This is a genomic window from Bradyrhizobium sp. SZCCHNS2022, assembly GCF_032377575.1.
GTDB classification, from domain to species: Bacteria; Pseudomonadota; Alphaproteobacteria; order Rhizobiales; family Xanthobacteraceae; genus Bradyrhizobium; species Bradyrhizobium aeschynomenes.
The window spans coordinates 7,585,978-7,641,971 of sequence record NZ_JAUHHZ010000001.1; the positions used below are offsets into that span (position 1 = coordinate 7,585,978).

A 55,994-nucleotide genomic window follows, 5' to 3' on the forward strand; every position below is an offset into this window, starting at 1 on the left:
GCAGTTCGTCGGCCGCCTCGGCGACGAGGCCCGGCTGCTGCAGCTCGCCCGCCAGCTCGAGCAGGCGCAGCCCTGGTTCGACCGGCTGCCGGATTGGGTGCGCGACACCGCTGCGGCTGACTAGATCGCGTTGCGTCTTTTTGAAGTTTGCTTCCCTCGCTATACTGCCTCTGGTTGCGAGGGAGATTTCAATGACGATCATCTATATTCACGGTGTGAACGTCCGCTCGCCCGAGCATGGCGTCGAACTCCAGAAGCCCTTCCTGCGCTGGCTCGGCGCCAAGGTGTCCGAGCCCAATGCCGCGCAATACGAGCCGGTCTATTGGGGCGATCTGGCCTCCGACTTTCGCTGGAAGCTCGCCTCGCGGCCGCGCACGGCGCTGCTGGGCCAGGGTGGCACTGCAGGCTTCGAGTCGCTCGGCCAGCTGCGCGAGGCCGGGACGGGCGCGTTCGAGCCGGCGCCTGTCGTCGATGACGGTCCGGTGCTGGGTGGGCCTGCCGTGGCCGGCGGCGCGTCTGTGACGCCGCCACTGTCGTCGGTTCCGGCCGACAAGCGCGCCGACTTCCTCGCCGATTTGTATCTCGCGGTGCGAACGCGCGCGCGGCGCAGCCAGCAGCCGGCGGGCTATGTCGATCCGATCGCCGACGAGCCGCGCGCGGCAGGACTTGCCGCTGCTGCAGACGACGTCGCGGCGCGGTGGGATGCGATCGTGGCCCAGGAGCAGAGCGAAGATGCGCGCGCGCAGGCGCTGCTCGCCGCGGTCGACAACGAGCTCGCCGGCGACGCTCTGGTCGGCATGGGCGGCTGGTCCGACTGGACCGAGTGGGCCGGCGAGGTGCTGCGCCGCGCGGCCGCGCTGCCCGGCGATGCGCTGTCCACCGTGGCGGCGGAGCTGCGCCCCACGATCAATGCCTTCGTCGCCAATTTCGTCGGCGACGTCTTCTCCTATCTGGACCGGCGCGAGCAGGGCGGCCAGCCCGGCGAGATTCCGCGCCGCGTGCTGGCGGCGCTGAAGCGCGCGCATCAGCGCAAGCAGCAGACCGGCGAGAAGATCGTCGTCCTGACCCATTCGATGGGCGGCCAGCTGCTGTACGACGCCGTCACTTATTTTGCCCGGCAGGACCCCGCGCTCGCCGGCCTCGAGATCGACCATTGGTTCAGCTGCGGCTCGCAGGTGTCGCTGTTTGCCGAGCTCGGGCTGTTCAAGGGGCAGCCCGATGTGCGCGCGCCCGACCAATTGTCGCGGCCGGCGGCGGTGCGCGGCTGGACCAACTACTACGATGGCAACGATCTGTTCGGCTTCGTCATGGCGCCGGTGTTCAAGGGCGTCGTCGACCGCGACTATTCGACCGGCTACGGCCTCGCGTTCGCCCATACCGGCTATCTGGCACGGCCGAGCTTCTTCCAGGAGCTCGCCACCCGTCTCTGACCTGCGCTCGAGGAGTCCGTGCCGTGACGCTGATCGCCGACACCGATACCAAAGGACTGTGGACCGCCGCCGACAAGCCCAGATCCGGGAGTCACGCGCTGATCGTCGGGGTCAGCGACTATCCCTATCTGTCCGGCGGCAGCGCCAGGGAGCGCGCGCCCAATTCCGGCGGCCTCGGCCAGCTGGCGCTGAGCGCGGTGACGGCGGCACGGGTGTTCGACTGGTTCAGCAAGGCCGGCCGGGTCGCCGGCGCGCCGGTGGCCTCGTGCCGCCTGCTGCTGGCGCCCTCGGCCGGCGAGATGGCCGAGATCAACCGTCTCACCAATGGTCATTTCGCGCGGCCGGATTTCGCCGTGCTGCGCGGCGCGATCGAGGCGTGGCGCGACGCCATCTACAAGGGCCGCACCGGCGACGAGAATACCGCGTTCTTCTTCTTCTCCGGCCACGGCGTCGAGCATCTCGCCTCGCCCGCATTGCTTGCCGCCGACATCCTCGACCCCAACGCCGCCGGCAGCGAAGCGCGCGCGGTCGCGATCGAGGCGGTGGCGCGCGCGGTGAAGACGTCGGGGATCGACCGCGCGCTGTTCTTCGTCGACGCCTGCCGCAACGCGCCGGCGCTGGCGATGACGCTCAACATCGTCGGCGACGAGATCCTGAAGCCGCAGCCTTTTCTGTCGAAGAGCCCGGACGCCGTCATCAGCCTGCAATCGACACGCTCGGGGCTGCAATCATTCCAGGTGCCGGGAGAGGATGCCACCATCTTCGGCCGCGCACTGCTCGAGGCCTTGCAGGGGGCGCCGCCCGAATTCGTTCCCTACGACACGCATGGTACGCCGTGGCGGCTGGTGTTCGCGAGCCTGGAGAGCCACGTCAAGAACCGCGTCCGCGAGCTGCTCGCGGCCCACACCGCGGCGAAGATCCAGCCGGTGGAGCCGTCCGGCATTCCCTATGACGGCGCAATGATCGTGGCCGAGCGCGCGCCCGCCGTCGTCATGGTGGGGCTGGCGCCGGAGCCGCCGGAAGCAGCCCCGCCGGATTCGGCACCGCCCGACTCCGAGGGACCAGGCTCGTCCGGCGGCGGCCCGGCGCCGGAGATTGCATGGACGCCCGAGATCAGGCTCGACGAGCTCGCGCTCGACAGCATCGTCAGCAAGCGCGCCGATACCATGCTGCGCCGCTTCAAGACGTTCAGGGCCGGCATCGACGCGGCGCCCGGCGGTGGCGGAGGTGACCTGCTCGACTTTCGCACCATGCACGACATTCTCGGCCATGAGAGCGTGACCGGACCGTTCCTGAATGCGCTGTCGATCCGCGACGCCTGGAGCGGCGCGCGGCTGAGTGCGCAGGAGTTCAAGCTGACCCAGGGGCGGAGCAACGAGGTCGGCGACAGCCTGACCTCGTGGATCGACGTCGAGATCCCGCCCGGGAAAGGGCAGGTCGTGTGGTTCGGCGTCGCCGGCATGGGCGACGTCTCGTTCGGCGTCGCGATCCCGCGCGATGCTGCGCTGGCGATGCCCGTGCGCCTCGATGTCGGCTTCAGCCGCAGTGGCCGGGACTGGGCGGTCGAGCAGTTCAGCGCCCGCCTCGGCGAGCCCAGGGACAACGATGTCGCCGGCAAGATGTTCTGGCGTCCGCTCTGGGAGCTGCAGCGCATCGAGGCCTTCTCCGATCTGGCGGCCGCCGGCCTCAAGATCCGCGGGCTCGATGATCTTCTCGACATCGTGGTCCGCAAGGTGGAGTCGCCGGTGGCCGCGGCCATCGCGATGAGCCTGCTGCTCCGCTCCGGCAATCTCGACGTCCTCAAGGACTGGCCACGCAATCTGGCGAGCTGGTTTCCGTGGCTGCCCGACGGCAGCATCCTGTGGGCGGAGACGCTGTTGCGGCGCGCCGAGGGCCGTCCCGTCGATCCGAAGGCCCAAGAGAAGGACCAAGAGAAGGCTCAAGAGGAGGCCTTCTCGTATTTCGTGAAGAGCGCGACGCAGGGCCCGCCGCTGCTGACGCCGAGCCTGCGCATGGCCATCACCCAGATGCAGATGTGGCGCAGCCGATTGAAGCCGGATGATCCCAAGTCGGATGATCCCAAGGCCGCCGCGCTCGCCGGCGCCTCCCGCGTGATCGAGACCGCCGCGCGCCATCTCGTCTCCGGCAGCCTGTTCGCGAGCTTCGCGCGGATCGTCAGCGCCGATCCGCCGATGCCTGCGCTGACCGCTGCCGACGTGCTGTCGCGCGCCCGCTGATCGATGCGCCGTCAGCGCCTGGGCATGCCGATCGCGCGGCCGAGGCCATCGGGGCGCGGCAGCGCGGCATGGGCCTGAAGCACCCGGCCGATATTGTCCTGGATATCCGGCGGGAACGGCGCGACCTTGCGCTTGGTCATGTCGATGTGCACCGACATGTTCTCGGAGGTCGCGGAGATCCAGCCTTCTTCGGCGTGGCGCAGCTCCTCGAACGTATGCAGCCGCTTCTCGTCGGCGGCGATCAGCCAGACCGCGACCACAACGGGATCGCCGAGATGGATCTCGCGCAGATACCTCACATGGCATTCCGCCGTGAAGGTCGAGCCGTGGCGCTCCTTCATATAGGCGGGGCCGATGCCCAGCTCGGCCCAGATCTGGTCGATCGCACGGTCGAACATCACGTTGTAATAGGCCATGTTGAGATGGCCGTTGTAATCGATCCATTGCGGCTCGATCTGCATGATCGATGAGAGGAACGGCCCGCTCGCGGCGGACCTTGTGGGCGTTGCTTGTGTGGGCACTGCATTATCGCTCATCGGCTCTTCCGTTTGCTCCCTTGACCCTTGTTGCGTCCTTTGCCACGGTCCGCCCAACTTTCGGAGGATACAGTGGCGACGACGATCCCTCATCACGACCTGAAGCGGCCCGCGCCGGAGGCGCTCAAGAGCGCGCTCGACGCGCTCGCCGCCCGCTTCGGCAACAAGCTCATCACCTCGCAGGCCGTGCGCGAGCAGCATGGCCATACCACGACCTGGCTGCCGACGCAGCCGCCGGATGGCGTGGTGCTGGCGCAGGAGACCGCCGACATCCAGGACGTCGTCCGCATCTGTGCGCCGCTCGGCGTGCCGATCATTCCGTTCGGCACCGGCACCTCGCTGGAGGGCCAGGTCAACGCGCCCGCGGGCGGCATCTGCATCGACATGCGCGACATGAACAAGGTGCTGGAGGTGCATGCCGAGGATCTCGACTGCGTGATCCAGCCCGGCATCACCCGCAAGACGCTCAACGAATATCTGCGCGACCAGGGCCTGTTCTTCCCGATCGATCCCGGCGCCGACGCATCGCTCGGCGGCATGGCCTCGACGCGTGCCTCCGGCACCAATGCGGTGCGCTACGGCACCATCCGCGAGAACGTGCTGGCGCTGAAGGTCGTGCGCGGCGACGGCGAGATCATCAAGACCGGCACCCGCGCCAAGAAGTCCGCCGCCGGCTACGACCTGACGCATCTGTTCATCGGCGCCGAAGGCACGCTCGGCATCATCTGCGAGATGACCATCCGCCTGCGCGGCATTCCCGAGACCATCGCTGCGGCGTCATGCTCGTTCGAGACGGTGCGCGGCGCCTGCCAGGCGACGATCCTCGCCATCCAGACCGGCATTCCCGTCGCCCGCATCGAGCTACTCAATGCCGCGCAGGTGAAGGCCTGCAACGCCTATTCGAAGCTGACCCTGCCGGAGACGCCGCTGCTGCTGCTGGAGTTTCACGGCAGCGAGGCCGAGGTCGCCGAGCAGTCGAAGAACTTCGCCGAGATCGCCGCGGAGTGCGGTGGCGGCGACTTCGCCTGGACCACCAAGCCGGAGGATCGCACCAGGCTGTGGCAGGCGCGTCATGATGCCTATTGGTCGGTGAAGGCGATCCGGCCCGGCGTCGGCGTCGTCGCCACCGACGTCTGCGTGCCGATCTCGCGCCTCGCCGATTGCGTCGGCGAGACCGAGGAGGATCTCGCGCGCCTCCGCCTGACGTCGCCGATCGTCGGCCATGTCGGCGACGGCAATTTCCACTGCTCGCTGATGTGCGATGTCGACGATGCCGACGAGATGGCACGCGGCGAGGAGTTCATGCATCTGCTGGTGGAGCGCGCCCAGGCGATGGGCGGCACCTGCACCGGCGAGCACGGCATCGGTCAGGGCAAGCAGAAGTACCTGAAGTCGGAGCTCGGCCAGGAGGCGCTGGACGCGATGCGCGCCGTGAAGCAGGCGCTCGATCCGCAGAACATCTTCAACCCCGGAAAGATCATCCCGGCGAGCTGATCGTGGTCGTCTGAGCCGAGCCCTCGCTGCATCAGCGGTGCGCTCCCTCTCCCCGTGAAGGACGGGAGAGGGGGCGCAGCGTGCTCGCGGTGACAGTTCGGGTCCTACGCGCTGCTGGAATCCGCCAACAAAAAACGCCGCCGCAACTGATTGCGGCGGCGTTGTCGTGTTCACGTCAGGCGCTCAGCGGCAGACGCGGCGCGGTCCCCACGGGGTCGGTCGGATGAAGCAGGTGCGCGGGGCGTAGACATAGCCCGGGCCATAACCGTAGCCGGGGGCGTACACGCGTGGCGCCGGGCGGCATCGGCCGAACCGGTCACGGAACCAACCGGGTCCGCAGCCGCCGGCAACGCTCTCGACGTTGATCTCCGGAGCCGAAGGCTGGCCCGGCAGGGTGAAGGCCTGGGCGGCCGATCCGCCGAGCATGACGGTCGCGGCGAGCAGGGCGGAGGTGAACAGATTGCGCATTGCAGTGCGGTCCTCTCGGTTGGTTTCGAATCAGTCCAGTCGTTAGACGTCGTCGGACGCGTTTTGGTTTCGCAATTTTTTCGACGTCGCGAAACCCCTTCCCGATACCATAGTGGCGGGTGCGGAGCTGATCAGGCGGTGCAAGCCTGCTGATCAGTCGACGCATTGCGGCGATCCTAATCGCTGCCGTGCGTCGGCGACAGTGTATTTGCCTCAAGGAACATGAACGGTGGCTGACATCCTTTGAAGTGCGTCCGCCGGACGCGGCATCATTTGCCGCTCTTCTGCGCCTTCGCGTCCTTCACAGCGCTCCTGCAGGCGTCGGACAGCTGGTCGAATTTCTCGATCATGCACTGCTTGATGCGCCCGCCGCCGGGCATGATGCCGGCGCAGAGCGTGCGCACCTCGTCACCGCAGGCCTGACGGACGGCCGTCGTGTCCTGTGCCTGTGCGGTGGCAATCGACCCGACGATGAACAGCAATGGCAGCAGCTTGCGCATGAATGACGATCCTTCTCGTGTGCCGCGGCCGACGGGCCGGGCGTCATGAAGGGAGGACTTGTCGCCGCTGAACTTTGCCGGGATGTGTCGTGCCGAGTTGCGCTTCGTAACGATTTGTATCACGCGCTGCCGATCCCGCTCGGCTCATGCCCCCTGCAGCTTCTGCAGTGCGTGATCCACGCTGTGGAACACGCGATCCCGCGGCAGCACGTCGTAGAGGCCGAAGCGCTCGAACGCCGCCTGGGCCCGCAGCGATTCCAGTCGCGCCACGGCGAAGACGATGCCGCTTTCATTGCACATCCTGATCACCTCCCGCAGCGCCTGCGCCGCCGTGAAGTCGATCTCGACGATCGCGCTGGCCTCGAACACCACGATCCGAGGCTTCCGGCTCTGCAGCAGGTGCTGCAGGTCGGCGCGGAACGTTGCGGCATTGAGGAAGCTGAGCGGGGCCTGGAAGCCGACCACGGCGACGTCGGACAGCTCCTCGCCCTTGATCTGCGGATGCGCCGGCCACCAGATCGTCGTCTCCGGCACGCGCTCGAAGCTGATGAGGTGCGCGCGCGTCGTGCTCCAGATGCCGTGCAGCAGCGACAGCGAAATGCCGAGCGCGACGCCCTGCTCGATCGGCAGGGCGATGATCGCGAAGGCGGTGGCGACGATCAGCAGGAACTCGCCCTTGGAGGCACGGTAGACGCTGGCGATCTGCGTCACGCGGATGATGCGCAGCGCGACGAACAGCAGGATGCCGGCGAGCGCGGCCTCCGGCACATGCGCCAGCAGCCGCGCCCCGAACAGCACCAGCAGGAGCACGATCGCGGCCGCGAGCAGGCCTGCGACCTGCGAGCGTCCGCCGGTCTCGACCACGATGCCGGTGCGCGGCGGGCTGGCGTTGACCGGAAACGCACCGAACAATCCGGCGAGCAGGCTGCCGACGCCGGCGCCCAGAAAGTCGCGATCGACCTCGGCAGGATGATCCGGCTCGGAGGGGAACGAGCGCGTGGTGGCCGCCGTCTGCATCATCACGACGACGGCGATCAGGAAGGCCAGCGGCACCAGCTTCGCCCATTGCTCGGGTCCGATCAGCGGCACCGACGGCATCGGAACCTTGCCGGAAAGGGGGCCGATGACCGCTACGCCGCGCGCGTCCAGACCGGCCGCGATCACGAAGGAGGTCGAGGCCGTGAGCGCGATCAGGGCGCCGGGAATGCGGGCGCTGATCCGCTCGCAGAGCATCACCGTCGCGAGCACGCCGAAGCCGATCAGGACCGTAGCCGGGTTGGCCTTGCCGAGTTCTTCCGCAAGCGTCGCGATCCGAACCAGCGTCGGTCCGCTCGGCGACGGCAACCCCAGCACGCCCGGCAATTGCGAGACGATGATGTGCACGGCGATGCCGGCGAGAAATCCGACCGTGACCGGCACCGACAGCAAATTGGCGATGCCGCCGAGCCTGAAGCCGCCGGCCAGCACCAGCATCACGCCGACCAGCAGCGCCAATGCTGCGGCGAGGTTGCCATATTCCGGCGTCCCGCTCGCCGCGAGCAGCGCGAGGCCGCCGGCGAAGATCGGCGTGATCGTGGAATCCGCGCCGCAGGACAGGAACCGGTTCGCGCCGAACAATGCGAAGCCCAGCGAGCCCGCGATGAACGCGAAGAACCCGGTCTCCGGCGTGAAGCCGCCGAGCTTGGCGGTCGCCATCTGTTCGGGGATCGCGATCGCGGCGAGCGTCAGGCCCGCGGCGAGATCGGAGGGCAGCGCGCTGATCCGCCAGCTTTGCAGGGAGCGCAACATCGGCCAATGATGCTCGCCGTCGTGGCGTGGTTGCTCGGTCATGTCGAGGTCTCCGTACGCACCGCGCGGAAGCTGGCTGGCGGCTCAGGCAATGCCGCGATCCCAGGGGGGCTCCGGCGCGAAGGCTGCGGCGAGGTAGTCGATGAAGGCGCGTACCTTGGCCGAGGGCGTGCGGTCCGGCAGATAGACCGCGTGCACGGCCAGCAGATCGGAAGGCGGCACATCGAGATGGATCGCCACCAGCCGTCCTGCACGCAACTCGTCACCGACGATGAAGGTCGGCTGATAGATCACGCCCTGCCCGGCCAGCGCCGCGGCGAGCAGCGCATCGCCATTGTTGGCGCGCAGATTGCCGCTGACGGTCACATCGACCGCCGCCTTGCCGCCCATCCGCCAGCGCGACGGACCGGCAGCCGCCAGCGTATAGCCGAGACAGTTGTGCTCGGCGAGATCAGCCGTGGTGCGAGGCGCGCCGTGCGTGGCGAGGTAGGACGGCGCGGCGCAGACCATCATCCGGCATGGCGCGAGCCGTCGCGCCACCAGCGTCGAATCCTTCAACGTGCCGATCCGGATCGCGAGATCCCAGCCTTCCTCGATCAGGTCGACCAGCCGATCGTTGAGGCCGAGCTCGACGGTGACGCCGGGATAGAGCTTTGAAAACCGCGCCAGCAGCGGGGCGATCTGCCGGGTGCCGAAGGCCAGCGGAACGTTGAGACGCAGCAAGCCGCGCGGCTCGACCCGGTCAGCCGCGATCGCACTCTCGGCCGCCTCGAAATCGCCGAGCACGCGCTCGGCAAGATCGAGATAGCGCCGGCCGGCCTCGGTGATGGTCAGCCGCCGGGTCGTGCGATGGAAGAGCTTGGTGCCGAGCCGGGCCTCGAGGGCCGCGAGATGCTTCGTGACCATCGTCTGCGACATGCCCAGCGCGCGTGCGGCTGCGGACAGGCTGCCGGAGCTCGCGATCCGCGACATCACTTCCAGCCCGGTCAGACGGTCAAGCATCCAGCCTCACTCGCACGGTGTGAGGTGTTTCGCTAGCAGACTCTCGCCAGGCAGGGAATCGTCACTCTGCAGGCCGGAGCGGAGGCGGGGCCTCTCGCCAATCTGGTGCGGCAGTCCGTCATGAAGATGGTCGAATCAGTCTCGCTGCCTCCGCGTCATCGCACTGCAAGTGAAAAGATGTCGCAGCAAGTCCGGGTTCTCGCCGGTATTGGCTTCCGCGCCACGCTCCAGTCCCGAACAATACCGCATTTGATCACGCCTCGACCCAAAGCGGGTCAATTTGGTGCCCGACTTCGCTTTCAGTTTCCGCCGCACGCCAGCGCCTTCTGGGGACGCGCTCGCTTCCATGTGTCATGAGTTAGTAAGGATGGGTTGATGAAAGCAGTGTACAATCTCGCCGTTGCCGCCTGTGGCGTTCTGCTTGCCGGCACGGCAGCGCAGGCAGGAGATTTCAGAGCCCAGCGGCCCGTCGCGGTCTACAATGCTCCGTACTACAATTGGACCGGATTCTATGCCGGTGCATTCGCCGGCGGCGCGCATGGCGTCTGGACCGTCGACTTCTACCGCAACAACAATCACGGCCATTCGGAGCAGGGCGCCGACGGCTTGGCCTTCGGTCTGTATGGCGGATACAACTATCAGTTCGCCAGGAACTTCGTGATCGGCGCGGAGGTCGATCTCGGCAGGTCCACCGCCTCGCAGAGCAACGACATCTTCGACAACGATACATCCTACGCCAAATACGGCATGTTCGGCTCGGCACGCGCGCGCGCCGGCTATGCGTTCGACCGCCTGCTGGTGTTCGGCACGCTCGGCGTCGGCATCGCCGACCTGACCAACACCATTCAGAAGGGCCGCAATGCCGGCGAGCAGGTGGTTTGGGAGAATCAGGTGAAGGCCGGTCTGACGACAGGCGTCGGCGTGGAATACGCCTTCACCAACAACTGGGTCGGACGCGGTGAATATGTCTACACCGACTACGGCAGCGTGACGCTGTTCAACCGCGACGGCAATCGCGCCGACTTCAAGAACGAACTGCATTTGATCCGAGCCGGCGCGAGCTACCGGTTCTGAGCTGGCGGCGCCGACACCAGCGTCCGGTTTCCGGAGCCGTGTCGGCGCCGTGCCTCTGCGGATGAATGCCGGCCTTGACATGCCGGCACCCAACCGTCTCTGACGGTCATCTGATACCTAATCTCACCTTTCTGGTTTGAGCTGTCTTTCCTGGTGGCGCGATTATCGTCTCCTGGGGAATGATCTATGTCTCGGCGAAGTTCATTTGGAGCCCGAGATGATCGATTCACGTACCGCGCCCTACGCCGCCCTTCTGCTCCGCCTCACGCTCGGCGGCCTGTTCCTGGCCCATGCCGGCCTGAAGCTGTTCGTCTTCAGCCCGGCCGGCACCGCGAAGTTCTTCGCCAGCATCGGCCTGCTGCCCGAACTCGCTTATGCCACCATCACCGCCGAGATCCTGGCCGGCATCGCGCTGATCCTCGGGGTCGCCACGCGCTGGGTCGCGCTCGCCGCGGTGCCGATCCTGCTCGGCGCCATCTTCACCGTGCACGGCTCCGCCGGCTTCTTCTTCAGCAATCCAAAAGGCGGCTGGGAATACCCGGCGTTCTGGGCCGTCACGCTTGTAGTGCAGGCTCTGCTCGGCGACGGCGCCTACGCGCTGAGCGCCCTGCGCGGCACTCTTACCGGCGGCCAGTTGCGTAGCGCGCACTGATCGTCAGCGGCGGTTCACTGCCGCTACAATCTCGGTGTCATCCCGGCGAACGCCGGGATCCATACCCACTGGCCGACTGAGTTGAGCACGCTGGTCGACATCCAGCCTGCCTCAAGCTGAGATCACGCGGTATGGGTCGAGGCCGGGACGACGGTTGTGGGTGAGGCGCGACCTGAGATACCAATCGAACGAGGAGCCATGACATGACCCTGCCCAGCATCTTCCTGTCGCACGGCTCGCCGATGCTGCCGCTGACGGCGTCCGCCGCGCGTGACTTCCTTGCCGGCCTCGGCAGCAGCCTGCCGCGGCCGAGGGCCATCCTCGTGATCTCGGCGCATTGGGAGACCGACATCCCCGCCGTCAACGTCGTCGCCGAGAACGACACGATCTACGATTTCTACGGCTTCCCGCCCGAGCTTTATCGGCTGCGCTATCCAGCACCCGGGGCGCCCGATCTCGCCCGCGCCGTCGCGGAGCGCCTGCAGGCCGCCGGCCTTCCCGTCGGCGTCGATCGCGAGCGCGGCCTCGACCACGGCGCCTGGGTGCCGCTGCTGCTGATGTATCCGCAGGCCGACATTCCCGTCGTGCAGCTGTCGATCCAGACCGAGCAGGGGCCGGCGCATCACCTCGCGCTCGGCCGCGCGCTGGCGCCGCTGCGCGACGAGGGCGTGCTGATCATCGGCAGCGGCAGCTTCACGCATAACCTCGGCGAATTCCGCAAGCGCCGGCCCGACATCGACGATCCCGCGCCATCCTGGGTGGTCGATTTCGCCGACTGGGTGCACAGCGCCGCGATCGAAGGCCGCATCGACGACCTCGTCAACTACCGTGCCCTCGCGCCGCATGCCCGCGACAACCACCCGACCGACGAGCACTTCCTGCCGCTGTTCGCCGCGCTGGGCGCCGCCGGAGAGAACGCCCGCGTCGAGCGCCTGCACAACAGCGCGAACTACGGCGTGCTGCGTATGGACGTGTATGCGTTCCATGGCGCAGATCAGGCGAAGGCCGCGGCTTAGGCTGCGCTATCCGAATTCCTCGTCCATGTGAGACGGACAATGGACAATCAAACACAGGTGTCATCGTCCGCGAAGGCGGACGATCCAGTACGCCGTGACGTCACGATTCAATGTCGTCTGCTGCGGAGTACTGGATGCTCCGCCTTCGCGGAGCATGACAGCGGTGGAGATGGAAAAAATTCGACCACAGTTGCCGCCGCTCCTAAGTGAACGCCTGTGTAGTTCATGATCGTGTTGCCCGTCGGGTTACTATGTCGCAGCTGATTTCCCTTGCGTCGTCGGGCAAATCACCACGATCCTCTCGCGCATCCCGCCTCATCATGAAGGGGCGTTGCGCGCGATCGTCACGACACGCGAGGCGGGGAGCGGTGGCCGCGAGAGCTCGCAGCATGTCCTTACGGATGTGCGGACGAACGAGTCTCTTGCGGACGTGAAGTCGCAGCGTGCTGACACCCCGACGCTGGTGTCCCGCGCAGTGCGTAAGCATTGTCGCGAATGGTGGCCAACAAGCCCGGCGCACCAGGCAGACTGCGTATAAGCGTGAAGACCATCGCGCAGGGAGGGCCGGGCGTTCTCGGCCAGACCTGTGGTACCTGCCGCCAGCATTTTCTTTCGCTGGCGGGCCACGGGCGCGGCCAGCGCCCGGCCTTCCCTGCGCCCTTCTACTTTCGAGGGCGATCCATTGGCAGAGCTCGGACGCCGCCGGCGCCGCGAGGAGCGTGCAGCCATGGCCCACGCAGCGCGCCACACCTTCGGTGTCGTCCCGGCCTTGAGCCGGGACCACAGGGTGGTGTTTGGGGCACGCGGGACGATCAGTCTTTTCTCACCGCGAGATCACGCGGTATGGGTCCCGGCGCGGAGGCCGGGACGACACCGATCATGAGGACGGTGCACCGCACACATGACGTCGGAGGTAACTGACACCGTCGCGGCCTGCGCAGAAAGTCCTTGACCCCTCCGCAGGCAAATGATGCGAAGGGTGCACCAGGGAGTGAGAACAACAACAATGCGCCTGCCGTTCTATTATGGCTGGGTCATCGTCGCGGTGACCTTCGTGACGATGGCGATTGGCGTCAATGCGCGCACCGCGTTCTCGCTGTTCTATCCGCCCATCCTCGCCGAATTCGGCTGGGATCGCGGCGTCACCGCCGGCGCCTTCTCCTTCGGCTTCGTTGCGTCGGGCATCGTCAGTCCGCTGATCGGACGGCTGATGGACCGGACCGGTCCGCGTGCGGTCATGGAACTCGGCGTCGCGCTGATGGCCGGCGGCCTGCTGCTGGCGCCGCTGACCTCGCAGCCCTGGCATCTCTACCTCACCATCGGCGTGATGGTCGGCGCCGGCAGCGTCTGCCTCGGCTATTCCGGCCAGTCGCTGTTCCTGCCGAACTGGTTCATCCGCCGCCGCGGCCTCGCCATCGGCATCGCGTTCGCCGGCGTCGGCATCGGCTCCATGACCCTGCTGCCCTGGGTGCAGCACATGATCGCGCAAACCAACTGGCGCACCGCCTGCACCGCGATGGGCATCGTCGTGCTGATCGTGCTTGCGCCGATCAATCTGCTGCTGCGCAAGAAGCCGGAGGAGATCGGCCTGCGCCCCGATGGCGACGCGGCGCCGCTCGCCAGCGCCGCCAAGCCGGTCTCCAACGTCGTCGACGCCGCCTGGGCCGGCATCGACTGGACCCTGTCGCGCGCGCTGCACACGACGCGGTTCTGGTGGCTCGCGCTCGGCTACTTCTTCGGCCTCTACGTCTGGTACGCGGTGCAGGTGCATCAGACGAAATACCTGCTCGAGATCGGCTTCAGCTCGAGCGTCGCGGTGTGGGCGCTCGGCGCGGTCAGCCTGCTCGGCATTCCCGGCCAGATCGCGCTCGGGCATCTCTCGGATCGGCTCGGCCGCGAGGCGGTGTGGGGGCTCGGCTGTCTCGGTTTCGCGATCTGCTTCGCCGCGCTGATCGCGCTCAAGGCGTCGCCGTCGCTGCTGCTGATCTACGTGATGGTCGCAACCCAAGGCGCGCTCGGCTACGGCCTGACCTCGGTGATGGGCGCGGTCGCGCTGGAAATATTCCAGGGCGCGCATTTCGGCAGCATTTTTGGAACGCTGATGCTGATCGGGCTGTGCGGCGGTGCCGCAGGCCCCTGGGTCACCGGCGTGCTGTATGATGTCACGGGCAGCTATACGCCGGGCTTTGCGATCGCCTTCGCCGGCGCGTTTGTTTCGGCGGCCGCGATCTGGATCGCGGCGCCGCGCCGGGTGCGCGTCGTCGCCGGACAGTTACATAGGTTGAAGACGCCGGCGGAAGCTGCGGCATGATGTGTGAACTGGCTGGCTTGCCATGATGCTGCGGCCGTGAACCAATAGGCAAACTCCGGGAAAGGGACCCCATGAACGAGCATGTCCAGGCTGCCAAGGCCGCGCCGCTGTTCAATCCGCTGTCGCCGGAGTTCATCCGCAATCCCTATCCGTTCTATCAGCAGCTCCGCGACAATGATCCGGTGCATGTGACGCCGTTCGGCTCGTTCCTGGCCAGCCGGCACGCGGAGTCGAGCCTCGTGCTGCGCGACAAGCGCTTCGGCAAGGACTTCGTCGCCCGCTCGATCCGCCGTTACGGCCCGGAGATCATGAACGAGCCGATCTTCCGCAGCATGAGCCATTGGATGCTGCAGCAGGATCCGCCGGATCACACACGGTTGCGCGGCCTCGTGGTGAAGGCCTTCACGGCGCGCCGCGTCGAGGACATGCGGCCGCGCATCCAGGCGATCGTCGATTCCACGCTCGACGAGATCATCCCGCACGGCCGGATGGACCTGATCGAGGACTTCGCCTTCAAGCTGCCGGTCACGGTGATCTGCGACATGCTCGGCATTCCCGAGGAGCATCGCGAGGCGTTCTACAAGAGCTCGCGCGAGGGCGGGCGGCTGCTCGAGCCGGTGCCGCTGTCGAAGGCGGAGATCGCCGAGGGCAATGCCGGCAATGCGGTCTCCCGGGCGTATTTCCAGCATCTGTTCGAGCTGCGCCGCAAGCAGCCCGGCGACGACCTGACGACGCAGCTGCTGCAGGCGGAGGAGGACGGCGCCAAGCTGTCGCATGAGGAGCTCACCGCCAACATCATCCTGCTGTTCGGCGCGGGGCACGAGACCACGGTCAATCTGATCGGCAATGGCCTGCTGGCGCTGCATCGCAATCCCGATCAGCTGGCGCTGTTGAAGGCGCGCCCCGAGCTGATCACCAACGCGATCGAGGAGTTCCTGCGCTACGATTCCTCAGTGCAGCTGACCGGGCGGGTCGCGCTCGAGGACATCGATGATCTCGGCGGCCGCCGGATCCCGGCGGGCGAGACCGTGCTGTGTCTGCTCGGCTCGGCGAACCGCGACCCGGCGGTCTATCCCGACAATCCGGAGCAGCTCGATATCACCAGGGCGAATGTGAAGCCGCTGTCGTTCGGCGGCGGCATCCACCATTGCCTGGGGGCGCAGCTTGCCCGCATCGAGGCCGAGGTTGCGATCGGAACCCTGCTGCGGCGGCTGCCGGAGTTGAAGCTGGACGATCCCGACAACCCGGAATGGCGGCCGACCTTCGTGCTGCGCGGCCTCAAGCGGCTGCCGGCACACTGGTAACCATCTTCGTTAACGGAGTTGTTGTGCAACGCCCCCGGAAACAACGACAGCGCTGTGACTTCGCCATACTTAATCCTATATGATGCAACGCTCCGGTCTCGATGCCTGTGGGGCTGCGGTCGCACGGGATGACGGGTTTGGGACGCCGGAGCGTTGTCCTTTGAGGGAGACCCCGTGCAGACGACCCTGCTCGGTTTGGCGATTGCCTTCATCCTTGCGCTTCTTGCTGCGCTGATCGGCCCGTACTTCGTCGACTGGAACCAGTTCCGGCCGCAGTTCGAGGCCGAGGCGGGCAAGATCATTGGCGTGCCCGTGCGGGTCGCCGGTGCGCTGGACGCACGGCTGCTGCCGACGCCGACCTTGCGGTTGCGCCAGGTCACCTTCGGCGGCGCCAATCATCTCGGCAAGCTGCGCGCCGACAAGCTCGACGTCGAGTTCAGCCTTGGCGACCTGATGCGCGGGGAGTGGCGCGCCAACGAGCTGACTATCGGCGGCATGGCCGCCGATCTCGGGCTCGACGCCAAGGGCCAGGTCGACCTGCCGGCCGCCTCGGGCCGCTTCAATCTCGCCGCGCTCGCGATCGACCGCTTCAACCTGACCGGCCGCGTCGCGCTGCATGACGCGGCCAGCCGCTCGACGCTGGAGCTCACCGATATCGTGTTCTCCGGCGACGTCCGCTCGCTCGCCGGCTCGCTGCGCGGCGACGGCGCGGTGTCGATCCGCGGCGGCCGCTATCCGTTCCGGGTGTCGTCGAGCCAGGACAAGGATTCCAACGGCCTGCGCGTCCATCTCAACATCGACCCCGGCGAGCGTCCGGTCATGGCCGATATCGAAGGGCTGATCAGCTTCCCGAATCGCTCGCCCAGGTTCGAGGGCGCGCTGACCTTGTCGTCGCCGCCGAAGGAGCAGGGTGAGGGCAAGGACAAGCCGGCCGGGGATCAGCCCGCGAAGGAGCCGTCCGCCAAGCCGTCAGGAACCGCGAGCCAAGCCGCCGCCACGCCGTGGCGCATCGCCACCAAGATCGTCGGCGACCAGGCCGCCGCCAAGCTCGACCAGATCGAGGTCAGCTTCGGCCAGGAGGATCGCTCGTTGAAATTCGCCGGCAATGGCGACGTCCGTTTCGGCGCCACCCCGACGCTGAAGGCATCGCTCTCCGCGCGTCAGCTCGATGCCGACAAGCTTCTCGCCGGCGGTGACGAGGTCAAGGACAGGCGAGCCATCGCGCCGGCGCTGGTGCTGCCGGCGCTGCGCAACTGGATCGCCCAGCTGCCGACCCTGCCGATGCCGGCCAACGTGCAGTTCTCGACCGAGCAGATCATGCTCTCGGGGCGTCCGGTGCAGAATTTCACCGCCGACCTGCACAACGAGCCGACAGCCTGGAGCCTCGAGAAGGTCGATCTGCGCGCGCCGGGCTCGACGCGCCTGACCTTCCGAACCATCGGCATTTCGACCTCGGTGACGGCGGGCTTCACCGGCGCGCTCGATCTCGACTCTTCGGAGCCCGATACTCTCGTGGCCTGGTTGCAGGGCCGCAGCGACGGCAGCTACCGCACCCAGCGCCCGCTGCGCCTGCGCGGCGACCTCAACGTGGCGCCGGACCGGGTCGCGATCACCAGCCTCAAGGCGGACATCGATGGTGGCTCCGTCGATGGCCGCGTTGCTCTCCTCAATCGCTCGACCGGCGCCGGCTCGCGTTTCGAGGCTGTGCTGAAAGGCGACAGGCTCGATCTCGATGCTGCCATGGCGGTGACGCGTTCGCTGGTCGGCGTCACGGGCGAGTGGCCCGCCGAGGCCAGCGTCGCGCTGGATGTCGGCCGCGCCAAGCTCAGCGGCCAGGAACTGCGTCCGCTGACGGCACGCTTCTCCTACGATCCGAAGACGATTGCGGTCGACCAGCTCAAGTTCGGCCAGAGCGGCGGCGTGACCAGCGAGGGCTCCGGCCGCTTCGATCGCGCCGACGCCACCGGGCGGCTTGCCGTGACCTCGATGGCCGGCTCGCTCAAGGAGATCACGGCGCTGGTGCAGCCCTTTGCACCGCAGATCGCCGCGCGCTTCGATGCGCTGGGTACGCCTGCCGGCGCGGCGCGGCTGAAGCTGACGCTGGACCTCGCCAAGGATCCCGCTAATGCCGACCGCAGCCAGGCCAAGGCGGTGCTCGATCTCGATGCGCCGCAGCTGAAGGGCTCGGCCACGTTGACGGCGAAGCCATCGGCAGCCGCGCTGCGCAGCTTCGAGGTCGATGCCATCGATCGCACCGAGCTCGGCGTCGAGAGCAGGCTCTCCGCCGAGCAGGGCAATGTCGTGCTGGCGCTGCTCGGCCTGGATCGCGTTGCAGCCGTCGGCAATGGTCCCGCCGAGTTTCAATCCAGCGTGGCCGGCAGCTGGCGGACGCCGCTGCGGGTGATGGCCAAGCTCACCGGTGCGGGACTCGACGGCGATGCGCAGGGCACTGTCGATCCCTGGGGCGATGCCACCAAGGCCAATGTCAATCTCCGCCTGCGTGCTGCCAATCTGGCTCCGCTGCTTGGGCTGAAGCCGCAGGATCCGGCCGCGCAGAACATCCGCCTGTTCGGGCGGCTTGGACTCTCCGGCAGCCGGGCGACGCTCGACGATATCGACAGCACGGTCGGCGGCTCGCGGGTGCGCGGCCGGGTGGCCGTGAATCTCGACGACGACAAGCAGATCGAGGGCGAGCTCGGGCTGGACGCGCTCGATGTCCCCCAGGTCTTTTCGGTGCTGATCGGCGCGGCCGGGCGCGAGCAGGCGGAGCCGCTGGGAGCCGGCCTCTCGAAGGGATGGCGCGGCCGCGTCTCGTTCCAGTCGCTGAGCGGCGCGGTCATGAGTGGGATCGATCTGCGTCCGCTCGGCGGCGCGATCAGGAGCGACGGCCAGTCGCTCACCATCGAGAACCTCAAGGGCAAGCTCGGCGGCGGCGAGCTGACGGCGACCGTCGAGGCGCGGCCGAATGCCAACGGCCTCGTCCTCAACGGCCGTGTCGAACTCGCCGGCGTCGATGGCGGCGCACTGCGCTATCGCAGCCTCAAGATGCCGGCAGGCAAGGTGTCGGCGCAGATGACGCTGGCGGCCGAGGGGCGCAGCGTGCAGGGGCTGGTGAACGCGCTCTCGGGCAACGGCACGGTGTCGCTGGACAACGCGTCGATTCCGAATCTCGATCCGCGCGTGTTCGACGTCGCCTTGCGTGCGGCCGACGCCGGACAGGTAAGCGATGACGGCAAGCTCCGGCAGGTGGTCGAGCCGGTGCTGACATCCGGCAGCCTGCCGGTCGCATCGGCGCAGATCCCCTTCATCATTCGCGATGGCCGCGTGCGCGTCGGCGCTACCACGCTGGAAGCACAAGGCGCGCGCGCGATCGTCTCGGGAGGCTTCGACATTCCGGCCGACCAGGCCGATATTCGCGCCAGCCTGAGCTCGAACACCGTCGGCAACGCCAACAGCCGTCCGGAGCTGCAGTTGTTCGTGGTCGGTACGCCCGACGCGCTGACGCGGGCCGTCGACGTGACGTCGCTGTCGTCCTGGCTCGCGGTCCGGGCCATCGATCGCGAGACGCGACGCCTCGATGCGATCGCGCGCGGCGAGGTGCCGCCGGCCTATCCGTCGTCGACGGCGTCGCTGCCGGGCGGTCCCGATGCCAATGCGGCCGTGCCCGGCACAGTTGACGTGCCGCTGCCCGGGCGCGATCCGCGCCGCGATCCGCGCGCCAAGCTCGGCGGTCCGCGTGCGGCCGTGCCGCCGCTCAATGCGCCGCTGTCGGCTCCCGCGGCTGCGCCGCCGCCACCGGCTGCGCCTGTGGCGGCGAGCCAGCCACAGGTCGCGCCCTTGCCGCCGCCGGTCGAGATCAAGCCTGCGCCGGGCGCGCTGCCGCCGCGCCCACGGCCCGTGCCCCGTCCCCCGGTCGTGCTGACGCCGCCGGGCAGCCCATGACATCAGGGCGCGTGGGGGAGGGACCGCGCCGATGATGACGCTGCGCCAGGTCGAGGTCATCCGCGCGGTCATGGTGACCGGCACCATCAACGGCGCCGCGCGGTTGCTGAAGGTCTCGGCGCCCGGCGTCAGCCGTCTCGTGAAGTACACCGAGCGCTCGCTCGGCATCCGCTTCTTCCAGCGTCAGAACGGCCGCTACTTCCCCACGCCTGAAGCCCAGAACATCTTCGAGCAGATCAACAGCGTCTACGAGAAGGTCGACGACCTCAGCTACATCATTTCCAACATCGGCCGCGGCGCGCTGTCGGAGTTGCGCATCGGCTCGGTGCCCAGCATCTCCCAGGTGATGGTGCCGCGCGCGATCGAGCGCGTCCGCCGCCGCTATCCTGACCTCGGCATCGACATCAACATCCTCAAGATCGAGGAGGCGATCGACTATCTGATGCTGGGCAAGGGCGAGTGCGTGGCGATGAGCTATCGTCTCGATCATTCCGCGCTCGAATTCCTCCCTCTCGCGTCGGGCGAACTGTTCTGCATCGTCCCGCCCGGCCATGAACTCGCCGGTCGCAAGCAGGTCTCGGCCGCGGAGATGACGCGCTATCCGCTGATCGGCATCGATCCGAACGACCCTTACGGCCGGATCATGGCCGAGATCTTCGCGCGCAACAAACTCAGCTACAACATCTCGATCAAGGCACGCTTCGGCACCACCGTCTGCGCATTGGTGAAGGCAGGGCTGGGCATCGCCGTGATCGATCAGTTCACGGTGGCCCATGGCGGCTATCCCGGCATCGAGCTGATCAAGATCGCCGAGCCGACCCGCTTCGACACCTACATTGCCGTCAAGCGCGGCACCCCGCTGTCGCTCTCAGCCGAGCACTTCATCGATTGCCTGCGCGCGGAGATGCGCGCTCTGGAGCCGGGCCGCCCGCCGGCGGCGAAGTCGGTGAAGGCTGCCGGAAAAAGATAACATGATGTTAGGTTCGGCGGATATTTGGGTAATTGTGTTAGCGGACAGACGCGCTATCGTCCGCGGCGACATTCATCGCTCGTGCGGCGATCGCGCGAGGCGGCAGCAGAGACTGAAGCGAACGTGCCTGATCTTTCCGCGCTCAAAGCCCGCAAATTCCTGACCGGCTTGATCGGTGCGCCGATCGCGCATTCGGCGTCTCCCGCAATGCACGAATACGCGGCGGCGGTCCTCGGCGTGCGCTGCCACTATCAGCTGATCGAGGTTGCCGGCGCCGACCGCGCGGGACTGGCGTCGCTGCTCGAGGGCGTGCGCCGGCTCGGCTTTGCCGGCGTCAACGTGACCTATCCCTACAAGGAAGCCGTGGTCGAACTGCTCGACGAGCTCGCGCCGAAGGCGGCGGCGATGGGGGCCGTCAATACCGTCGTCGTCCGCGACGGCCGGCTGATCGGCCACAACACCGATACAACCGGCTTCGAGCGCGCTGTCGCGCCGCTCGTCGGCCAGAGCGGACGCGGCGTCGTCGCACTGATCGGGGCGGGTGGTGTCGGCAAGGCGATCGCCTTCGCACTTGCGAACCTGAACGTTGCCGGCTTGCGGATTTTCGACACCGAGCGGGTGCGTACCGAGAGGCTGGCAAGTCTGCTGCCGGCCGGTACGAAGGTGACGGTTGTCGACAGCGTTGATGAGGCCTTGCAGGGGGCGGTCGGCGTCGTCAACGGCACGCCGATCGGGATGCTGCCGAACCGCGGTATGCCGGTGCCGGAGCATCTGCTGCGCGCCGACCTCTGGGTCGCCGACGCCGTCTATTCGCCGTTGTGGACGCCGCTTCTCAAGGCCGCCAAGGCGAGGGGCGCCCAGGTTCTGCTCGGGCGCGAGCTCGCGATCTACCAGGCCGCCGACGCGTTCGAGCTGTTCACCGGGCTGTCGCCCTCGACCGAGGCGATGGGCGCGGCGTTCGACAATCACATGGCGGAGAGATATCCGGCGGTTGACGCCGCCTGAGCTGACCGCCAATACGCGGCGGAACACATCTTTCAAGCAAGAAACGCAAACAAGCGTTTAAGATAGAGGAGGAGACAACGTGAGATCGACCATCCTGGCTGGCCTGTGCTCGGCCGTGCTGCTGTCCGGAGCCGCCTATGCGCAGTCCGGCGCTCCCATCAAGATCGCCAATGTTGCCGAACTCTCCGGCGGCGGCGCCACCGTCGGCAACAATTGGAAGAACGGCATCGACCTCGCCGTCGAGGAGATCAACGCCAAGGGCGGCATTCTCGGCCGCAAGATCGAGGTCAGCCACGCCGACTCCCAGTCCAACCCCGGCGTCGCGCGTGCCCAGGTGCAGAAGGCGCTCGACGGCGAGCCCTACGTGCTGCTCGGGCCGGGCTATTCCGGTTCGGTCAAGGTGACGGCGCCGCTGGCGGCCGAGGCCGGCATCACCCAGATCATGGGCGGCGAGGCCGCTGAGCTGACGCAGGCCGGCAACAAGTTCTTGTTCCGCACCTCGTTCGGCCAGCAGTCCTCGATGCCGAAGGTCGCCAAGTACATCAACGACGAGCTGAAGGCGAAGTCGGTCGCGGTGGTCTGGGTCAACAACGATTTCGGCCGTGGCGGACGCGACGTCATCACCAAGGAGTTCAATCGCCTCGGCATCAAGGTCGCAGCGGACCTGTCGACCGAAGCCGGCCAGGCGGACTTCGCCGCCGACGTCAGCAAGATCAAGGCGGCAGCCCCAGACGCGGTCTTCATCTACGTCAACGAGGAAGAGAGCGCGCGCATCCTGAAGGAGATCAAGCGCCAGGGCGTGACCGCGCCGCTGATCGGCGAGACCACGCTGGTCGGCCAGAAGGTGATCGAGCTCGCCGGCGATGCCGCCAACGGCGCCCGCGGCCATGTCGGCCTCACCACCGACGCGCCCGTCGAGGCCGTCAAGGCGTTCCGCGATCGCTTCGTCAAGAAGTACAACTACGTGCCCGACCACAACGGTCTGAAGGGCTATCTGGCGGTCTACATGGTCAAGGCTACGACCGAGAAGATGGGCAAGGTGGACTCCAAGGGCTTCGCCGACGCGCTGCACGGCCTGACCATCAAGACGGCGACCGAGCCGAACATCCTGATGGATGTCACCTTCGACCAGAACGGCGACATCGACCGCCAGGGCTTCCTGGTCGAGGTGGTCGAAGGCAAGCAGGTCGTTAAGCAGGTGCTGCCGAAGCTCAACTAACGGGACCGGTCGATCGGCGGCGCTGGAGGGGTGATGTCCGGCGCCGCCGTCGCCCAAGGGCCTACGGGGAAACCATGTCCAATCTGCTCGACCTGATCGTGGCGGGTCTCGCCACCGGCGCCATCTACGCGCTCGTAGCCGTCGGCTTCACCTTGCTGTGGCAGACCTCGCAGACCATCAACTTCGCCCAGGGCGAGTTCGTGATGCTGCCGGCCTTCCTGATGCTTGCAGTGATGCATCTCGGCGCGCCGTTCTGGCTCGCTGTCCTCGTTGGTGTGCTGCTGTCGGCGCTGCTGCTCGGTCTCGCCTTCAAGATGCTGCTGGTCGATCCGATGTTGCGCCATGGCGTGCTGCCGCTGGCGATCGCCACCATGGCGCTGGCGATCGGCATCAAGGAGGCCGTGAAGCAGTTCTTCAGCGCCGAGGCCTCGCCATTTCCATCGATCGTTCCCGCCGGCGATATCAGCGTTCTTGGCCGTGCGATCTCGCTGCAGAGCCTCGGCGTGCTCGCCGTCGCGATCCTGGCCGTCGTGGGCCTGACCATGCTGCTCAACCGCACCTCGCTGGGCCACCAGATGCAGGCGGCGGCGCAGAACCCGACCGTGGCGCGCATCATCGGCGTGCCCGTCGAGCGCATGATCCTGCTGACCTTCCTGATCAACGCCGTGCTGGTGGCGCTGGCCTCGCTGCTGATCACGCCGATCTATCTCGCCAAATTCTCCAGCGGCGAGGTGCTGGGGCAGGCGGCGTTCATCGCCGCGATCGTCGGCGGCTTCAACCAAGTCCGCGGCGCCATCGCCGGCGGTCTCCTGATCGGCGTCGTCGACAACCTCGCCGCAGCCTATGTCTCCACCCAGTATCGCGCCGCCGTGCCGATGCTGCTGTTGATCCTGATGATCCTGTTCCGGCCGCAGGGCCTGCTCGGTCGAGCCGAGGAGCGCACGGTATGAGCAAGCACAACAGACTGCTTCTCGTTGCGCTGTCGATCATCGTCGTCGCCGGCCTGATCATCATCCCGATGAACTTCAACCGCTACGGCCTCTATATCCTGAGCCAGTGGGCGGTGATGACCATCGCCGCCATGGGCCTGAACCTGACGCTCGGCTATGCCGGGCAGGTGTCGCTGGCGCAGGGCGCTTTCGTCGGCATCGGGGCCTATGGAGCGGCGATCCTGACCACCCATGGCTGGCCGCTGATCGCGGCGCTCGGGCTCGTGATCGTGATCTGCTTCGTCGTCGGCTGGCTGCTCGGCTATCCGGCGCTGCGGGTGCAGCATCACTATCTCGCCTTCGTCACGCTGGCGTTCTCGACCCTGATGTTCCTTGTGTTCCGCAACGAGAGCTGGCTGACCAACGGCATCTACGGCATCAGCAACATCCCGCGTCCCGAGGTCTTCGGCTTTCCCACCCGCAAGCCGCTGCCATTCTACTATCTCTGCCTCGGATCGCTCGGCCTCGTCACGCTCGCGATGTGGTGGTTGATCCGCTCGCCCTGGGGCCGTGCCTTCATGGCGCTGCGCGAGAATCCGATCCGGGCGCAATCGCTCGGCATCGACACCCGCCGTTACACGTTGATGGCTTTTGCGATCGGGTCCGTGCTCGGCGGCATTGCCGGTGTGCTCTATGCGCCGCTGACGCAATATGTCGACCCCGTGCCATTCAACCTGCAGCTCTCGCTTGATCTCCTGATGATGGTGATCGTCGGCGGCTCTGGCTTCATGTTGGGTCCGTTCCTCGGCGCGATGATTGCGGTGCTGCTGCCGGAATGGCTTCGGTTTGCCGAAGGCTATTATTTGATGCTCTATGCGGCCGCCGTGATCGTGCTGCTGATCTATTCGCCCTCCGGCATTCTCGGCATCCTCGATCGCTATCTCAGCTCAAGGCGGACCCAGGCCGCGTCCGCGTTGCGCGCCGCCGCTCAGTCCAAGCTGGAGGCCGCGCAATGACCGCAGTCCTCGACGTTCGCGACGTCAAGAAGAGCTTCGGCGGCATCACCGCCGTGAACGGCGTCAGCTTCGATGTGCAGGAGGGCGAGATTCTCGGCCTGATCGGGCCCAATGGCTGCGGCAAGTCGACCTTGTTCAACTGCATTCTCGGCCAGTTGGTCCCGAGCGCGGGTGAGGTCAGGGTCGACGGCAAGCTCGTCACCGGGCAGCGGCCGTCGGAGCTCAATCGTCTCGGCGTCAGCCGGACCTTCCAACTGCTGCAGGTGTTCCCGAAACTTTCGGTGCGCGACAATCTGATCCTCGCCGGGCAGGAGCATCGCGGCAGCATGCTGTCGCGCCTGTTCGGGCCGTCGGACGCCGGTCTCACCACCACTGCCGATCAGATGATCGGCTTCTTCAAGCTGGAGCATCTCGCCAACGAGCCGGCCGGCGGCCTGTCCTACGGCCAGCAGAAGCTGCTCGATGCCGCCATGGCCTTCATGGGGGGTCCGCGCCTCGTGCTGCTCGACGAGCCCGCCGGCGGCGTCAATCCGACGATGCTCGGCGATCTCAAGGAACGGTTGATCGCGATCAATCGCGAGCGCCGCGCCACCTTCGTCGTCATCGAGCACAACATGGAGTTCGTGATGTCGCTGTGCTCGCGCGTGATGGTGATGGCGGAAGGCAAGGTGCTGGCGATCGGCAAGCCCGACGAGATCAGGGCCAATCCGGCCGTGATCGAAGCCTATCTCGGACATTGACGGAGGCGGCCGTGAGCGATCCCATTCTCGACGTCCAGAACCTCGTCGGCGGCTACGGCAAGATGACGATCCTCAACGGCACCACCTTCTCGGTGCCCAAGGGATCGATCACCACCGTGATCGGTCCGAACGGCGCCGGCAAGTCGACCGTGTTCAAGGCGATCTTCGGACTGCTGAAGCTTCGCGAAGGCAAGGTGATCTTCAAAGGGCGCGATGTCACGGGCCTGAGCCAGCGCGCGCTGCTCGGCGCGGGCATCTGCTACATCCCGCAAGGCCGCAACATTTTTGGTGAGCTGTCGGTGCGTCACAACATCGAGCTCGGCGGCGTGGCCGCACCAGCGAACATTGATCTTCCGGGCCGGGTCGAGGCGGCGCTCGACGTGTTCCCGGTGCTGCGCAAGAAGGCGGACCGGCAGGCATCGACTCTCTCGGGCGGCGAGCAGAAGCAGCTCGAGATCGCGCGCGGGCTGCTGCTCGAGCCGCAGCTGGTGCTGATCGATGAGCCCTCGATCGGTCTGTCGCCTTTGATGGTGCAGCAGACGTTCGACATGCTGAAGCGGCTCCGCGAGCGCGGCGTCTCGGTGCTGCTGATCGAGCAGAATGCGCGCTCGGCGCTGGAGATTTCCGATTTCGGCATCGTGCTCGAGCTCGGTCGTACAAGGATCATCGACAAGGCCGATCGCGTGCTGGCCGATCCCCGCGTCGGCCAGCTGTTCCTGGGCGGCGCGATGGAGGAGACGGCGGCATGAACAAGCGCTCGATCGCAACGGTTTCCATCTCAGGCGCGCTCGACGAGAAGCTCAAGGCGATCGCTGCCGCGGGCTTCGATGAGGTCGAGATCTTCGAGAACGATCTCGTCGCCTTCGGGATGCGGCCGCGCGAGATCGGGCAGATGTGCCGCGACCTCGGGCTTGCGATCTGCGCCTACCAGCCGTTCCGCGATTTCGAGGGCATGCCGGAGCCGCAGCGCGCGCGCAATTTCATCCGCGCCGAGCGCAAGTTCGACCTGATGCAGGAGCTCGGCACCGACCTGCTGCTGATCTGCAGCAGCGTCTCGCCGGCCTCGCTCGGCGGCATCGATCGCGCCGCCGCTGATTTCCACGAGCTCGGCGAGCGCGCGGCGAAGCGCGGCCTGCGCGTCGGCTACGAGGCGCTGGCCTGGGGCCGTCATGTCCATGACTATCGCGATGCCTGGGAGATCGTGCGCCGGGCCGATCACAAGGCGATCGGCGTCATCCTCGACAGTTTTCATGCGCTGGCGCCGGCGCTGCCGACCAACGCGATCCGCGCCATTCCGGCCGACAAGATCTTCCTGGTTCAGCTCGCCGACGCGCCGAAGCTCGAGCTCGACGTGCTGTCCTGGAGCCGGCACTTCCGCAGCTTCCCAGGGCAGGGCGATCTGCCGGTCGGGGAGTTCATGGCCGCCGTGGCCGCGACCGGCTATTCCGGATCGCTGTCCCTCGAGATCTTCAACGACCAGTTCCGGGCCGGCTCGGCGCCGCGCACTGCGCTCGACGGCATGCGTTCGCTGCTGCTGCTGCAGGATGATCTGGCCGGGACGATGCCCGTCGCGGCGGAGCCGCGCTTCGAGCCCCGCGTCAGGAGTCACGGCATCGGCTTCGTCGAATTCGCCGTCAGCGAGGATAAGGCGCAGTCGCTCGCCGCGTTGTTCGCGCAGCTCGGCTTCCGCAACACCGGGCGGCATCGCAGCAAGGCGGTGCAGCGCTGGTCGCAGGGCGCGATCGAGCTCGTGATCAATTGCGAGCCGGCGAGCTTCGCGCATTCGCACTATGTGACGCATGGTCCGGGTGTCTGCGCGCTGGCGCTCGAGGTCGACAGCGCCGATCGGGCCATGGCGCGGGCGCAGTCGTTGAAGACGCGCACCTTCACCCAGCCGGTCGGTCCGGGAGAACTGGAGATTCCGGCGATCCATGGCGTCGGCGGCAGCCTGCTGTATTTTCTCGACACGCATGGCCGGCATTGGGATGTGGACTTCGAGCCCGTCGTCAGCGACAAGGCCGCCGATCGGCTCGTTGCGGTCGATCACATCGCGCAATCGATGCCGCACGAAGAAATGCTGTCCTGGCTGCTGTTCTACGCCGGGATCATCGATTTCTCGCGGCTGCCGCAGATGGAGATCGCCGACCCCAGAGGCCTCGTGCAGAGCCAGGCGATCGTCAACGGTGATCGCAGCCTGCGCTTCATCCTCAACGGCTCCACGGCGACGCGCACGCTGTCGTCGCGCTTCATCTCCGAGTTCTTCGGCTCCGGCGTCCAGCACATCGCGTTCTCCTGCGACGACATCTTTGCTGCGGTGGCCGAGATGCGCGCCAGAGGCGCGGGATTCCTCGACATCCCCGACAATTATTACGACGATCTCGAAGCCAAATACGATCTTGCGCCCGAGACGATCGCCGCGCTGCGCGCCAACGAGATCCTGTACGACCGTGACGGCGACGCCGAGTTCTTCCAGGTCTACACCCACATCTTCGAGGAACGCTTCTTCTTCGAGATCGTGCAGCGGCGCAACTACCAGGGCTTCGGTGCCGCCAACGCCGCGATCCGCCTCGCCGCGCAGGCCCGCGAGGTACGGCCGGATACGATGCCGCGGCTTTGAGTCAGGGCTCCGGCTGGATTCCCGGCAGGCGGACGATCTCCTCGGCGAGATAGTCGATCAGCAGCCGCACGCGTGCGATGCCGGCGCGCTCCGGCACGATCAGCATGTTGAGAGGCGTCGATGACAGACGGTGGTCGGGCAGGATGACCGCCACTCTGCCCGCGGCAATGAGGTCGTCGACCAGCCAGGCATGGCTCGCACCGATGCCGCGCCCGGCCACCACGGCCTCTCGAACCCCCAGTCCGTGATTGGTGCGGAAGCAGCTTCTGAACGGCACCTCGTGGCGCGCTCCGTCCGGTCCCATGAGGACGAGCATCTCGCTGCCCGCAACATTGGTCATGCGGATGCCGTCATGCCCGATCAGTTCCTGCGGCATGCTCGGCGTGCCGCGCTTCTCCAGATAGTCCGGCGAGGCGACAAGGAGCCGGTGCGAGTAGCCGAGCGATCGCAGCTTCAGCGAGCTGTCGCTGAGTGGGGCGAGGCGCAGCGCGATGTCGACACCCTCGCGTACGAGGTCGATGCGCTCGTCGGTCAAATTGAGATCGATGGCGATATCCGGGTAGCGATCCTGGAAAGCGAAGACGAGCCGCGTGATGTGCAGGATTCCGAAGGCCGCCGTACAGGAGATCCGGATCGTGCCGGCGGCGGCACCCCGCGCCCCGCGTGCCTCGTCGCCGGCCTGGTCGATCAGGCGGAGGATCTGGACGCAGTTCGCATAATAGCGGCTGCCCTCGTCGGTCAGGGTCACGCGCCGGGTGGTGCGGCTGAGCAGCGGCACGCCGATCGTGTCTTCCAGCTCTTGCAGATGTCGCGAGACCGTGGACTGGCCAATTCCGAGCTCGCGCGCGACCGCGGACAGGCTGCCGCGCTCCGCCACCCGGACGAAGCTGCGCATGTTGACGAGGCTGACGTCAGATTTATCCATAAAGCGGCATGATATTATCGATAACAGCCATATAGTGGATGAGTGAGGTGGCGTCTATGTCTTGGCGAGTTCCAGCAGAGGATCCAGCCATGAACGTCCTGCTCGTCTTTGCCCATCCCGAACCCCGCTCGCTCAACGGCGCCCTGCGCGATGTCGCCGTCGCCGAACTCCAGGCCCAGGGCCATCAGGTGAAGGTCTCAGACCTCTATGCGATGGGCTGGAAGCCGGCCGCCGATCGTGCCGACTTCCCGCAGCTGCCGGCGGAAGCGCGTCTCAACGTCGCCACCGCATCGGGCGAAGCCTTCAAGACCCACACGCTCACCGACGACGTTCGGGCCGAGCAGGACAAGCTGCTCTGGGCCGACGCGGTCATCCTGCAGTTTCCGCTGTGGTGGTTCACGATGCCGGCGATCCTGAAGGGCTGGGTCGACCGGGTCTATTCCTACGGCTTCACCTATGGCGTCGGCGAGCACAGCGACAAGCGCTGGGGCAATCGCTATGGGGAAGGCGTGTTCGCCGGCAAGCGCGCGATGCTGGTGGTCACCACGGGCGGCTGGGAAGAGCATTATTCCGAGCGCGGCATCAACGGGCCGATCGACGACCTCCTGTTTCCCATCAACCACGGCATCCTGTTCTATCCGGGCTTCGACGTGCTGCCGGCGTTCGTGGCGCACAAGGTGAACCGGCTCGATGACGCGGGTTTTTCAAATCTCGCCGAGCGGTTGCGGGCGCGGATGCGGACGCTGTTCACGGCAGAGACGATCCCATACCGGCGGCAGAACCACGGCGACTATCTGATTCCGTCGATGCAGCTGCGGCCCGAACTCGGTGTACCCGGCGCGCGCGGCTTCGCGCTCCATACGGACGCGTCGCGATGACACGTCAGGGCGCGGGGATGACTCAGCCCGCGCCCATCGCGACGGCGATGCGGTAGGTCGTAAACGCCGCCGCATAGGCGAGCGCGAACATGTAGACGAAGGTCACGGCCATCCAACGCCAACTGCCGGTCTCGCGGCGGATGACCGCAAGCGTCGAGGCGCATTGTGGGGCGAAGATGTACCAGGCGAGCAGCGCCAGCGCCGTGGCGAGGCTCCATTTGCTGGCCAGCACCTGGCCGATCTGTTCGGCCGCTTCCTTGCCGCCTTCGATGGCGTAGACGGTGCCGAGCGCAGCGACGGCAACCTCACGGGCGGCCATGCCGGGCACCAGCGCCACTGCGATTTGCCAGTTGAAGCCGACGGGCGTGAGCAGGGGCGCGATCGCCTGGCCGATCATCGCGGCCAGGCTGTAATTGATCGCGGGCTCGGTGGCGGCCTCCGGCGGCTGCGGGAACGAGGCCAGGAACCAGATCAGCACCATCATCGCGAAGATCGTGGTGCCCGCGCGCTGCAGGAACATCTTGGCGCGGGTGTAGACGCCGATCGCGATACCGCGCAGCCGCGGCAGCTTGTAGTCCGGCAGCTCCAGCATGAACGGCGCCGGCTGGTAGTCGCGCATCAGGAAGAACTTGACCAGGAACGACACCAGCAGCGCGCTGACGATGCCCGCCGCATAGAGCCCGAACATCACGAGGCCCTGCAGGTTGATCAGGCCCCAGACCTTGGTCGGCGGGATGAAGGCCGAGATGATCAGCGTATAGACCGGGATGCGCGCCGAGCAGGTCATCAGCGGCGCGATCAGGATCGTCGTCAGACGGTCGCGGCGGTTGTCGATGACGCGCGTCGCCATGATGCCGGGGATCGCGCAGGCGAAGCTGGAGAGCAGCGGGATGAACGCACGGCCATGCAGGCCGGCGCCGCCCATGATGCGGTCCATCAGGAACGCGGCCCGCGCCATATAGCCGAAATCTTCCAGCAGCAGGATGAACAGGAAGATGATGATGATCTGCGGCAGGAAGACGATGACGCTGCCGACGCCTGAGATCACCCCGTTCTGCAGGAAGCTCTGCAGAAGGCCTTCGGGAAGCTGGTCGTGGACCAGCTGGCCGAGTGCATCGAACGCCGCCGACAGCAGCTGCATCAGCGGCTGCGCCCAGGCGAACACGCCCTGGAACATGACGAACAGGATCGCCAGCAGGATGAGGAGGCCGCCGACCGGATGCAGTGCAACGGAATCGATGCGGGCCGTCCAGGTGTCGGGCCGCTCCGGCAGGCTGACCGTGGCCGCGATGATGCGATCGGCTTCGCGCTGGGTCGCGCGCAACTCCGGAACGGTGAGGGGACGCCAGGTGTTGGCGCGGTCACCGGTGGCCGCCTCGGCCCGGGCCAGCAAGTGATCGGTAAGCTGCAGCAGGTCGTCGGTGCCGCCCTTGCGGACGGCGATCGAGGTCACGACAGGGACGCCCAGCGCCTGCGACAGGCCCGCGACATCCACGGTCACGCCACGCCGCTTGGCGATGTCGAACATGTTGAGTACGAGCGCTAGCGGCCGGCCCGTGCTCTTGAGTTCGAGCAGAAGCCGGATCGTCAACCGCAGGTTGGTGGAATCGGCAACGCAGAGCACCAGGTCGGGCAGGACCTCGCCGGTGGCGCGTCCGAGCACGAAATCCCGCGTGATCTCCTCGTCCGGGCTGCGGCCGCGCAGGGAATAGGTGCCCGGCAGGTCGACCAGCGAGATCTGGCGGCCCTGCGGGGTGACGAAGCCGCCCTCTTTCCGCTCGACGGTGACCCCGGGATAGTTCGCAACCTTCTGGCGGCTTCCCGTCAGGGCATTGAAAAGCGAGGTCTTGCCGCTGTTGGGCGTACCCACCAGGGCCAGATGCAGCAGAGGGCTTTCCATGAGCGAGGCTTTCCGCGCGGCTTACGCCACGATCACGGCCATGGCTTCGCGCCGGCGGACCGCGACGGTGATGTTGTCCACGCGGACGGCGATCGGGTCGCGCCCGACGATCCCCTCATGCAGGATTTCGACCCGAGCGCCCTCGACGAAGCCGAGTTCGATCAGTCTGCTCTCCAGCTCGACGTCCGGGAGGGACGACGTCGCGCCGCCAGCGGCAAGATGCTGGATCGTTCCGGTGTAGCCACGCCGGGCCAGACCGAGCGGCAGAGGCGGCCGTGTATCGCAGATTTCGCTCATAGCCTGTATTTTCAATCGCGTGCCAAGAGGTCAAGCGCGGCATGGTCAATGCCGCGGCATCTTAGAGCGATTTTAAACAGACCGGGCGGGCCGCCGTCTGATCTGCCTCAAGGAGCCGCGGCGGATGCCGTGTGCCTGCTGTCCACCGTCGCCTTCGGCTCGAGGCCGGAGGAGGCCGCGGCGCGGCTCTTGAAGTGGTCGAGCACGAACAGCCGGATCGCCGAGGACAGGTTGCCCTGCTGGCGATTGTTGTCGATCTCTCCGACCAGCTCGGACAGGGTCATGTTCCGGAGACCCGAAATCTCCTTCATTCCGTTCCAGAACGCCTCTTCGAGGCTGACGCTGGTCTTGTGACCTGCGACCACGATTGAACGTTTTACGACGGGCGACTTCATCACGCGTCCTCGCCATTGATACGATGTTGATCGAGTAAATCATTCGCGCGCTTGTCGCGTTGTGCGTCAGTTGCGCGTTCGGACTTCGTCCTGCCATGGCGAGCACGGTTGCTTTCGGCGACCCTCGCTGCCTGATCGCGCTCTACGCGCTTTCTAAAACGCTTCAAGTTGATGACGTCCCCCATGCTTGCTCCAATCATCTAAGGCATCGAACGTTGCGAAGAGAGCATGCGCGTTGCGCAGATGAGCCTTGGCGTTATCCAGACAATCACGTCATCGCTCCCTGATAGTTCGATAGCCGTTCGCGACTGTGCGAGCGGGTTTTGTATTCACTGAACGCAGCAGAACTTGTAGTCGAGAGTATCCTTTAGGGGTTAACAGCGAGAATTGCATCACCCCCCGTAGTACTACGGGACTACCGTCATGACCTTCCCGGTCTCGTCATCATCTCTGGCTGTACGAGGCGGTCGAATTCATCCTCAGATACGAAGCCGAGCCGCACGGCTTCCTCTTTCAGCGTGGTGCCGCGCTGATGCGCTGTCTTCGCCACTTTGGCGGCGTTGTCGTAGCCGATCCTCGGCGCGAGCGCTGTCACCAGCATCAGAGAACGCTGCATCATTTCGCGAATTCGCGCTTCGTCCGCCTGGATTCCGGCCACGCAATGTTCGCTGAATGAACGAGCGGCGTCACCTAGTAATTGTATGGACTGCATCATGCAATGTGTGAGTAATGGTTTATAGACGTTCAATTCGAAATGGCCCTGGCTGCCCGCCAGAGTAATTGCGGTGTGATTCCCGAATATCTGGCAGCATACCATGGTCAGCGCTTCGCACTGAGTCGGATTCACCTTCCCCGGCATGATCGAGGAGCCCGGCTCGTTCTCGGGCAGGATCAGCTCGCCGAGCCCCGAACGCGGACCCGAGCCCAGCAGGCGGATGTCGTTGGCGATCTTGAACAGGGCGGTGGCGGCGGCGTTGATCGCGCCGTGCGCATAGACATAGGCGTCGTTCGAAGCCAGAGCTTCGAACTTGTTCGGCGCGCTGGTGAACGGAAGTCCGGTGATCGCGGCGACGTGCTTGGCGAACAGCTCTGCAAATCTCGGATCCGCGTTGAGGCCGGTGCCGACGGCGGTGCCCCCTTGGGCGAGCGGCAACAGGTCGCGTGCGGCCGTCTCGATCCTGGCGACGGCGCTCTCGACCTGCGCGGCATAGCCGGAGAACTCCTGGCCGAGCGTGAGCGGCGTGGCGTCCTGCGTGTGGGTGCGGCCGATCTTGACGATGTCCTTGAACGCCTCCTGCTTGGCGCGCAACGCCGCCAGCAGTTCCGACAGAGCCGGCACGAGATGGCCGGAAATGGCCCGCGCTGCGGCGATATGCATCGCCGTCGGGAACGAGTCGTTGGACGACTGGCTCATGTTGACGTGATCGTTCGGATGCACGGGCTTCTTGGTGCCGCGCTCGCCGCCGAGAAGCTCGCTGGCGCGATTGGCGATCACCTCGTTGAGGTTCATGTTGGTCTGCGTGCCGGAGCCGGTCTGCCAGACCACCAGCGGAAAATGGTCGTCGAGCTTGCCGGCGATGATCTCCTGCGCAGCTTCGATGATCGCATCCGCCATCCGCGGCTCCAGCAGCCCGAGCTCCCGGTTGGTCTGCGCCGCCGCGAGCTTGACGAGCGCCAGCGAATGCACGAGGCCCATCGGCATGCGATCATGCCCGATGCGGAAATTATGCCGGCTGCGCTCGGTCTGCGCGCCCCAATAGCGATCGGCCGCGACTTCGATCGGACCGAAGCTGTCGGTCTCGGTCCGCGTCGGTCCGGAGGACGATGAACTCGCTGATTTTGTCATGACGCATGCCCATGATTGGTCGCGAACCGGCATTCGCCGGTTCAAGCATGCGTCAATCTATGGGCTCCCGGGCCGTTCCGCGCGCGACGAATCGCGCCTACTTCTTGCGAAAGCGGTCGAGACGGACGACCTCGGCGCCTTCGCCTGGGCTGGGCGGAGCGGCCGGCTTGTCCTCGCCTGCGTCGGCTGTCGGACCAGGCAGCGGGGCCGCGACGGCCACCGGGGCAGGAGCAGCCGGAAGCTTCGGGCTGGGCGGCGTTTCGGCGATCGCTTCCGACGGTTCGAATTGCAGGCCGAACTGGACCGACGGGTCGAAGAAGCTCTTGATGGCGTGGAAGGGCACCACCAGCCGCTCCGGGACGCCGCCGAACGACAGCCCAACCTCGAAACGATCCTCCGACACGACCAGATCCCAGAACTGGTGTTGCAGGATGATCGTCATCTCCTCCGGATATTGCGCAAGCAGCCGCGGCGACAATTTCACGCCCTCGGCCTTGGACAGGAAGGTGATGAAGAAATGGTGCTCGCCCGGGAGGCCATGCACGGCGGCATCGCTCAGCACCCGGCGCAGCACCCCGCGCAGCGCATCGCGCGCCAGCACATCGTATCGAATATGATCGGTCGCCATGATCGGTCCTGTATCGTGATGGGCCGCGCCCCGCCTTGCCGCAACACCGCGCCCGCAAGGGCAGCAGCATCCCCGACTCGCGTTTCGTCCATCGTACCCCGGCTGGGCGCCGAGGTCAGCAGCCAAGCCGGTTCGACCGGACATATGGGAACGCGCAGAAGCCGGCGGAAGTCCGGAAGATGAAGGAATGAAAGCGAAGGGGTACCAACGGAAGGGGGGCAAAAGAGGGGGGGGCAAAGGAGGGCGTGCCAAACGAAAGACCCCGCAAAGGACCTCCCATGCGTCGTGCACGTGAAAGTGGAGGCTTCTGTTGCCAGGTGCCTCCGAACCCCGCCTAACGGAGCTTAACCCGTTAGGACTTTAAGGTGGTCTTTCAAACTGCGTTACGCAGCCTGAGCAACCGGAGCAAAGTTGTCGTTGGCAACTATTGCAGTAGCCCGATAACGGCGGAACAATACCGGGAAAAAGCTCGCCCTTTACGCCCTCGTCGATCCTATTTCGCCCCCGCCAAAACCCATGCTTCGGTGGGCTTTGGTGGAGGCGCCGGGTACCGCCCCCGGGTCCGAATGGTTTATTTCGACGGCGATTTATTTCCATAGCCGGCAAGCCGGCACTCCCTATATAGGCCGTCGGCCGCCGGCTGCACAGGGCCCACGGGCCCCGACCTTCGACAAAAATGTGGGCCGTTGCACAGGAACTTTCCGTCCTGCCTTGGCAGACCGGATTTTGTCCTCCTAGAGTGCATCATGCCTCCCGAGATTGCGCCGGCTGTCCATCCCGCGGCCGACATCGCGAAAATTCCGCCCAGCCTGCGCACGCTCTTCTTCGCATTCGCGAAAATGTCGCTGTCGGGCTTCGGGGGCGTGCTGGTGTTCGCCCGCCGCGCGATCGTCGACGAGCACCGCTGGATGACGGCGGAGGAATTCAACGAGACTTTTGCGCTCTGCCACTTTCTCCCCGGACCGAACATCGTGAATCTTGCCATGGTGTTCGGCGCGCGACTGCGAGGGATCGCCGGCGGACTCGCAGCCTTTGCCGGTCTGCTCGGGCCGCCGATGCTGCTGATCACCGCGCTCGGCGCCCTCTACGGTCACTATGGGCAGGCCGAGGCGTTGCGGCGGGCGCTCGAAGGCGTGTCCTGCGTCGCCGTGGGCCTGCTGGCCTCGGTGGTGCTTCGCATGATCTCGCCGCTCCTGAAGAAGAGCGACGTGCTCGGCCTCGTCGTCATGGCCGCCGTCTTCGTCGCGATCGGGCTGGCGCGTCTGCCGCTCCAGGAGGTTCTGCTGGTGGCCGTGCCGCTCAGTCTTGCGATCACCTATGCCAGGGCGCGGTGGGCCCGATGAGCGGGGACGACAATCCGCTGTCGCAGCTGTTCTGGACCTTCGCACTGATTTCGCTGTTTGCGGTCGGCGGCGCTGTGGCCGCGATTCCCGAATTGCACCGCATTGCGGTCGATGTCCGGCACTGGATGACCGACAAGCAGTTCGCCGATGCGTTCGCGCTGTCGCAATTGTCGCCCGGTCCCAACGTCATGATCGTCGCCCTGATCGGCTATTCGGTCGCAGGCGTTGCGGGTGCCGCGGTTGCAACGCTTGCGATGTGCGGCCCGACGGCCGTTCTCGCTTATGCCGTCAGCCGCTGGCTGTCGAACGCGAAAGGCGCGCGCTGGCCCGCGCTGGTGCAGGCCGCGCTGGTGCCGCTGTCGATTGGCCTGATGGCCGCGAGTGCATGGATTCTCGGGCAGGCCTCGGATCAGAGCTGGCGGGCGTTCGCGCTGACGATCATTGCGGCCGTCGTTGCATCCTTGGCGCGACTCAATCCGCTCTGGCTGCTGGCCGCGGGAGGATGTCTTGGTTTTGCTGGCCTTCTCTAGGGAAAGCCGCTAGGCAAAAACTGAAGTGGGTCCGGATTGCTTCGGGCCGCCGAACGAGAACAGTGCCGGCCGTCAAGGCCGATCGGGGAGGGCGAGGACATGGCCGAGACCACGGGCCAATTGTCAGGTGGGACAGCGAGCGTGCCTGGTGCACGCAGCATGACTGGCGCATCGATCATTCTGGTCCTTGCCTTCGCGCCGCAACTCATCGAGCTGCTGATCGCGTTGGCCGGTGTCGTCGCGCCGCTGTCCGGCCGCGGTCCGCTGCAGGTCATCTCGGCACATGCGTCGGCCTTGTCGATCGCCATCCCGAGCCTGGCGCAGCAATATGCCGCAGGCGGCAAGTCCTCATTGTCCTCCGACGTCCTGCTGGCGCTCATCTACACCTACCCGCTGATCGCCGTCGCCGTGTTTACGTTCATGGTGCGGCCGCGCGCGCCGCAGGACTATTTCGGCGGCGTTGTGCTGATGGCGATCGCGCTGTTCGCGCTTTGGGCCTCCAGCGATCTGCAGGGCATGCGCGGATTCTCGTTCGGGGCCGGAACCGCACCGCGCATGTTCGGCCTGCTGCTGCTGGGGCTCGGCGCTGCCGTGGCCGTGATCGGCGTCGTCACTCCGGGGGCGCAGCTTGCGACCTATCATTGGCGCGGGCCGCTGTTCGTCTCTCTTGCGATCCTCACCTTCGCCGTCGCGATTCGGCCGCTCGGCCTCCTGGTCGTGGGGCTCGCGAGCTTCCTGATCGCGGCGATCGGCAGTCCGGAGACGCGCTGGCGCGAGGCGCTGATCGTCGGGGTCTGCCTGACCGGCGGCTGTGCGCTCCTGTTCCCCTATGTGCTGGGGCTGCCGATGCCGCTCCTGCCGCGTTTCCTTCTGCAATGAGGGCGTGATGGACCTGTTTGCAAATCTCGCCCACGGTTTCGCGGTCGCGCTGTCGCCGATCAATCTTCTGATGTGCCTGATCGGGGCGCTGGTCGGCACGCTGGTCGGCGTGCTCCCGGGCATCGGGACGATCGCCACCGTCGCGATGCTGCTGCCGATCACCTTCGGCCTGCCGCCGGTCGGCGCGCTGATCATGCTGGCCGGCATCTACTATGGCGCCCAGTATGGCGGCTCGACCACGTCGATCCTGGTCAACATACCAGGCGAGGCGACGTCGGTGGTGACCGCGCTCGACGGCTTCCAGATGGCCAAGCAGGGGCGTGCCGGCCCGGCGCTGGCGATCGCCGCGATCGGCTCGTTCTTCGCCGGCTGCGTCGCGACCGTTCTGATCGCGATCCTCGGCGCGCCCTTGACCAAGCTCGCACTGGCGTTCGGCCCGGCCGAATACTTCTCGCTGATGGTGCTCGGCCTGATCTTCGCGGTCGTGCTCGCGAAGGGCTCGGTGCTGAAGGCGATCGCGATGATCGTGCTCGGCCTGTTGCTGTCGATGGTCGGTTCCGACATCGAGACCGGCGTCTCGCGCATGGCCTTCAACATCCCCGAGCTCGCCGACGGTCTGGGCTTCGCCACCGTCGCGATGGGCGTGTTCGGCTTCGCCGAGATCATCCGCAACCTCGATGCCGGGGCGGGGATGGACCGCGACCTCGTGCAGAAGAAGATCACCGGCCTGATGCCGACGCGGAAGGATATGAAGGATTCCACGCCGGCGATCCTGCGCGGCACCGTGCTCGGCTCGATCCTCGGCATCCTGCCGGGCGGCGGCGCCGTGATCGCCTCGTTCGCGGCCTACACGCTCGAGAAGAAGCTCGCGAGGGATCCGTCGCGCTTCGGCCGCGGCGCGATCGAAGGCGTCGCTGCGCCGGAGAGCGCCAACAACGCCGCGGCGCAGACCTCCTTCATTCCGCTGCTCACCCTCGGCATCCCGCCGAACGCGGTGATGGCGCTGATGGTCGGCGCGATGACCATCCACGGCATCGTGCCGGGCCCGCAGGTGATGCAGAAGCAGCCCGATCTGGTCTGGGGCATGATCGCCTCGATGTGGATCGGCAATTTGATGCTGATCATCATCAACCTGCCGCTGGTCGGCATCTGGGTGCGGCTGCTGCGCGTGCCCTATCGGCTGATGTTCCCCTCGATCGTGATCTTCTGCGCGATCGGCATCTATTCGGTGAACAATGCGCCGGTCGATGTCGTGCTCGCAGGCGCGTTCGGCCTGGTCGGCTACTGGCTGATCAAGCATGATTTCGAGCCGGCGCCGCTGCTGCTCGGCATGGTCCTGGGGCCGCTGATGGAGGAGAACCTGCGCCGGGCGCTGCTGATCTCGCGCGGCGACTGGTCGGTGTTCCTGACCCGGCCGGTGTCCGCCATTCTGCTCGCGATCGCCATGGGACTGCTGGTGCTGGCCGTGCTGCCGACACTGCGCCGCAAGCGCGACGAGGTCTTCGTGGAGAGCGAGGGCTGACCTGCGGCCGCACGCCGCAGCCGCAAGTCGAATCGACCTCTGACAAGGCGCTGTGATGCCGCTATCACCAGCGCAGTCCCGCAGCGGAGCGGGCGACGAGGGAGGTAATTTCGATGAGCTGGTGCGGTCGTGCACTTTCGATCGGTTGGCTGCCGGTGATCGCCGGCCTTCTTGCCGGGGTCGGCGTGGCGACGACGCCGGCCAAGGCGCAGAACTATCCGACGCGCAGCATCACGATGATCGTACCGTTCGCCGCCGGCGGCCCGACGGACGTCATCGCGCGCATCGTCACCGGGCACATGGCGCAGACGCTCGGCCAGAGCATCATCATCGAGAACGTCGTCGGCGCCGGCGGTACCACCGCGACCACGCGCGCGGCCCGCGCCGCCAATGACGGCTACACGCTGATCACCGGCCACATGGGCACTCATGCCGCCGCGGTGCCGCTCTATCCGAAACTCGCCTATCATCCGGAGAAGGATTTCGAGCCGGTCGCGCTGCTTGCGGGCACGCCGATCCTGATCCTGGCGCGCAAGGATTTCGCGCCGAAGGATACAAAGGAGTTCGTCGACTACATCAAGGCCAACAGCGAGAAGGTCAACGCCGCTCATGCCGGCGTCGGGTCGGTCTCGCATGTGTCGTGCGAACTCCTGAACTCGATCCTCGACGTCAAGCCGGTCGGCGTCCCCTTCAATGGCACGGGGCCTGCGATGAACGCGCTGGTCGGGGGGCAGGTCGACTACATGTGCGACCAGATCGTCAACGCGGTGCCGCAGATCAACGCCGGCACCATCAAGGCCTATGCGATCGCAACGCCCGAGCGCAATCCGGCGCTGCCCAACGTCCCCACCACGACGGAAGCCGGCCTGCCGAAGTTCCAGGCCCAGGCCTGGAACGCGATTTTCGCGCCGAAAGGCACCCCGGCACCGATCATCGCCAAGCTCAATGCCGCCGCCGCCAAGGCGCTCGACGACGAGGGCGTGCGCAAGCGCCTGCTCGAACTCGGCAGCGTCATTCCCGGCGCTGCGGACCGCACGCCGGAGGCCCTGGGGGCGCTGGTGAAGGGCGAAGTCGTCAAATGGAGCGCTGTGCTGAAGCCGGCGAGCTAGCCTGCCGGCAGACGACCAGGACAGGAGGGGGCGGACCGCAGGGTTCCGCCCCTTGCCATTTGCGGCGCGGCGACCGACATTTTTCAGGGTATAATCGGCGACCGGGCCGAGTCGAGACTAGGGCTCGGCGAACCCCGCCGTTAAATTCGCCGCCTTCTGCGAAAGGCCGCCAGCGCGAACCATGCATCAGTATCACGATCTGCTCGAACGCATCCTGTCCGACGGCGCGGAGAAGCACGACCGCACCGGCACCGGCACGCTGTCGGTGTTCGGCCACCAGATGCGCTTCAATCTCGCCGCCGGCTTTCCGCTTCTGACCACCAAGCGGCTGCCGCTGAAGGCGATCGTGCACGAGCTGCTGTGGTTTCTGAAGGGTGACACCAACATCAAATATCTGCACGACCACGGCGTGACGATCTGGGACGAGTGGGCCGATGCCAACGGCGATCTCGGCCCGGTCTACGGCTACCAGTGGCGCTCATGGCCGACCCCCGACGGTGGCCATATCGACCAGATCACGAACGTCGTCGACATGATCCGCCGCAATCCGGATTCGCGCCGTCTGATCGTCACGGCCTGGAATCCGGCCGACGTCGAGAAGATGGCGCTGCCGCCGTGCCACTGCCTGTTCCAGTTCTACGTGGCGAACGGCAAGCTGTCGTGCCAGCTCTATCAGCGCTCGGCCGACGTCTTCCTCGGCGTGCCCTTCAACATCGCCTCCTACGCGCTGCTGACGATGATGGTGGCGCAGGTCACGGGCCTGAAGCTCGGGGAGTTCGTGCATTCGTTCGGCGACGTGCACCTCTATTCCAACCACATCGAGCAGGCCCGCCTGCAGCTGACCCGCGCGCCCCGTCCGCTGCCGACCATGACGCTCAACCCTGGTGTCACGGACATCTTCGGCTTCCGCTACGAGGATTTTGCGCTCGCCGGCTACGATCCGCATCCGCACATCAAGGCCGCGGTCGCGGTGTAACGCATGTCGCTGTCCATCCGCCGCGCCCGGCCCGACGACATCGGCGTCGTATTTGCGCTGATCAAGGAGCTCGCCGACTACGAGAAGCTCGCCCACGAGATCGTGGCCACCGAGGTCGACATCGCCGGCGCATTGTTCTGCGAGCATCCGACGCTGTTCTGCGACATCGCCGAATGGAACGGCGAGGTCGCGGGCTTCGCGGTCTGGTTCGTCAACTTCTCCACCTTTGCCGGAAAGCCCGGCCTCTATCTCGAGGACCTGTTCGTCCGCCCGGCATTCCGTCGCAACGGCATCGGCCAGGCGCTGCTCGGCCATCTCGCCGCGACCTGCGTGCAGCGCGACTGGGCGCGGCTGCAATGGTCGGTGCTCGACTGGAACGCGCCGTCGATCACCTTCTACAAATCGCTCGGGGCGGAGCTGATGGACGAGTGGACCCTGTGCAAGGTGACGGGCGAAGCACTGACTCGGCTGGCGGAGAAGGCGCCATGATCGAGATCGTTCTCGTCGTCGCGATCGCCGACAACCGCGTGATTGGTGCCGCCGGTGGCATTCCGTGGCGGCAGAAGAGCGACATGCAACGTCTTAAGGCCATGACGATGGGGCGGCCGATCGTGATGGGGCGCAAGACATTCATCTCGTTTCCGCGCCGGCCGCTGCCCGGCCGCACCAACATCGTCATCACCCGCGATTCTCAGTTTCGCGCGCCCGGCGCGGTCGTGACCCACACCGTCGACGAGGCGCTCGCCATTGCGCGGGGCGATGCGCTGCGGCGTTCAGCCGCGGAGATCGCGATCCTCGGCGGCGCCGAGATCTATGCGGCGACGATGCCGTTGGCCGACCGGCTGGAGATCACCGAGGTGCATGCGAGTCCTTCGGGCGATACGCTGTTTCCCTCGATCGATCCCGCCCAATGGGAGGAGACGGCGCGCAAGCGTCATGCCTCGGGTCCCGATGATCAGGCCGAATATTCCTACGTGACCTATCGCCGGCGGCGGTGAGCGTTTCTCTCCGCGGACCGATGCGGCCGCCACTCCAAGACCATCCGTTAATGATGAAGTCGCGTTGTTTGGCCGCGCCGGGCCTGTCCAGGCGCGGCAAACGGGCGCTTGCCGCCCTGTTTACATTGACAAAACCCGGTTCGGGCTTAGCTGGAGCGCTACGTTGTAAGGGGCGGGGCCGTCCCTTATAACCCGGCCACCGTCGGGGCCGGCGTTGTGCACTATCAGCCTCTCGGAGGAGATCGATCGATGGCGTGGAAGAATCAGGGCGGAGGCCCGTGGGGTCCGGGTCCGAAGGGACCCTGGGGCTCGGGACCGCAACCGGTCGGTCCAAGGCCCCCCGACCTGGAAGATCTTCTGCGGCGTGGCCAGGACCGGCTGCAGCAGTTCATCCCCGGTGGCGGCTTCGGCGCCGTCGGCATCCTCCTGATCGTGGTCGGCGCCATCGCCATCTGGCTGCTGTCCGGCTTCTACCGGGTGCAGTCCGAGGAGCTCGGCGTGGTGCTGCGATTCGGCAAATATGTCCGCGATGAGCAGCCGGGCCTGCGCTATCACCTGCCTTACCCGATCGAGACCGTGATGCTGCCCAAGGCGCTGCGCGTCAATTCGATCTCGATCGGCATCACCGCCAATGACGATCCCGGCCGGCGCGGCCGCGGCGGTCGCGACGTGCCGGAGGAGAGCCTGATGCTGACCGGCGACGAGAACATCGTCGATGTCGACGTCACCGTGCTGTGGCGCATCAAGCCGAAGGGCGCCGCCGACTTCCTGTTCAACATCCAGAATCCCGAGGGCACCGTGAAGGCGGTGGCCGAGAGCGCGATGCGCGAGGTGATCGGCCGTTCGAACATCCAGCCGATCCTGACCGGCGCCCGCACCGTCATCGAGCAGAACGTGCAGGAGCTGATGCAGAAGACGCTCGACACTTACGGCTCCGGCATCCAGATCACCCAGGTGCAGATGCAGAAGGTCGATCCGCCGGCCCAGGTCATCGAGGCGTTCCGCGACGTCCAGGCGGCCCGCGCCGACCTCGAGCGTCTGCAGAACGAGGCGCAGACCTACGCCAACAAGATCGTGCCTGATGCGCGCGGCCGCGCTGCGCAGATCCTGCAGACGGCGGAAGGCTACAAGGAGCAGGCGGTCGCCGAGGCCAAGGGCCAGAGCGCGCGCTTCCTGAAGGTCTATGACGAGTACAAGAAGGCGCCCGACGTGACCCGTGAACGCATCTATCTCGAGACCATGGAGCGCGTGCTCTCGGGCTCCGAGAAGCTCGTGCTCGACGGTGGCCCGTCCGGCGGGCCCGTCCCGCTGCTGCCGCTCGGCGATCTCGCGCCGCGCCGCCAGGCGCCGCCCGCTCAGCAGGGAGGCGTCCGATGAGGTCCCCCGTCACAGGCATCCTGTCGCTCGTCGTCGTGCTCGCGCTCGTCGTGATCGGCTACAGCTCGCTGTTCACCGTGCAGCAGACCGAGCAGGCGCTCGTGGTGCGGTTCGGCAAGCCGGTCGACGTCGTCACCCAGCCCGGCCTGAACTTCAAGGCCCCGTTCATCGACAACGTGATCTCGATCGACAAGCGCATCCTCGACCTCGAGAACCCCTCCCAGGAGGTGATCGCGTTCGACCAGAAGCGGCTCGTGGTCGATGCCTTCGCGCGCTACAAGATCAAGAACGCGCTGCAGTTCTACCAGAGCGCCGGCTCGATCCAGCAGGCCAATATACAGCTCGGCACCCTGCTCAACGCCTCGCTCCGCCGCGTGCTCGGCGAGGTCACCTTCACGCAGGTCGTCCGCGACGAGCGTGAGGTCCTGATGCGCAAGATCCGCGATCAGCTCGACAAGGAGGCCGATGCCTACGGCATCCAGGTGGTGGATGTCCGCATCCGCCGCGCCGACCTGCCGGAGGCCAACAGCCAGGCGGTCTACAACCGGATGAAGACCGAGCGGCAGCGCGAGGCCGAGGAGTTCCGGGCGTTAGGTGGCCAGAAGGCCCAGGAGATCAAGTCCAAGGCCGACCGCGAGGCGACGGTGATCATTGCCGAGGCCAATTCGACGGCGGAGCAGACCCGTGGTGCCGGCGATGCCGAGCGCAACCGGCTGTTCGCCGAGGCCTATGGCAAGGATCCGGACTTCTTTGCCTTCTACCGCTCGATGACGGCCTATGAGACCGGCCTGAAGTCCGGCGATACCCGCTTCCTGCTGCGGCCGGATTCGGAGTTCTTCCGCTACTTCGCCAACCCGTCGGGGAAGGCGGGGGCGCAAACGCCGTCGGCGGCCAGCACGACCGCTGCGGCCGCGCAGGCCGCCAAGCCCTGATGTCGGCGGGGGTCGGTCGATCCCCGGCGAATATGAGTTGACACGGACGGGGCGAAGCCGTTGCTTCGCCCCGTCTGACATCAAGAAGGTCGAACGGGAGGTCCGGGTCCGATGAGGTCCATTGCGTTTTCCGATTTCCTCATCGGATTAGGTATCCTGTTCGTGATCGAAGGCCTGATGTTCGCGGCAAGTCCCGAGTGGATGCGCCGGGCCATGAAGACCGCGATGACCACGCCCGACAACGTGCTGCGTGCCGTCGGCATCGGCTCGGCGGTGGCCGGCCTGATCCTGATCTGGGTCATCCGGCGCCCGATCTGACGGGCCTCGTCCGGCCTCGCTGCGCCGCGGCTGCTTCCGGCGTCCAACCGATTGCGTTTGCCGCCCGGCCAACGCCATTGTGAGGCGATGGCTGCGCCATTTTGACGTATTAGGTCGCCTTCAATGATGAATCGGGCGGTCCGATCGGGCGTGCTTGCGTCCCCGCCCGGTTCCGGCGCACTGTACCGATTGAATTTGCCGACTTTTCTGGAGATCCGCCCGATGACCGCAACCCTTGCTTTCAGCCGTCGCCTGCGTCCCGTCCTGACTGCGGTTGTCCTGGCCGCGGGCTGGGCGCTCGCGCCGGTCCCGGCCTCGGCGCGCGGACCCGAGGGGATCGCCGACGTCGCCGAGCGGGTCATCGACGCCGTCGTCAACATCTCGACCTCGCAGACCGTCGAGGCCAAGGGTGGCTCCTCCGAGAACCGCAACGCCAATCCGCAGGTGCCGCCGGGCTCGCCGTTCGAGGAGTTCTTCGACGATTTCTTCAAGAACCGCCGCGGCGGTCCGGGCGGCCGGGGCGGCGCCGACAACTCGCCGCGGCGCACCAACTCGCTGGGCTCCGGCTTCATCGTCGACGATTCCGGCGTCGTGGTCACCAACAACCACGTCATCGCCGACGCCGACGAGATCAACGTGATCCTCAACGACGGCACCAAGATCAAGGCCGAGCTGGTCGGCGTCGACAAGAAGACCGACCTCGCGGTGCTCAAGTTCAAGCCGCCGCGGCCGCTGACGGTCGTCAAGTTCGGCGACTCGGACAAGCTCCGCCTCGGCGAATGGGTGGTCGCCATCGGCAACCCGTTCAGCCTCGGCGGCACCGTCACGGCCGGCATCGTCTCGGCCAAGAACCGCGACATCTCGTCTGGGCCCTATGACAGCTACATCCAGACCGATGCCTCGATCAATCGCGGCAATTCCGGCGGTCCGCTGTTCAATCTCGATGGCGAGGTCATCGGCGTCAACACGCTGATCATCTCGCCGTCCGGCGGCTCGATCGGCATCGGCTTCGCGGTGCCGTCGAAGACGGTCGCCGGCGTCGTCGACCAGCTGCGCCAGTTCGGCGAGCTGCGCCGCGGCTGGCTCGGGGTGCGCATCCAGGGCGTCACCGACGAGATCGCTGAGAGTCTCAACATCAAGCCGGCGCGCGGCGCGCTGGTGGCCGGCGTCGACGACAAGGGGCCGGCCAAGCCGGCCGGCATCGAGCCCGGCGACGTCGTCGTCAAGTTCGACGGCCGCGACATCAAGGAGCCGAAGGACCTGTCGCGCATCGTCGCCGACTCCGCCGTCGGCAAGGAGGTCGACGTCGTCATCATCCGCAAGGGCCAGGAGCAGACCCTCAAGGTCAAGCTCGGCCGGCTCGAGGACAATGAGAAGGTCCAGCAGGCGGCGATCAAGAAGGACGAGCCGGCCGAGAAGCCAGCCACCCAGAAGGCGCTCGGGCTCGATCTCGCCGCTTTGTCGAAGGACTTGCGCACGCGCTACAAGATCAAGGACAGCGTCAAGGGCGTCGTCGTCACCGGTGTCGACCAGGCCTCCGACGCCGCCGAGAAGCGGCTGTCGGCCGGCGACGTCATCGTCGAGGTTGCCCAGGAGGCGGTGACCTCGGGTCTCGACATCAAGAAGCGCGTCGACCAGCTCAAGAAAGACGGCAAGAAGTCGGTTCTGCTGCTGGTGTCGAACGCCGACGGTGAGCTTCGCTTCGTGGCGTTGAGCCTGCAATAGGCTCGGCGTTCGTCCTTCGGGGCAACCCTGGGCCGGCACACTCGCTGTCGTCCCGGCCTTGAGCCGGGACCCATACCCTTGAGGGAGCGGTTTGGGGCAGGTGGGTCATTGGCATTTTGCCCATCACCTTTGCTGCGGCGTATGGATCCCGGATCGGCGCCATGCCGCGCTTCGCGCGGCACGGCTTGTCCGGGATGACGACGGTGGATGGATTCACGGCTCAAACAGCTGGGGCAGGTGAAGGACATGGCGCCGCGTTCTCGCGGCACATCATGCCCGAGGTCTGCGATCGCTCGTCCCTCGCAAACATGCAGAGGGCGCAGGGAATGCCGGGTGAAGGCCTCACCCATGGCCCGCCTGCGAAAAAAATGCAGGCGGCAGGTACCACAGGCAAAGCCGGTTCAACCGGCATTCCCTGCGCGACGGTCTTCACGCTTATACGCAGTCTCCCTGGTGCGCCGGGCTTGTTGGCCACCATCACCACGCGGCACGTCAGCGCCATCGCGGCTTGATACCAGCGTCGGGGTATCAGGACGCTGCGATTTCACGTCCGCAGCAAAGCCGTTCGTCGGCGTGCCCGAAGACACGCTGCGGCAACACCGCGGCCATCGCATCCCCACCTCGCGTGTCGTGACGATCGCGCGCAACGCCCCTCCGAGTGAGGCGGGATGCGCGGAGATAATCATGATTTCAGATAAAACGCAAGAAGATTATTTTTTTCAGAATCTACTGCAGCGCCCCCGCCGGCCGGCGACGACGTTCCGGACACGGTGGAGCGCGCGGCCGGAGCCTCACAGCGATCGCTGATTGACCCGCTTCGACAGCTCCTCGGCATTCTCCTTGCGCTCGGAATAGCGGTCGACCAGGTACTCCGTCCGGTCGCGCGTCAGCAGCGTGAACTTGACGAGCTCTTCCATCACGTCGACGACGCGATCGTAATAGGGCGACGGCTTCATGCGGTCAGCGTCGTCGAACTCCGCGAAGGCCTTCGGCACCGAGGACTGGTTTGGAATGGTGATCAGGCGCATCCAGCGGCCGAGGACTCGCAGCTGATTGACGGCGTTGAACGACTGCGAGCCGCCGCTGACCTGCATCACGGCCAACGTCTTGCCCTGTGTCGGCCGGACGGCCCCGAGCGACAGCGGGATCCAGTCGATCTGGGTCTTCATCACCCCGGTCATCGCCCCGTGCCGCTCCGGCGAGCACCACACCATGCCCTCGCACCAGGTCACGAGCTCGTGCAGCTCTCCGACCTTGGGATGGTCGGGCCACGCGTCGTCGACCAGCGGCAGCCCGTGCGGATCGAAGCTGCGCGTCTCCGCGCCGAAGCGGGCGAGAATGCGTGCGGCTTCCTCGGTGAGAAGCCGGCTGAACGAGCGTTGCCGCAGCGATCCGTAGAGCAGCAGGATTCGCGGAGGGTGGGAGGAGAGCGCCGGCTCCAGCAGCTTCGCGCGGTCGATGGGATGGAAGGCGGTTTCGTCCAATTGAGGCATCGTGTCAGACAACGCGGTATCCTCCGGAAAAATGATCGGCGTTGGCCGTCCTCGTTCGAGATCCGCCGGCACAAGCGCTCAGAACGCCAAGCGCTCAGAACGCCAAGCGCTCAGAACGCCAAGCGCTCAGAACGCCAAGCGCTCAGAACGCCAAGAGCTTAGAACGCCAAGAGCTTAGAACGCCAAGAGCTTAGAACGCGATGTCCGCAGCGACGGCTTCGATGCCGGCCTTCGCGCAGATGTCGTCGTTGTCGCCTCCGGGCGCGCCGGATACGCCGATCGCTCCGACCTGCTGGCCAGCGGCCTCTATTGGCATGCCGCCGCCGACCATGACAACGCCGGGAACGTTGACGATGGCCCGCTCCGCGGCGTCCGGTCGTGCCAGCCGGGCTGCGAGCGTGCTCGTCGCCTCGCGCCAGCTCGCGGCCGTCCTCGCCTTGCCCGTCGCGGCCTCGAGGGTATGCCAGCCGGCGAAACGGTCGCGCAGGGTGACCAGCGCGAGCCCCGACGGATCGCTCACGGTCACGGCAGCCTGCCAGCCGCGTTTGCGGCACTCCGCGAGCGCCGCCTGTGCTGCCTTGAGCGCCGTGTCCGGCGCGATGATCCGCCGCGTCCATGTGGGCTCGTCGGCGCGCGCAACGACAGCCGGGCCGAAAAGGAGGACGGCTGCGAGCAGCGGACGCAACACCATCACGCCGACAGCCATTTCGCCATGTCCTCGGCCTTCGGCAGCCCACCCGCGTGAACGACCTTGCCATCGATCACCACGCCCGGCGTCGAGGCGATGCCGAACCGGGCGATGTCGGCGAAGTCCGTAATCTTTTCCAGCTCGATCTCGATGCCGAGCTTGCTTGCTTCCGCGGAGACCATTGCTGCGGTCTGAACACAGCGCTTGCAGCCGGAGCCGAGAATCTTGACGTTCTTCATGGGGCTTGTCCTTTCATCCGAACAGGGCGTTGAACAAAAAGCCGACGGCGACGATGCCGGCGGCGACGACGCCCGCAAAGACGGCGATCAGCCGGAGCGTCAGAACCTTGCGCAGAATGATCATCTCGGGAAACGAAAGCGCGATGACGCTCATCATGAAGGCGAGCACCGTTCCCAGCGCCGCACCCTTGCCGAGCAGCGCCTCGACGACCGGAATGATGCCCGCAGCGTTGGCGTACATCGGCACGCCGATCAGCACCACGGCCGGCACGGACCACCATTGGTCCTTGCCCATGATCGAGGCGAGCAGGTCGTTCGGGACATAGCCGTGAATGAATGCGCCCGCGGCGATGCCAATGATGATCCAGGCCCAGACGCGGCCGACGATGTCGCGCACTGCATCGATCCCGGCCCGGATTCGATCGGCGACGGTCGGCGAATCCGGCTGCAGCTCCGCCTGTCCTGCGCGTACGTTGCGAACCCATTCCTCGAGCCAGCCTTCGAGGTGCAGTCGTCCGATGATCCATCCCGCCACGATCGCGACCGCCAGGCCGAAGGCCAGATAGATCGCGGCGATCCTCCAGCCGACCAGCGCGAACAGAAGACCGAGCGCGACCTCGTTCACCATCGGCGCCGCGATCAGGAACGAGAAGGTCACCCCGAGCGGGACGCCGGCCGAGACGAAGCCGACGAAGAGCGGCACCGCCGAGCACGAGCAGAAGGGAGTGAATACGCCGAGGATCGCAGCCGCGACATTGCCGAGGCCCTCGCGCTTGCCGGCGAGCAACGCGCGAGTTCGCTCGGCTGAAAAAAAGCTGCGTACGACGCCCATGCCGAACACGACCAGCGTCATCAGCATCAGGACCTTCGGCGCGTCGAACACGAAGAACCGCGCGGCTTGTTCCAGATGGCTGTCGCGGGACACCGGCAGCGACGATACCAGCCATGCCGAGAACGCTTCCAGCTGCCAGTAGACCGCAAACCACAACGCGACCGCAGCTGCCGTCGCAATGATCCAGATCACAGCCGATGCCGATCCGTCAGGGTAGGTTGAAGTTTCGTTTTTCATGCTGCGCTCCTGTTCGGCTCAGGCATGGCCGCCATCACGGCATCGAGGATGGCGCGGCGATCGGGCGTCAGGTCAGGGCTCAGCCGATACCGGACCCACTGGGCGTCACGCCGGTCGATGACGAGACCGGCGGCCTTGAGGGCGGACATGTGCCGGCTCATGCGCGATGCGCTGGCTTGGAGCTGCCGCATGAGCTCGCAGACGCAGTGCTCGCCGCCGTCCCAAAGGATGCGCAGGGCGGCGAGGCGGGTCGGCTCGGCCAGAGCGGCAAGCAGCGGGACGGGATCGGACATAATCCCAATATATGCGTATTTTCGTATTTGCGCAATAGCGCAAATAATGGATCGCGGATCTGCGGTTTGACCGGGCAATCGGCGCTGCGCGCGGCGGCAGCCCGGCAATGGCGGGTGATGCGTGGCCCGCGCAGCGACGTCCCGCGAGCTCCCGGTCGGGAAATCAGGCGAGCTGATTGGCGTCAGGTCAATTGATGCACGGGATGGCCTTGCCGCCGCGGGCCGGAATGTGTTCGCGCGGCTGGTCTCGACGATGCGGCCCGCCGAGCCGGGTACGAAGACCCAAAAGGTGCTGCGGACTGGGCGTCTGGGCTGCCAGCGGCGCGGATGTCCGGGATCTTCACCACGCGCGACGCCATTCGTTGTCCCGAACAGGGAGCGCGGCCTCGCTTGGCGAGACGCGCGCTGCCTATTGGACGATGGCTTGCTTGCGTCGCTTAGTTGCGAACGCTGCCGACGGTGATCGGAGCGACGAGCGCCGCGCTGCGGCGGTGATGAGCGAGCACGGTAAGCTGATGCGGCGAGGCGGTGCTGTCGACATTGATCGCGACGGTCTGCTGAGCAGCGGACGATGCGCCGACGACGGAGAGCTGATGCGGGGTCGCCGGCAGCGCGCCGACGTCGTAGCTCGGCAGCTCGGCCGCCATGGCAGCGCCGCTCAGCAGTGTGAGGGCAACGAGAGAGCCGGGAATGATGTGCTTGATGGTCATCGGGAGGTCCTTCTGTGACGATGATCGATTGCATCTCGTGCAACCGTTTTCGTTTTCCTTGGACGCTCCCTAGCGCTGACGGGAATATATGCGCTGCAGCATGATTTGACAATTCATCGATTGGTGATGCGGTTAAAGGGCCGTGCCCGACCTGCAATGATGCGGGATGCGAATGGTATGATCGGCGATCTGAAATGAGATTGAAATGGAGTTACGTGGCAGCGTGCTGGATTGAAATAAAATCCTCAGCGGCGCACGCGAGACGCGTGAGCGCGTGTCGGCTTGCGGCAGATCTCGCTTGCAGTGGTGACAACGGCACGAGGTGCGGGTGCGATCGTCAGCAATCGCAATTTCAGCTCGTTGTCACAATCGGCTGAGATGGACGATCTGTGTCATCACGGGACGACGATGACTTTCTCCGCCGTCATTCCGGGGCGCGCGCAGCGCGCGCCCCGGAATGACGACGGGGAGGAGGCGTTGGTTGCGAAGTGCGTAAGGGGGGACAAAGGCGCGCCGACGCTCGATGCCGTGGACGCTGCTGAAGCGCGCGCTGTGCCCACCGCCGCCACGAGGGTTAGGACGTTGTCAGTCCACGAACTGGTCGCGCGTGTAGCCCTGGGCGTAGAGCAATGCGGTGAGGTCGCCGTGGTCGATGCGGGCTGACGCAGCGGCGGAGACGGCGGGCTTGGCGTGATAGGCGACGCCGAGGCCGGCGGCCTCGATCATGCCGAGGTCGTTGGCGCCGTCGCCGACCGCGAGCGTGTCGATCTCGTCGACGTCGAACGACTCGCGCAGCTCGACCAGAGTGGCGAGCTTGGCGTCGCGGCCGATGATCGGCTCGCGCACCTCGCCGGTCAGCTTGCCGGCGTCGATGACGAGCTCGTTGGCGCGGTTCTCCTGGAAGCCGATCTTGGCTGCGACCGCATTGGTGAACAGCGTGAAGCCGCCGGAGATCAGGCAGGTGTAGGCGCCGTGGGCGCGCATGGTCATGACCAGCTGCCGGCCGCCCGGCGTCAGCTTGATGCGCTTGGCGAGCACCTCGTCGACGACGCTGACCGGCAGGTCCTTCAAGAGGGCGACGCGCTCGCGCAAGGCCGGCTCGAAGGCGATCTCGCCGCGCATCGCGCGCTCGGTGATGGCGGCGACCTTTGGCTTCAGCCCGGCAAAATCGGCCAATTCGTCGATGCATTCCTGGCCGATCATGGTGCTATCCATGTCCGCCAGAAAAAGCTTCTTGCGCCGGACGGCCTCGGGCTGCACGACGATGTCGATCGGCATGTCGCCGCGTAGGTCGCGCAGGCGGGCCTCGAGCTTGTGAACCTCGCCGTCATGCGAGAACGGGATGTCGATCGCGACCTCGTCGAACAGCCAGCGCGGCGTGCCCGGCGAAGGCAGCACGGCCAGGAAGGCCTCCACGATCGTGGTATCAAGCGCGGGATCGGCGGGATTGCAGATGAAGGTGGCGACGAGAGACATCAGGTGACTTTGCCAGGGATCAACAAAGCCGTGCTTATCGCAGGGCCGACCGCCAGCGGCAAGTCGGCGCTGGCCATGGAACTTGCGCAAAAAGCGGGCGGGGTGGTCATCAATACCGATTCCATGCAGGTCTACCGCGATCTCCGGGTGCTGACGGCACGGCCGACAGCCGAGGAAGAAGCTGCCGTGCCGCATCGGCTCTATGGCCATGTCGATGCCGCCGTGAACTACTCGGCCGGTCATTTTGTCCGTGATGCTGCCGAGGTGCTCGCGGATGTCAGGCGCGACGGGCGGCTGCCGATCTTCATCGGCGGCACCGGGCTGTACTTCAAGGCGCTGACGCGGGGGCTCTCTGCGGTGCCACCGGTGCCGGACGAGGTGCGGGAGGCGGTGCGCGTCAGGCTCGAGCGCGATGGCGTCGAGGCGCTGCATGCCGAGCTGGCGCGGCGCGATCCGGGGGCGGGGGCGCGGTTGAACGTGCGCGACCGCACCCGTGTGGCCCGCGCACTGGAGGTGGTGGAGGCGACCGGTCGGCCATTGGCCGACTGGCATGCCGAGACGACCCCGCCGCTGCTGCCGGAGGGGAGCTACCAGGGCGTGTTCATCGCGCCGGAGCGCGAGACGCTCTATGCCAGGATCGATGCGCGGTTCGAGGCAATGCTGGGGACCGGCGCGCGGGAGGAGGTCGAACGGCTCGCCGCGCGCGGGCTCGACCCGCTGCTGCCGGCCATGAAGGCCCACGGCGTGCCGGCGCTGATCCGCCATCTCAGAGGAGAGATCACGCGGGAGGAGGCGGCCACCATCGGCAAGGCCGACACCAGGCATTACGCCAAGCGGCAGTTCACCTGGTTTCGGCATCAGCTGCCGGAGTTCGAATGGATGACGCCGGAGGCGGCGAGGGCGTGGGTGGCCAATCTCTAGCCGCATCGTCATTCCGGGACATCGCGAAGCGATGGGCCCGGAATCCATAACCACCATCGTGAGTATGGATTCCGGGCTCGCCCTCCGGGCGCCCCGGAATGACGACCTCGCTTGGAGATGGAGCCCGTGCTCTCATCCAGCCTATTACCTCGTCTTGGAGAGCGACGGCCAAATTACCGCTCGCCGAACCGCAAAATCCGCGCTACCTTGACAAAATCGCGCTGGCGGACCTGCTTTGCCTTGACATCAAGGCGACCATGGTTATGTTCGCGCAACCTTTGGGAAGCCAGCTCGCCGTCATGCGCAATTTTATTGCCATTCTCCTTATCGTAGTCGTACCCAGGCGCATCGCCGGGGATGGCTAGCGGCCATCCAAAATCCGAGCGGTGCGCAGGGCCTTCCAGGGCCCTTTTTTATTGCCCGGAAGCCACCACCGACCCTGAACCAAGCGACCCAAGACGAACCGACCGAAGCCAGACCGAACCGACCGACCAAACGACCAGCCGCTTTCAAGAAGCGATCCGGAGCCTGCCATGACCGACAAGAGCCACGATCCGAACCAGATGACCGGCGCCGCGATGATCGTGCGCGCGCTCATCGACCACGGCGTGCAGCACCTCTTCGGCTATCCCGGCGGCGCGGTGCTTCCGATCTATGACGAGATCTTCCAGCAGAGCGAGGTCGAGCACATCCTGGTCCGCCACGAGCAGGGTGCCGGCCATGCCGCCGAGGGCTATGCGCGCTCGACCGGCAAGCCCGGCGTCGTGCTGGTGACCTCGGGCCCGGGCGCCACCAACATGGTGACGCCGCTGGCGGATGCGCTGATGGATTCGATCCCGCTGGTCTGCATCACCGGCCAGGTGCCGACGCATCTGATCGGCAATGACGCCTTCCAGGAATGTGACACCGTCGGCATCACCCGGCCCTGCACCAAGCACAATTGGCTGGTCCGAAACGTCAACGATCTCGCGAAGGTGCTGCACGAGGCGTTCTACGTCGCCACGACGGGCCGTCCCGGCCCTGTTGTCGTCGACGTGCCGAAGGACGTGCAGTTCGCCACCGGCACCTATCATCCGCCGCGCAAGTCCGACGTCCACATCTCCTATTCGCCGCGCGTCAAGGGCGATGCGATGCAGATTCGCAAAGCCGTCGCGCTCTTGGCCTCGGCCAAGCGGCCGGTGATCTATTCCGGCGGCGGGGTCGTCAATTCGGGCCCCGAGGCGTCGCGGCTGCTGCGCGAGCTGGTCGAGGTCACGGGCTTTCCGATCACTTCGACCCTGATGGGGCTGGGGGCCTATCCGGCGTCGGGGCCGAACTGGCTGGGCATGCTCGGCATGCACGGCACCTACGAGGCCAACATGACGATGCATGATTGCGACGTCATGCTGTGCGTCGGTGCGCGCTTCGACGACCGCATCACCGGCCGCACCGATGCGTTCTCGCCGAACTCGAAGAAGATCCACATCGACATCGATCCGTCGTCGATCAACAAGAACATCCGCGTCGACGTGCCGATCATCGGTGATTGCGGCGACGTGCTCGCCGACATTCTGCAGGTGTTCAAGGCGGAGGCGAAGAAGCCCGACATCAAGTCGTGGTGGCAGGAGATCGCCGTCTGGCGCGCGCGCAACTCGCTCGCCTACAAGCCGAACCGCGACGTGATCATGCCGCAATATGCGATCCAGCGGCTGTTCGAGCTGACACGCGGGCGCGACACCTACATCACGACCGAGGTCGGCCAGCACCAGATGTGGGCGGCGCAGTTCTACGGCTTCGAGGAGCCGCACCGCTGGATGACCTCGGGCGGCCTCGGCACCATGGGCTACGGCCTGCCGGCGGCGATCGGCGTGCAGGTCGCGCATCCCGACAGCCTGGTCATCGACATCGGCGGCGACGCCTCGGTCCAGATGACGATGCAGGAGATGTCGACGGCGGTGCAGTACGAGCTGCCGGTCAAGATCTTCATCCTCAACAACCAGTACATGGGCATGGTGCGGCAATGGCAGCAGCTGCTGCACGGCAACCGCCTGTCGCATTCCTACTCGGAGGCGCTGCCGGACTTCGTCAAGCTCGCCGAGGCCTATGGCGGCGTCGGTCTGCAGGTCAGCAAGCCGGGCGATCTCGACGGCGCGATCAAGGAGATGATCTCGGTCAAGAAGCCGGTGCTGTTCGACTGCCGCGTCGCGGCGCTGGAGAACTGCTTCCCGATGATCCCGTCGGGCAAGGCGCATAACGAGATGATCCTGCCGGCGGAGGCGAGCGATCCGGCCGCGGCGT

54 protein-coding genes and 1 other RNA gene (2 of these 55 only partly in view) are annotated in these 55,994 nt (G+C 66.2%); 35 read left to right on the top strand and 20 right to left on the bottom strand.

All coding sequences use genetic code 11. From position 1 onward, the window contains the following. From QXZ94_RS33850 to QXZ94_RS33860, 3 genes are all read left to right on the top strand, one after another. Positions 1-124, top strand: the final stretch of a protein-coding gene (locus tag QXZ94_RS33850; RefSeq protein ID WP_315725798.1) for an amidase. Its footprint begins 1,388 nt before the window's first position; the window shows 124 of its 1,512 coding nt (coding positions 1,389-1,512); the start codon falls outside the window, past its left edge; its stop codon occupies positions 122-124. Positions 125-191: 67 nt separating this feature from the next. Next, positions 192-1,430, top strand: coding sequence for a hypothetical protein (locus QXZ94_RS33855; protein ID WP_315725800.1), 1,239 nt, complete (start codon positions 192-194; stop codon positions 1,428-1,430). 23 nt (positions 1,431-1,453) lie between these two features. Beyond that, a complete protein-coding gene (locus tag QXZ94_RS33860) occupies positions 1,454-3,667 on the top strand; it encodes a caspase family protein (protein ID WP_315725802.1) in 2,214 nt (737 codons plus the stop codon). 11 nt (positions 3,668-3,678) lie between these two features. On the opposite strand, the gene QXZ94_RS33865 is transcribed toward QXZ94_RS33860, so the two are convergent. Beyond that, positions 3,679-4,203, bottom strand: coding sequence for a thioesterase family protein (locus QXZ94_RS33865; RefSeq protein ID WP_315725804.1), 525 nt, complete (start codon positions 4,201-4,203; stop codon positions 3,679-3,681). 72 nt (positions 4,204-4,275) lie between these two features. Between QXZ94_RS33865 and QXZ94_RS33870 the strand changes: the two genes are divergently transcribed. Beyond that, positions 4,276-5,697: an FAD-binding oxidoreductase gene (locus QXZ94_RS33870; protein ID WP_315725806.1), complete on the top strand. Its 1,422-nt coding sequence runs from the start codon at positions 4,276-4,278 to the stop codon at positions 5,695-5,697. A gap of 183 nt (positions 5,698-5,880) precedes the next feature. Here QXZ94_RS33870 and QXZ94_RS33875 read toward each other — a convergent pair whose 3' ends face one another. From QXZ94_RS33875 to QXZ94_RS33890, 4 genes are all read right to left on the bottom strand, one after another. Then, a complete protein-coding gene (locus QXZ94_RS33875) occupies positions 5,881-6,165 on the bottom strand; it encodes a GCG_CRPN prefix-to-repeats domain-containing protein (protein ID WP_172111001.1) in 285 nt (94 codons plus the stop codon). A 269-nt stretch (positions 6,166-6,434) separates the two neighbouring features. Next, entirely contained in the window at positions 6,435-6,665 is a 231-nt protein-coding gene (locus QXZ94_RS33880) for a hypothetical protein (protein WP_172179656.1), read from the bottom strand. A gap of 144 nt (positions 6,666-6,809) precedes the next feature. Continuing rightward, positions 6,810-8,495, bottom strand: a complete 1,686-nt coding sequence (locus tag QXZ94_RS33885) for a SulP family inorganic anion transporter (RefSeq protein ID WP_315725810.1) — start codon at positions 8,493-8,495, stop codon at positions 6,810-6,812. A 42-nt stretch (positions 8,496-8,537) separates the two neighbouring features. Further along, entirely contained in the window at positions 8,538-9,455 is a 918-nt protein-coding gene (locus QXZ94_RS33890) for a LysR family transcriptional regulator (protein WP_172131725.1), read from the bottom strand. 375 nt (positions 9,456-9,830) lie between these two features. Here QXZ94_RS33890 and QXZ94_RS33895 point away from each other — a divergent pair, with 375 nt between their 5' ends. The 14 genes from QXZ94_RS33895 to QXZ94_RS33960 all read left to right on the top strand — a co-directional run bounded on the left by QXZ94_RS33895 (position 9,831) and on the right by QXZ94_RS33960 (position 28,250). Then, on the top strand, positions 9,831-10,529 hold the full coding sequence (locus QXZ94_RS33895; RefSeq protein WP_172110997.1) for an outer membrane protein: 699 nt from the start codon (positions 9,831-9,833) through the stop codon (positions 10,527-10,529). 217 nt (positions 10,530-10,746) lie between these two features. Beyond that, positions 10,747-11,181, top strand: coding sequence for a DoxX family protein (locus tag QXZ94_RS33900; protein WP_315725813.1), 435 nt, complete (start codon positions 10,747-10,749; stop codon positions 11,179-11,181). A 203-nt stretch (positions 11,182-11,384) separates the two neighbouring features. Then, a complete protein-coding gene (locus QXZ94_RS33905) occupies positions 11,385-12,197 on the top strand; it encodes a class III extradiol ring-cleavage dioxygenase (protein ID WP_315725815.1) in 813 nt (270 codons plus the stop codon). Positions 12,198-13,203: 1,006 nt separating this feature from the next. Then, entirely contained in the window at positions 13,204-14,508 is a 1,305-nt protein-coding gene (locus QXZ94_RS33910; RefSeq protein WP_315725817.1) for an MFS transporter, read from the top strand. Positions 14,509-14,579: 71 nt separating this feature from the next. Next, positions 14,580-15,812 carry a cytochrome P450 gene (locus tag QXZ94_RS33915; protein ID WP_315725819.1) on the top strand — a complete coding sequence of 411 codons (1,233 nt, stop codon included), beginning with the start codon at positions 14,580-14,582 and terminating at the stop codon, positions 15,810-15,812. 174 nt (positions 15,813-15,986) lie between these two features. Next, positions 15,987-19,754: an AsmA-like C-terminal region-containing protein gene (locus QXZ94_RS33920; protein ID WP_315725821.1), complete on the top strand. Its 3,768-nt coding sequence runs from the start codon at positions 15,987-15,989 to the stop codon at positions 19,752-19,754. Positions 19,755-19,785: 31 nt separating this feature from the next. Continuing rightward, positions 19,786-20,724: a LysR family transcriptional regulator gene (locus QXZ94_RS33925; RefSeq protein WP_315725823.1), complete on the top strand. Its 939-nt coding sequence runs from the start codon at positions 19,786-19,788 to the stop codon at positions 20,722-20,724. A gap of 123 nt (positions 20,725-20,847) precedes the next feature. After that, the gene (locus QXZ94_RS33930) at positions 20,848-21,729 is read left to right on the top strand and encodes a shikimate dehydrogenase (RefSeq protein WP_315725826.1); all 882 of its coding nucleotides are present in this window, start codon (positions 20,848-20,850) and stop codon (positions 21,727-21,729) included. 79 nt (positions 21,730-21,808) lie between these two features. Continuing rightward, positions 21,809-22,948 carry an ABC transporter substrate-binding protein gene (locus QXZ94_RS33935; RefSeq protein ID WP_315725828.1) on the top strand — a complete coding sequence of 380 codons (1,140 nt, stop codon included), beginning with the start codon at positions 21,809-21,811 and terminating at the stop codon, positions 22,946-22,948. Between the two features lie 74 nt (positions 22,949-23,022). Beyond that, positions 23,023-23,898, top strand: a complete 876-nt coding sequence (locus tag QXZ94_RS33940; protein WP_172110988.1) for a branched-chain amino acid ABC transporter permease — start codon at positions 23,023-23,025, stop codon at positions 23,896-23,898. After that, a complete protein-coding gene (locus QXZ94_RS33945; protein WP_172110987.1) occupies positions 23,895-24,893 on the top strand; it encodes a branched-chain amino acid ABC transporter permease in 999 nt (332 codons plus the stop codon). The genes QXZ94_RS33940 and QXZ94_RS33945 overlap by 4 nt, the downstream gene beginning before the upstream one ends. After that, positions 24,890-25,633, top strand: a complete 744-nt coding sequence (locus tag QXZ94_RS33950; RefSeq protein WP_315725831.1) for an ABC transporter ATP-binding protein — start codon at positions 24,890-24,892, stop codon at positions 25,631-25,633. The genes QXZ94_RS33945 and QXZ94_RS33950 overlap by 4 nt, the downstream gene beginning before the upstream one ends. Before the next feature lie 11 nt (positions 25,634-25,644). Continuing rightward, on the top strand, positions 25,645-26,382 hold the full coding sequence (locus QXZ94_RS33955; RefSeq protein WP_315725833.1) for an ABC transporter ATP-binding protein: 738 nt from the start codon (positions 25,645-25,647) through the stop codon (positions 26,380-26,382). Beyond that, complete coding sequence (locus tag QXZ94_RS33960; RefSeq protein ID WP_315725836.1) at positions 26,379-28,250, top strand: bifunctional sugar phosphate isomerase/epimerase/4-hydroxyphenylpyruvate dioxygenase family protein; 1,872 nt, start codon at positions 26,379-26,381, stop codon at positions 28,248-28,250. The genes QXZ94_RS33955 and QXZ94_RS33960 overlap by 4 nt, the downstream gene beginning before the upstream one ends. Before the next feature lies 1 nt (position 28,251). Here the strand turns inward: QXZ94_RS33960 and QXZ94_RS33965 are convergent, their stop codons facing one another. After that, entirely contained in the window at positions 28,252-29,175 is a 924-nt protein-coding gene (locus QXZ94_RS33965) for a LysR family transcriptional regulator (protein WP_315725837.1), read from the bottom strand. A gap of 89 nt (positions 29,176-29,264) precedes the next feature. On the opposite strand from QXZ94_RS33965, the gene QXZ94_RS33970 reads away from it, so the two are divergent. Then, entirely contained in the window at positions 29,265-30,053 is a 789-nt protein-coding gene (locus tag QXZ94_RS33970) for an NAD(P)H-dependent oxidoreductase (protein WP_315725840.1), read from the top strand. A 22-nt stretch (positions 30,054-30,075) separates the two neighbouring features. Here QXZ94_RS33970 and QXZ94_RS33975 read toward each other — a convergent pair whose 3' ends face one another. From QXZ94_RS33975 to ssrA, 7 genes are all read right to left on the bottom strand, one after another. Next, positions 30,076-31,953, bottom strand: coding sequence for a ferrous iron transporter B (locus QXZ94_RS33975; protein ID WP_172110981.1), 1,878 nt, complete (start codon positions 31,951-31,953; stop codon positions 30,076-30,078). Between the two features lie 21 nt (positions 31,954-31,974). Then, positions 31,975-32,250: a ferrous iron transport protein A gene (locus tag QXZ94_RS33980; RefSeq protein ID WP_172110980.1), complete on the bottom strand. Its 276-nt coding sequence runs from the start codon at positions 32,248-32,250 to the stop codon at positions 31,975-31,977. A gap of 107 nt (positions 32,251-32,357) precedes the next feature. Next, a complete protein-coding gene (locus QXZ94_RS33985) occupies positions 32,358-32,645 on the bottom strand; it encodes a ribbon-helix-helix domain-containing protein (RefSeq protein ID WP_172110979.1) in 288 nt (95 codons plus the stop codon). Beyond that, positions 32,645-32,830, bottom strand: coding sequence for a DUF4169 family protein (locus QXZ94_RS33990; RefSeq protein WP_315725845.1), 186 nt, complete (start codon positions 32,828-32,830; stop codon positions 32,645-32,647). The genes QXZ94_RS33985 and QXZ94_RS33990 overlap by 1 nt, the downstream gene beginning before the upstream one ends. A gap of 236 nt (positions 32,831-33,066) precedes the next feature. Next, the gene (fumC, locus tag QXZ94_RS33995) at positions 33,067-34,491 is read right to left on the bottom strand and encodes a class II fumarate hydratase (RefSeq protein ID WP_315725847.1); all 1,425 of its coding nucleotides are present in this window, start codon (positions 34,489-34,491) and stop codon (positions 33,067-33,069) included. Positions 34,492-34,588: 97 nt separating this feature from the next. After that, entirely contained in the window at positions 34,589-35,119 is a 531-nt protein-coding gene (locus tag QXZ94_RS34000; RefSeq protein ID WP_315725849.1) for an SspB family protein, read from the bottom strand. Between the two features lie 296 nt (positions 35,120-35,415). Next, positions 35,416-35,770, bottom strand: a transfer-messenger RNA (tmRNA) gene (gene ssrA, locus QXZ94_RS34005). Positions 35,771-35,865: 95 nt separating this feature from the next. Here ssrA and QXZ94_RS34010 point away from each other — a divergent pair. The 13 genes from QXZ94_RS34010 (at position 35,866) to QXZ94_RS34070 (ending at position 47,340) form a co-directional block, all read left to right on the top strand. Beyond that, positions 35,866-36,462 (top strand): chromate transporter, encoded by a 597-nt coding sequence (locus QXZ94_RS34010; RefSeq protein WP_315725851.1) that lies wholly within the window; start codon positions 35,866-35,868, stop codon positions 36,460-36,462. Beyond that, positions 36,459-36,992: a chromate transporter gene (locus QXZ94_RS34015; protein WP_315725854.1), complete on the top strand. Its 534-nt coding sequence runs from the start codon at positions 36,459-36,461 to the stop codon at positions 36,990-36,992. The genes QXZ94_RS34010 and QXZ94_RS34015 overlap by 4 nt, the downstream gene beginning before the upstream one ends. Positions 36,993-37,091: 99 nt before the next feature. Next, positions 37,092-37,871, top strand: coding sequence for a tripartite tricarboxylate transporter TctB family protein (locus QXZ94_RS34020; RefSeq protein ID WP_315725856.1), 780 nt, complete (start codon positions 37,092-37,094; stop codon positions 37,869-37,871). Between the two features lie 7 nt (positions 37,872-37,878). Next, positions 37,879-39,393 (top strand): tripartite tricarboxylate transporter permease, encoded by a 1,515-nt coding sequence (locus QXZ94_RS34025; protein ID WP_315725858.1) that lies wholly within the window; start codon positions 37,879-37,881, stop codon positions 39,391-39,393. A 113-nt stretch (positions 39,394-39,506) separates the two neighbouring features. Further along, the gene (locus tag QXZ94_RS34030) at positions 39,507-40,502 is read left to right on the top strand and encodes a tripartite tricarboxylate transporter substrate-binding protein (RefSeq protein WP_315725860.1); all 996 of its coding nucleotides are present in this window, start codon (positions 39,507-39,509) and stop codon (positions 40,500-40,502) included. A gap of 181 nt (positions 40,503-40,683) precedes the next feature. Further along, a complete protein-coding gene (locus QXZ94_RS34035) occupies positions 40,684-41,478 on the top strand; it encodes a thymidylate synthase (RefSeq protein WP_315725862.1) in 795 nt (264 codons plus the stop codon). Positions 41,479-41,481: 3 nt separating this feature from the next. Next, complete coding sequence (locus QXZ94_RS34040) at positions 41,482-41,967, top strand: GNAT family N-acetyltransferase (protein WP_315725864.1); 486 nt, start codon at positions 41,482-41,484, stop codon at positions 41,965-41,967. Next, the gene (locus tag QXZ94_RS34045) at positions 41,964-42,476 is read left to right on the top strand and encodes a dihydrofolate reductase (RefSeq protein ID WP_315725866.1); all 513 of its coding nucleotides are present in this window, start codon (positions 41,964-41,966) and stop codon (positions 42,474-42,476) included. Before QXZ94_RS34040 ends, QXZ94_RS34045 begins: the two co-directional genes overlap by 4 nt. Before the next feature lie 249 nt (positions 42,477-42,725). Further along, positions 42,726-43,853 carry an FtsH protease activity modulator HflK gene (gene hflK, locus QXZ94_RS34050; RefSeq protein ID WP_315725868.1) on the top strand — a complete coding sequence of 376 codons (1,128 nt, stop codon included), beginning with the start codon at positions 42,726-42,728 and terminating at the stop codon, positions 43,851-43,853. Then, on the top strand, positions 43,850-44,785 hold the full coding sequence (gene hflC, locus QXZ94_RS34055; protein ID WP_315725870.1) for a protease modulator HflC: 936 nt from the start codon (positions 43,850-43,852) through the stop codon (positions 44,783-44,785). Before hflK ends, hflC begins: the two co-directional genes overlap by 4 nt. Before the next feature lie 111 nt (positions 44,786-44,896). Next, on the top strand, positions 44,897-45,103 hold the full coding sequence (locus QXZ94_RS34060) for a DUF2065 domain-containing protein (protein WP_172110965.1): 207 nt from the start codon (positions 44,897-44,899) through the stop codon (positions 45,101-45,103). A 222-nt stretch (positions 45,104-45,325) separates the two neighbouring features. Continuing rightward, entirely contained in the window at positions 45,326-46,828 is a 1,503-nt protein-coding gene (locus QXZ94_RS34065; protein WP_315725873.1) for a Do family serine endopeptidase, read from the top strand. 161 nt (positions 46,829-46,989) lie between these two features. After that, complete coding sequence (locus QXZ94_RS34070) at positions 46,990-47,340, top strand: hypothetical protein (RefSeq protein WP_315725875.1); 351 nt, start codon at positions 46,990-46,992, stop codon at positions 47,338-47,340. Between the two features lie 279 nt (positions 47,341-47,619). Here QXZ94_RS34070 and arsH read toward each other — a convergent pair whose 3' ends face one another. The 7 genes from arsH to serB form a co-directional block, all read right to left on the bottom strand. Further along, positions 47,620-48,321, bottom strand: a complete 702-nt coding sequence (gene arsH, locus QXZ94_RS34075) for an arsenical resistance protein ArsH (protein WP_172111285.1) — start codon at positions 48,319-48,321, stop codon at positions 47,620-47,622. 190 nt (positions 48,322-48,511) lie between these two features. Beyond that, positions 48,512-49,027, bottom strand: coding sequence for a heme-binding protein (locus QXZ94_RS34080; RefSeq protein ID WP_315725877.1), 516 nt, complete (start codon positions 49,025-49,027; stop codon positions 48,512-48,514). After that, a complete protein-coding gene (locus tag QXZ94_RS34085) occupies positions 49,012-49,248 on the bottom strand; it encodes a thioredoxin family protein (RefSeq protein ID WP_315725879.1) in 237 nt (78 codons plus the stop codon). Before QXZ94_RS34085 ends, QXZ94_RS34080 begins: the two co-directional genes overlap by 16 nt. A gap of 13 nt (positions 49,249-49,261) precedes the next feature. After that, on the bottom strand, positions 49,262-50,317 hold the full coding sequence (locus QXZ94_RS34090) for a permease (RefSeq protein WP_315725881.1): 1,056 nt from the start codon (positions 50,315-50,317) through the stop codon (positions 49,262-49,264). Beyond that, positions 50,314-50,610: a metalloregulator ArsR/SmtB family transcription factor gene (locus QXZ94_RS34095; protein WP_315725883.1), complete on the bottom strand. Its 297-nt coding sequence runs from the start codon at positions 50,608-50,610 to the stop codon at positions 50,314-50,316. Before QXZ94_RS34095 ends, QXZ94_RS34090 begins: the two co-directional genes overlap by 4 nt. Before the next feature lie 437 nt (positions 50,611-51,047). Further along, positions 51,048-51,320: a hypothetical protein gene (locus QXZ94_RS34100; RefSeq protein WP_315725886.1), complete on the bottom strand. Its 273-nt coding sequence runs from the start codon at positions 51,318-51,320 to the stop codon at positions 51,048-51,050. 585 nt (positions 51,321-51,905) lie between these two features. Further along, entirely contained in the window at positions 51,906-52,796 is an 891-nt protein-coding gene (serB, locus tag QXZ94_RS34105) for a phosphoserine phosphatase SerB (protein ID WP_315725888.1), read from the bottom strand. Between the two features lie 3 nt (positions 52,797-52,799). Between serB and miaA the strand changes: the two genes are divergently transcribed. The 3 genes from miaA to QXZ94_RS34120 all read left to right on the top strand — a co-directional run. Then, a complete protein-coding gene (miaA, locus tag QXZ94_RS34110; RefSeq protein WP_315725890.1) occupies positions 52,800-53,717 on the top strand; it encodes a tRNA (adenosine(37)-N6)-dimethylallyltransferase MiaA in 918 nt (305 codons plus the stop codon). Positions 53,718-53,815: 98 nt separating this feature from the next. Further along, complete coding sequence (locus QXZ94_RS34115; protein ID WP_315725892.1) at positions 53,816-54,082, top strand: hypothetical protein; 267 nt, start codon at positions 53,816-53,818, stop codon at positions 54,080-54,082. A gap of 168 nt (positions 54,083-54,250) precedes the next feature. After that, positions 54,251-55,994 carry the 5' portion of an acetolactate synthase 3 large subunit gene (locus QXZ94_RS34120; RefSeq protein WP_315725894.1) on the top strand. Its footprint extends 26 nt past the window's final position, so 1,744 of the gene's 1,770 nt are visible here — the first part of the coding sequence; its start codon is at positions 54,251-54,253; the stop codon falls past the right edge of the window.

What these genes read in the sequence shown, in the direction of transcription:
- QXZ94_RS34020 (WP_315725856.1), top strand. Translation starts at nt 37,092, where the DNA reads ATGGCCGAGACCACGGGCCAATTGTCAGGTGGGACAGCGAGCGTGCCT.
- QXZ94_RS33865 (WP_315725804.1), bottom strand. Translation starts at nt 4,203, where the DNA reads ATGAGCGATAATGCAGTGCCCACACAAGCAACGCCCACAAGGTCCGCC.
- QXZ94_RS34080 (WP_315725877.1), bottom strand. Translation starts at nt 49,027, where the DNA reads ATGGCTGTCGGCGTGATGGTGTTGCGTCCGCTGCTCGCAGCCGTCCTC.
- QXZ94_RS34065 (WP_315725873.1), top strand. Translation starts at nt 45,326, where the DNA reads ATGACCGCAACCCTTGCTTTCAGCCGTCGCCTGCGTCCCGTCCTGACT.
- QXZ94_RS33960 (WP_315725836.1), top strand. Translation starts at nt 26,379, where the DNA reads ATGAACAAGCGCTCGATCGCAACGGTTTCCATCTCAGGCGCGCTCGAC.
- QXZ94_RS33990 (WP_315725845.1), bottom strand. Translation starts at nt 32,830, where the DNA reads ATGGGGGACGTCATCAACTTGAAGCGTTTTAGAAAGCGCGTAGAGCGC.
- QXZ94_RS33945 (WP_172110987.1), top strand. Translation starts at nt 23,895, where the DNA reads ATGAGCAAGCACAACAGACTGCTTCTCGTTGCGCTGTCGATCATCGTC.
- QXZ94_RS33895 (WP_172110997.1), top strand. Translation starts at nt 9,831, where the DNA reads ATGAAAGCAGTGTACAATCTCGCCGTTGCCGCCTGTGGCGTTCTGCTT.
- QXZ94_RS33900 (WP_315725813.1), top strand. Translation starts at nt 10,747, where the DNA reads ATGATCGATTCACGTACCGCGCCCTACGCCGCCCTTCTGCTCCGCCTC.
- QXZ94_RS33875 (WP_172111001.1), bottom strand. Translation starts at nt 6,165, where the DNA reads ATGCGCAATCTGTTCACCTCCGCCCTGCTCGCCGCGACCGTCATGCTC.
- QXZ94_RS34030 (WP_315725860.1), top strand. Translation starts at nt 39,507, where the DNA reads ATGAGCTGGTGCGGTCGTGCACTTTCGATCGGTTGGCTGCCGGTGATC.
- QXZ94_RS34100 (WP_315725886.1), bottom strand. Translation starts at nt 51,320, where the DNA reads ATGACCATCAAGCACATCATTCCCGGCTCTCTCGTTGCCCTCACACTG.
- QXZ94_RS34060 (WP_172110965.1), top strand. Translation starts at nt 44,897, where the DNA reads ATGAGGTCCATTGCGTTTTCCGATTTCCTCATCGGATTAGGTATCCTG.
- serB (WP_315725888.1), bottom strand. Translation starts at nt 52,796, where the DNA reads ATGTCTCTCGTCGCCACCTTCATCTGCAATCCCGCCGATCCCGCGCTT.
- QXZ94_RS34040 (WP_315725864.1), top strand. Translation starts at nt 41,482, where the DNA reads ATGTCGCTGTCCATCCGCCGCGCCCGGCCCGACGACATCGGCGTCGTA.
- QXZ94_RS33980 (WP_172110980.1), bottom strand. Translation starts at nt 32,250, where the DNA reads ATGAGCGAAATCTGCGATACACGGCCGCCTCTGCCGCTCGGTCTGGCC.
- QXZ94_RS34115 (WP_315725892.1), top strand. Translation starts at nt 53,816, where the DNA reads ATGACGACCTCGCTTGGAGATGGAGCCCGTGCTCTCATCCAGCCTATT.
- QXZ94_RS33905 (WP_315725815.1), top strand. Translation starts at nt 11,385, where the DNA reads ATGACCCTGCCCAGCATCTTCCTGTCGCACGGCTCGCCGATGCTGCCG.
- hflK (WP_315725868.1), top strand. Translation starts at nt 42,726, where the DNA reads ATGGCGTGGAAGAATCAGGGCGGAGGCCCGTGGGGTCCGGGTCCGAAG.
- QXZ94_RS33890 (WP_172131725.1), bottom strand. Translation starts at nt 9,455, where the DNA reads ATGCTTGACCGTCTGACCGGGCTGGAAGTGATGTCGCGGATCGCGAGC.
- QXZ94_RS34045 (WP_315725866.1), top strand. Translation starts at nt 41,964, where the DNA reads ATGATCGAGATCGTTCTCGTCGTCGCGATCGCCGACAACCGCGTGATT.
- QXZ94_RS34000 (WP_315725849.1), bottom strand. Translation starts at nt 35,119, where the DNA reads ATGGCGACCGATCATATTCGATACGATGTGCTGGCGCGCGATGCGCTG.
- QXZ94_RS33985 (WP_172110979.1), bottom strand. Translation starts at nt 32,645, where the DNA reads ATGAAGTCGCCCGTCGTAAAACGTTCAATCGTGGTCGCAGGTCACAAG.
- QXZ94_RS33970 (WP_315725840.1), top strand. Translation starts at nt 29,265, where the DNA reads ATGAACGTCCTGCTCGTCTTTGCCCATCCCGAACCCCGCTCGCTCAAC.
- QXZ94_RS33965 (WP_315725837.1), bottom strand. Translation starts at nt 29,175, where the DNA reads ATGGATAAATCTGACGTCAGCCTCGTCAACATGCGCAGCTTCGTCCGG.
- QXZ94_RS33950 (WP_315725831.1), top strand. Translation starts at nt 24,890, where the DNA reads ATGACCGCAGTCCTCGACGTTCGCGACGTCAAGAAGAGCTTCGGCGGC.
- QXZ94_RS34085 (WP_315725879.1), bottom strand. Translation starts at nt 49,248, where the DNA reads ATGAAGAACGTCAAGATTCTCGGCTCCGGCTGCAAGCGCTGTGTTCAG.
- QXZ94_RS34035 (WP_315725862.1), top strand. Translation starts at nt 40,684, where the DNA reads ATGCATCAGTATCACGATCTGCTCGAACGCATCCTGTCCGACGGCGCG.
- QXZ94_RS33925 (WP_315725823.1), top strand. Translation starts at nt 19,786, where the DNA reads ATGATGACGCTGCGCCAGGTCGAGGTCATCCGCGCGGTCATGGTGACC.
- QXZ94_RS34090 (WP_315725881.1), bottom strand. Translation starts at nt 50,317, where the DNA reads ATGAAAAACGAAACTTCAACCTACCCTGACGGATCGGCATCGGCTGTG.
- QXZ94_RS34070 (WP_315725875.1), top strand. Translation starts at nt 46,990, where the DNA reads ATGCCGCGCTTCGCGCGGCACGGCTTGTCCGGGATGACGACGGTGGAT.
- QXZ94_RS34025 (WP_315725858.1), top strand. Translation starts at nt 37,879, where the DNA reads ATGGACCTGTTTGCAAATCTCGCCCACGGTTTCGCGGTCGCGCTGTCG.
- QXZ94_RS34010 (WP_315725851.1), top strand. Translation starts at nt 35,866, where the DNA reads ATGCCTCCCGAGATTGCGCCGGCTGTCCATCCCGCGGCCGACATCGCG.
- QXZ94_RS33940 (WP_172110988.1), top strand. Translation starts at nt 23,023, where the DNA reads ATGTCCAATCTGCTCGACCTGATCGTGGCGGGTCTCGCCACCGGCGCC.
- QXZ94_RS34095 (WP_315725883.1), bottom strand. Translation starts at nt 50,610, where the DNA reads ATGTCCGATCCCGTCCCGCTGCTTGCCGCTCTGGCCGAGCCGACCCGC.
- QXZ94_RS34015 (WP_315725854.1), top strand. Translation starts at nt 36,459, where the DNA reads ATGAGCGGGGACGACAATCCGCTGTCGCAGCTGTTCTGGACCTTCGCA.
- QXZ94_RS33855 (WP_315725800.1), top strand. Translation starts at nt 192, where the DNA reads ATGACGATCATCTATATTCACGGTGTGAACGTCCGCTCGCCCGAGCAT.
- QXZ94_RS33910 (WP_315725817.1), top strand. Translation starts at nt 13,204, where the DNA reads ATGCGCCTGCCGTTCTATTATGGCTGGGTCATCGTCGCGGTGACCTTC.
- hflC (WP_315725870.1), top strand. Translation starts at nt 43,850, where the DNA reads ATGAGGTCCCCCGTCACAGGCATCCTGTCGCTCGTCGTCGTGCTCGCG.
- QXZ94_RS33915 (WP_315725819.1), top strand. Translation starts at nt 14,580, where the DNA reads ATGAACGAGCATGTCCAGGCTGCCAAGGCCGCGCCGCTGTTCAATCCG.
- QXZ94_RS33975 (WP_172110981.1), bottom strand. Translation starts at nt 31,953, where the DNA reads ATGGAAAGCCCTCTGCTGCATCTGGCCCTGGTGGGTACGCCCAACAGC.
- QXZ94_RS33880 (WP_172179656.1), bottom strand. Translation starts at nt 6,665, where the DNA reads ATGCGCAAGCTGCTGCCATTGCTGTTCATCGTCGGGTCGATTGCCACC.
- fumC (WP_315725847.1), bottom strand. Translation starts at nt 34,491, where the DNA reads ATGACAAAATCAGCGAGTTCATCGTCCTCCGGACCGACGCGGACCGAG.
- arsH (WP_172111285.1), bottom strand. Translation starts at nt 48,321, where the DNA reads ATGCCTCAATTGGACGAAACCGCCTTCCATCCCATCGACCGCGCGAAG.
- QXZ94_RS33885 (WP_315725810.1), bottom strand. Translation starts at nt 8,495, where the DNA reads ATGACCGAGCAACCACGCCACGACGGCGAGCATCATTGGCCGATGTTG.